The 55,999-nt window shown below is 66.4% G+C and carries 53 protein-coding genes (2 of these 53 only partly in view); 26 read left to right on the top strand and 27 right to left on the bottom strand.

Features of this window, described 5'->3' with window-relative positions; all coding sequences use genetic code 11:
* The 4 genes from prfA to BSY239_RS02870 form a co-directional block, all read left to right on the top strand.
* Positions 1–705, top strand: the 3' portion of a protein-coding gene (prfA, locus tag BSY239_RS02885; protein WP_069045513.1) for a peptide chain release factor 1. The gene continues 384 nt to the left of window position 1, outside the view; only the last 705 of its 1,089 coding nucleotides appear in the window; its start codon lies beyond the left edge, outside the window; the stop codon is at positions 703–705.
* The gene (gene prmC, locus BSY239_RS02880) at positions 705–1,544 is read left to right on the top strand and encodes a peptide chain release factor N(5)-glutamine methyltransferase (RefSeq protein ID WP_172823062.1); all 840 of its coding nucleotides are present in this window, start codon (positions 705–707) and stop codon (positions 1,542–1,544) included. Before prfA ends, prmC begins: the two co-directional genes overlap by 1 nt.
* A gap of 53 nt (positions 1,545–1,597) precedes the next feature.
* Complete coding sequence (gene grxD, locus BSY239_RS02875) at positions 1,598–1,921, top strand: Grx4 family monothiol glutaredoxin (protein WP_069045511.1); 324 nt, start codon at positions 1,598–1,600, stop codon at positions 1,919–1,921.
* 201 nt (positions 1,922–2,122) lie between these two features.
* Entirely contained in the window at positions 2,123–3,127 is a 1,005-nt protein-coding gene (locus BSY239_RS02870; protein ID WP_069045510.1) for an AAA family ATPase, read from the top strand.
* Positions 3,128–3,172: 45 nt separating this feature from the next.
* On the opposite strand, the gene BSY239_RS02865 is transcribed toward BSY239_RS02870, so the two are convergent.
* The 8 genes from BSY239_RS02865 to BSY239_RS02830 form a co-directional block, all read right to left on the bottom strand.
* Complete coding sequence (locus BSY239_RS02865; protein ID WP_069045509.1) at positions 3,173–3,889, bottom strand: ABC transporter ATP-binding protein; 717 nt, start codon at positions 3,887–3,889, stop codon at positions 3,173–3,175.
* Between the two features lie 14 nt (positions 3,890–3,903).
* The gene (locus BSY239_RS02860; RefSeq protein WP_069045508.1) at positions 3,904–4,674 is read right to left on the bottom strand and encodes an ABC transporter ATP-binding protein; all 771 of its coding nucleotides are present in this window, start codon (positions 4,672–4,674) and stop codon (positions 3,904–3,906) included.
* Positions 4,675–4,688: 14 nt separating this feature from the next.
* On the bottom strand, positions 4,689–5,774 hold the full coding sequence (locus BSY239_RS02855) for a branched-chain amino acid ABC transporter permease (protein ID WP_069045507.1): 1,086 nt from the start codon (positions 5,772–5,774) through the stop codon (positions 4,689–4,691).
* Positions 5,775–5,791: 17 nt separating this feature from the next.
* Positions 5,792–6,721, bottom strand: coding sequence for a branched-chain amino acid ABC transporter permease (locus BSY239_RS02850; RefSeq protein ID WP_069045506.1), 930 nt, complete (start codon positions 6,719–6,721; stop codon positions 5,792–5,794).
* A 230-nt stretch (positions 6,722–6,951) separates the two neighbouring features.
* Entirely contained in the window at positions 6,952–8,253 is a 1,302-nt protein-coding gene (locus tag BSY239_RS02845) for a replication-associated recombination protein A (protein ID WP_069048735.1), read from the bottom strand.
* The gene (lolA, locus tag BSY239_RS02840) at positions 8,250–8,885 is read right to left on the bottom strand and encodes an outer membrane lipoprotein chaperone LolA (protein WP_069048734.1); all 636 of its coding nucleotides are present in this window, start codon (positions 8,883–8,885) and stop codon (positions 8,250–8,252) included. The genes BSY239_RS02845 and lolA overlap by 4 nt, the downstream gene beginning before the upstream one ends.
* Before the next feature lie 44 nt (positions 8,886–8,929).
* Positions 8,930–11,278, bottom strand: coding sequence for a DNA translocase FtsK (locus BSY239_RS02835; protein ID WP_069045505.1), 2,349 nt, complete (start codon positions 11,276–11,278; stop codon positions 8,930–8,932).
* 90 nt (positions 11,279–11,368) lie between these two features.
* The gene (locus BSY239_RS02830; RefSeq protein WP_069045504.1) at positions 11,369–12,043 is read right to left on the bottom strand and encodes a Crp/Fnr family transcriptional regulator; all 675 of its coding nucleotides are present in this window, start codon (positions 12,041–12,043) and stop codon (positions 11,369–11,371) included.
* 153 nt (positions 12,044–12,196) lie between these two features.
* Here BSY239_RS02830 and trxB point away from each other — a divergent pair, with 153 nt between their 5' ends.
* The 3 genes from trxB to rpmG all read left to right on the top strand — a co-directional run bounded on the left by trxB (position 12,197) and on the right by rpmG (position 13,749).
* A complete protein-coding gene (trxB, locus tag BSY239_RS02825; protein WP_069045503.1) occupies positions 12,197–13,144 on the top strand; it encodes a thioredoxin-disulfide reductase in 948 nt (315 codons plus the stop codon).
* A 188-nt stretch (positions 13,145–13,332) separates the two neighbouring features.
* Positions 13,333–13,566: a 50S ribosomal protein L28 gene (rpmB, locus tag BSY239_RS02820; RefSeq protein ID WP_069045502.1), complete on the top strand. Its 234-nt coding sequence runs from the start codon at positions 13,333–13,335 to the stop codon at positions 13,564–13,566.
* Positions 13,567–13,578: 12 nt separating this feature from the next.
* A complete protein-coding gene (rpmG, locus tag BSY239_RS02815) occupies positions 13,579–13,749 on the top strand; it encodes a 50S ribosomal protein L33 (protein ID WP_056269543.1) in 171 nt (56 codons plus the stop codon).
* A gap of 118 nt (positions 13,750–13,867) precedes the next feature.
* On the opposite strand, the gene BSY239_RS02810 is transcribed toward rpmG, so the two are convergent.
* Complete coding sequence (locus BSY239_RS02810) at positions 13,868–15,094, bottom strand: DesA family fatty acid desaturase (RefSeq protein ID WP_069045501.1); 1,227 nt, start codon at positions 15,092–15,094, stop codon at positions 13,868–13,870.
* 166 nt (positions 15,095–15,260) lie between these two features.
* The gene (locus BSY239_RS02805; RefSeq protein WP_069045500.1) at positions 15,261–16,529 is read right to left on the bottom strand and encodes an RsmB/NOP family class I SAM-dependent RNA methyltransferase; all 1,269 of its coding nucleotides are present in this window, start codon (positions 16,527–16,529) and stop codon (positions 15,261–15,263) included.
* Between the two features lie 146 nt (positions 16,530–16,675).
* Here BSY239_RS02805 and BSY239_RS02800 point away from each other — a divergent pair, with 146 nt between their 5' ends.
* The gene (locus BSY239_RS02800) at positions 16,676–18,295 is read left to right on the top strand and encodes a peptide chain release factor 3 (protein ID WP_069045499.1); all 1,620 of its coding nucleotides are present in this window, start codon (positions 16,676–16,678) and stop codon (positions 18,293–18,295) included.
* A gap of 51 nt (positions 18,296–18,346) precedes the next feature.
* On the opposite strand, the gene purN is transcribed toward BSY239_RS02800, so the two are convergent.
* Positions 18,347–18,937, bottom strand: coding sequence for a phosphoribosylglycinamide formyltransferase (gene purN / locus BSY239_RS02795; RefSeq protein ID WP_069045498.1), 591 nt, complete (start codon positions 18,935–18,937; stop codon positions 18,347–18,349).
* A 14-nt stretch (positions 18,938–18,951) separates the two neighbouring features.
* On the opposite strand from purN, the gene BSY239_RS02790 reads away from it, so the two are divergent.
* The 4 genes from BSY239_RS02790 (at position 18,952) to BSY239_RS02775 (ending at position 23,523) form a co-directional block, all read left to right on the top strand.
* Complete coding sequence (locus tag BSY239_RS02790; protein WP_069045497.1) at positions 18,952–19,683, top strand: YceH family protein; 732 nt, start codon at positions 18,952–18,954, stop codon at positions 19,681–19,683.
* A gap of 78 nt (positions 19,684–19,761) precedes the next feature.
* Entirely contained in the window at positions 19,762–20,943 is a 1,182-nt protein-coding gene (locus BSY239_RS02785; RefSeq protein WP_069045496.1) for an acyl-CoA dehydrogenase family protein, read from the top strand.
* A gap of 11 nt (positions 20,944–20,954) precedes the next feature.
* The gene (locus BSY239_RS02780) at positions 20,955–22,070 is read left to right on the top strand and encodes an acyl-CoA dehydrogenase family protein (RefSeq protein WP_069045495.1); all 1,116 of its coding nucleotides are present in this window, start codon (positions 20,955–20,957) and stop codon (positions 22,068–22,070) included.
* Positions 22,071–22,146: 76 nt separating this feature from the next.
* Positions 22,147–23,523: an alpha/beta fold hydrolase gene (locus BSY239_RS02775; protein ID WP_069045494.1), complete on the top strand. Its 1,377-nt coding sequence runs from the start codon at positions 22,147–22,149 to the stop codon at positions 23,521–23,523.
* A gap of 9 nt (positions 23,524–23,532) precedes the next feature.
* Here BSY239_RS02775 and BSY239_RS02770 read toward each other — a convergent pair whose 3' ends face one another.
* Positions 23,533–24,090, bottom strand: coding sequence for an HNH endonuclease (locus BSY239_RS02770; protein ID WP_069045493.1), 558 nt, complete (start codon positions 24,088–24,090; stop codon positions 23,533–23,535).
* Positions 24,091–24,280: 190 nt separating this feature from the next.
* Here BSY239_RS02770 and BSY239_RS02765 point away from each other — a divergent pair, with 190 nt between their 5' ends.
* The 5 genes from BSY239_RS02765 to BSY239_RS02745 all read left to right on the top strand — a co-directional run bounded on the left by BSY239_RS02765 (position 24,281) and on the right by BSY239_RS02745 (position 31,825).
* Positions 24,281–25,360 (top strand): bifunctional riboflavin kinase/FAD synthetase, encoded by a 1,080-nt coding sequence (locus tag BSY239_RS02765; protein ID WP_069045492.1) that lies wholly within the window; start codon positions 24,281–24,283, stop codon positions 25,358–25,360.
* Between the two features lie 119 nt (positions 25,361–25,479).
* On the top strand, positions 25,480–28,347 hold the full coding sequence (gene ileS, locus BSY239_RS02760; protein WP_069045491.1) for an isoleucine--tRNA ligase: 2,868 nt from the start codon (positions 25,480–25,482) through the stop codon (positions 28,345–28,347).
* Positions 28,347–28,856 (top strand): signal peptidase II, encoded by a 510-nt coding sequence (gene lspA, locus BSY239_RS02755; RefSeq protein ID WP_069045490.1) that lies wholly within the window; start codon positions 28,347–28,349, stop codon positions 28,854–28,856. Before ileS ends, lspA begins: the two co-directional genes overlap by 1 nt.
* Before the next feature lie 67 nt (positions 28,857–28,923).
* Entirely contained in the window at positions 28,924–30,585 is a 1,662-nt protein-coding gene (locus BSY239_RS02750; protein ID WP_069045489.1) for a Na/Pi cotransporter family protein, read from the top strand.
* Positions 30,586–30,676: 91 nt separating this feature from the next.
* Positions 30,677–31,825 (top strand): aminotransferase class V-fold PLP-dependent enzyme, encoded by a 1,149-nt coding sequence (locus BSY239_RS02745; protein WP_069045488.1) that lies wholly within the window; start codon positions 30,677–30,679, stop codon positions 31,823–31,825.
* A gap of 138 nt (positions 31,826–31,963) precedes the next feature.
* Here the strand turns inward: BSY239_RS02745 and BSY239_RS02740 are convergent, their stop codons facing one another.
* Positions 31,964–32,959: a quinone oxidoreductase family protein gene (locus tag BSY239_RS02740; RefSeq protein ID WP_069045487.1), complete on the bottom strand. Its 996-nt coding sequence runs from the start codon at positions 32,957–32,959 to the stop codon at positions 31,964–31,966.
* Positions 32,960–33,084: 125 nt separating this feature from the next.
* On the opposite strand from BSY239_RS02740, the gene BSY239_RS02735 reads away from it, so the two are divergent.
* Entirely contained in the window at positions 33,085–34,020 is a 936-nt protein-coding gene (locus BSY239_RS02735; RefSeq protein ID WP_069045486.1) for a DMT family transporter, read from the top strand.
* A gap of 88 nt (positions 34,021–34,108) precedes the next feature.
* Here BSY239_RS02735 and BSY239_RS02730 read toward each other — a convergent pair whose 3' ends face one another.
* A complete protein-coding gene (locus tag BSY239_RS02730; protein ID WP_069045485.1) occupies positions 34,109–34,906 on the bottom strand; it encodes an SDR family oxidoreductase in 798 nt (265 codons plus the stop codon).
* A gap of 22 nt (positions 34,907–34,928) precedes the next feature.
* Complete coding sequence (locus BSY239_RS02725; RefSeq protein ID WP_069045484.1) at positions 34,929–35,846, bottom strand: DMT family transporter; 918 nt, start codon at positions 35,844–35,846, stop codon at positions 34,929–34,931.
* A gap of 207 nt (positions 35,847–36,053) precedes the next feature.
* Here BSY239_RS02725 and BSY239_RS02720 point away from each other — a divergent pair, with 207 nt between their 5' ends.
* Positions 36,054–36,443, top strand: coding sequence for a type III secretion system chaperone (locus tag BSY239_RS02720; protein ID WP_069045483.1), 390 nt, complete (start codon positions 36,054–36,056; stop codon positions 36,441–36,443).
* A gap of 15 nt (positions 36,444–36,458) precedes the next feature.
* Here the strand turns inward: BSY239_RS02720 and BSY239_RS02715 are convergent, their stop codons facing one another.
* The 4 genes from BSY239_RS02715 to BSY239_RS02700 form a co-directional block, all read right to left on the bottom strand.
* Positions 36,459–38,273: a GspE/PulE family protein gene (locus BSY239_RS02715; protein ID WP_069045482.1), complete on the bottom strand. Its 1,815-nt coding sequence runs from the start codon at positions 38,271–38,273 to the stop codon at positions 36,459–36,461.
* 17 nt (positions 38,274–38,290) lie between these two features.
* On the bottom strand, positions 38,291–39,073 hold the full coding sequence (locus tag BSY239_RS02710; protein ID WP_069045481.1) for a spermidine synthase: 783 nt from the start codon (positions 39,071–39,073) through the stop codon (positions 38,291–38,293).
* 356 nt (positions 39,074–39,429) lie between these two features.
* The gene (gene recJ / locus BSY239_RS02705) at positions 39,430–41,166 is read right to left on the bottom strand and encodes a single-stranded-DNA-specific exonuclease RecJ (protein WP_069045480.1); all 1,737 of its coding nucleotides are present in this window, start codon (positions 41,164–41,166) and stop codon (positions 39,430–39,432) included.
* On the bottom strand, positions 41,163–42,158 hold the full coding sequence (locus tag BSY239_RS02700; protein WP_069045479.1) for a hypothetical protein: 996 nt from the start codon (positions 42,156–42,158) through the stop codon (positions 41,163–41,165). The genes recJ and BSY239_RS02700 overlap by 4 nt, the downstream gene beginning before the upstream one ends.
* A gap of 42 nt (positions 42,159–42,200) precedes the next feature.
* Between BSY239_RS02700 and BSY239_RS02695 the strand changes: the two genes are divergently transcribed.
* Both BSY239_RS02695 and lolD read left to right on the top strand, forming a co-directional pair.
* Positions 42,201–43,457, top strand: coding sequence for a lipoprotein-releasing ABC transporter permease subunit (locus BSY239_RS02695; RefSeq protein WP_069045478.1), 1,257 nt, complete (start codon positions 42,201–42,203; stop codon positions 43,455–43,457).
* Between the two features lie 90 nt (positions 43,458–43,547).
* A complete protein-coding gene (lolD, locus tag BSY239_RS02690; RefSeq protein ID WP_069045477.1) occupies positions 43,548–44,222 on the top strand; it encodes a lipoprotein-releasing ABC transporter ATP-binding protein LolD in 675 nt (224 codons plus the stop codon).
* A 49-nt stretch (positions 44,223–44,271) separates the two neighbouring features.
* On the opposite strand, the gene BSY239_RS02685 is transcribed toward lolD, so the two are convergent.
* Positions 44,272–44,688, bottom strand: coding sequence for an META domain-containing protein (locus tag BSY239_RS02685; protein WP_069045476.1), 417 nt, complete (start codon positions 44,686–44,688; stop codon positions 44,272–44,274).
* Between the two features lie 69 nt (positions 44,689–44,757).
* Between BSY239_RS02685 and BSY239_RS02680 the strand changes: the two genes are divergently transcribed.
* Positions 44,758–45,603: a TatD family hydrolase gene (locus BSY239_RS02680; RefSeq protein ID WP_069045475.1), complete on the top strand. Its 846-nt coding sequence runs from the start codon at positions 44,758–44,760 to the stop codon at positions 45,601–45,603.
* Positions 45,600–46,094 (top strand): DNA-deoxyinosine glycosylase, encoded by a 495-nt coding sequence (locus BSY239_RS02675; protein WP_069045474.1) that lies wholly within the window; start codon positions 45,600–45,602, stop codon positions 46,092–46,094. Before BSY239_RS02680 ends, BSY239_RS02675 begins: the two co-directional genes overlap by 4 nt.
* 18 nt (positions 46,095–46,112) lie before the next feature.
* On the opposite strand, the gene BSY239_RS02670 is transcribed toward BSY239_RS02675, so the two are convergent.
* Entirely contained in the window at positions 46,113–46,847 is a 735-nt protein-coding gene (locus BSY239_RS02670; protein WP_069045473.1) for a LytR/AlgR family response regulator transcription factor, read from the bottom strand.
* 36 nt (positions 46,848–46,883) lie between these two features.
* Positions 46,884–47,945, bottom strand: coding sequence for a sensor histidine kinase (locus BSY239_RS02665; protein WP_069045472.1), 1,062 nt, complete (start codon positions 47,943–47,945; stop codon positions 46,884–46,886).
* Positions 47,946–48,115: 170 nt separating this feature from the next.
* Here BSY239_RS02665 and argH point away from each other — a divergent pair, with 170 nt between their 5' ends.
* A complete protein-coding gene (gene argH / locus BSY239_RS02660; protein ID WP_069045471.1) occupies positions 48,116–49,567 on the top strand; it encodes an argininosuccinate lyase in 1,452 nt (483 codons plus the stop codon).
* A 1-nt stretch (position 49,568) separates the two neighbouring features.
* Here argH and BSY239_RS02655 read toward each other — a convergent pair whose 3' ends face one another.
* Entirely contained in the window at positions 49,569–49,895 is a 327-nt protein-coding gene (locus tag BSY239_RS02655) for a DUF4124 domain-containing protein (RefSeq protein WP_069045470.1), read from the bottom strand.
* Positions 49,896–49,984: 89 nt separating this feature from the next.
* On the opposite strand from BSY239_RS02655, the gene BSY239_RS02650 reads away from it, so the two are divergent.
* Together BSY239_RS02650 and BSY239_RS02645 are read left to right on the top strand one after the other, a co-directional pair.
* Positions 49,985–50,476, top strand: a complete 492-nt coding sequence (locus BSY239_RS02650) for a hemerythrin domain-containing protein (protein WP_069045469.1) — start codon at positions 49,985–49,987, stop codon at positions 50,474–50,476.
* Positions 50,477–50,481: 5 nt separating this feature from the next.
* Entirely contained in the window at positions 50,482–52,017 is a 1,536-nt protein-coding gene (locus BSY239_RS02645) for a bifunctional aminoglycoside phosphotransferase/ATP-binding protein (RefSeq protein WP_069045468.1), read from the top strand.
* Positions 52,018–52,024: 7 nt separating this feature from the next.
* Here the strand turns inward: BSY239_RS02645 and BSY239_RS02640 are convergent, their stop codons facing one another.
* From BSY239_RS02640 to BSY239_RS02625, 4 genes are all read right to left on the bottom strand, one after another.
* A complete protein-coding gene (locus BSY239_RS02640) occupies positions 52,025–52,768 on the bottom strand; it encodes a hypothetical protein (protein ID WP_069045467.1) in 744 nt (247 codons plus the stop codon).
* On the bottom strand, positions 52,765–53,781 hold the full coding sequence (locus BSY239_RS02635) for a Bug family tripartite tricarboxylate transporter substrate binding protein (protein WP_083239771.1): 1,017 nt from the start codon (positions 53,779–53,781) through the stop codon (positions 52,765–52,767). The genes BSY239_RS02640 and BSY239_RS02635 overlap by 4 nt, the downstream gene beginning before the upstream one ends.
* Before the next feature lie 82 nt (positions 53,782–53,863).
* Positions 53,864–55,018 carry a mandelate racemase/muconate lactonizing enzyme family protein gene (locus BSY239_RS02630; RefSeq protein WP_069045465.1) on the bottom strand — a complete coding sequence of 385 codons (1,155 nt, stop codon included), beginning with the start codon at positions 55,016–55,018 and terminating at the stop codon, positions 53,864–53,866.
* A 138-nt stretch (positions 55,019–55,156) separates the two neighbouring features.
* Positions 55,157–55,999, bottom strand: the 3' portion of a protein-coding gene (locus BSY239_RS02625; protein WP_172823061.1) for a LysR substrate-binding domain-containing protein. 57 nt of this gene lie beyond the right edge of the window; 843 of the gene's 900 nt are visible here — the last part of the coding sequence; the start codon falls outside the window, past its right edge; its stop codon occupies positions 55,157–55,159.

Below are 55,999 nucleotides of genomic sequence, written 5' to 3'. Positions count from 1 at the left end.
GGCGACCTGGCACGCCTGTACACCCGCTACGCAGAAAAGCAGGGCTGGCAGGTCGAGACGGTGAGCGAATCACCCAGCGAACTCGGTGGCTACAAGGAGGTGGTGTTGCGCGTGGCCGGCCCCGGCGCCTACGGCCGGCTGCGTTTCGAGTCGGGCGGCCACCGCGTGCAGCGCGTGCCCGCCACTGAAACCCAAGGCCGCATCCACACCAGCGCAGCCACCGTGGCCGTGATGCCCGAGCCCGACGAAACCGAGGCGGTGAAGCTCAACCCGAGCGAGCTGCGCATCGACACCTACCGCGCCAGCGGCGCCGGCGGCCAGCACATCAACAAGACCGACTCGGCCGTGCGCGTGACCCACCTGCCCACCGGCATCACCGCCGAGTGCCAGGACGGCCGCAGCCAGCACAGCAACAAGGCCAAGGCCCTGCAGGTGCTGACCGCGCGGCTGCAGGAAAAAGACCGCAGCGAGCGCGCCGCGAAGGAAGCCGCCACGCGCAAGGGCCTGATCGGCAGCGGCGACCGCAGCGACCGCATCCGCACCTACAACTTCCCGCAGGGCCGCACCACCGACCACCGCATCAATCTCACGCTCTACAAGGTGCTGCAGGTGATGGAAGGGGATCTGGACGAGATGGTTCACGCCCTGCAGGTGGCGCGCGGCACCGAGCTGCTGGCCGAGCTCGAACAGCGCAACGGCGTGTGATGAACGCCACCCTGCGCGAGATCCTGGTGCGGTTGCAGCGCGACGGCCTGGAGCGCATCGACGCGCAGATGCTGCTGCTGCTCGCCCTGCAGCGCGCACCCCACGACCGCGCCTGGCTGATGGCGCACGACGGCGATGCGCTGCCAGCCGATGCGGCCGCGCGCCTGGACGCGCTGGTGCAACGGCGCCAGCGCGGCGAACCCATGGCCTACCTGCGCGGTGACCAGGAGTTCTTCGGTCTGCGACTGCAGGTGGACCCGCGCGTGCTGGTGCCCAGACCCGACACCGAGACGCTGGTGAACTGGGCGCTTGAAAAGGTGGACGCGGCCAACAGCGCAGTCCGCCTGCTGGACCTGGGCACCGGAAGCGGCGCCATTGCACTCGCGATGGCCGCGCAGCGTCCCTTCGCTTCGGTGAGCGCCACCGACGCCAGCGAAGACGCCCTCGCGGTGGCCCGAGGCAATGCGCAGCGCCTGGCGCTCCCGGTGCAGTTTCACGCCGGTTCGTGGCTGGGCGCCGTGCCCGGCCAGCGTTTCGATGTGATCGTCACCAACCCGCCCTACATCGCCGAGCGCGACCCGCACCTCGCCGCCCTCGCACACGAACCCTTGAGCGCACTCACGGCCGGCGCCGACGGCCTGGACGATATCCGAACCATCGTGGCCCACGCGCCGCAGGCGCTGCTGCCCGGCGGCTGGTTGCTGATCGAACACGGCTTTGACCAGGCTGGCGCGGTTCGCAGCCTGCTGCAAGCCGCCGGGTTCGGGCAGGTGAGCAGCCGCACCGACCTTGCGGCCATCGAACGCTGCAGCGGCGGGCAATGGCCACAACGGCGATAATGCAAGCCGTTCCCGGGTCACTCCAGACCCATCCGCAGAAGGACCTTTCAGCCATGAGCGACGCCCAAACCCGAATCGACCAACTGGTCAAATCCAACGACATCGTGCTGTTCATGAAGGGCAACGCGAGTTTTCCCATGTGCGGCTTCTCCGGCCGCGCCATCCAGATCCTCAAGGCCTGCGGCGTCGAGACCAAAACGCTCAAGACCGTGAACGTGCTCGAAGACGAAGAAGTGCGCCAGGGCATCAAGGAATACAGCAACTGGCCGACCATTCCGCAGCTCTACGTCAAGGGCGAATTCGTCGGTGGTTCGGACATCATGATGGAGATGTACCAGTCCGGCGAACTGCAGCAGGTCATCACCGGCCAAGCCTGAAGCACCGGGCCTCCGAACAAAGCCACCTCCGGGTGGCTTTGTCGTTTCTGCTGCCCGCCATCGTTCAAACGGTTCTGCGCGACTTTGCACGGACCTGGCCAATGCACCGTTCAGCGGTGCATTTGTGGGGCTTTTCGGTGTTCATGGCCGGCACATCTTGTGCTTGAATGAAACTGCCACTGAACCTTCAAGGAGAACCGCATGAGCTCACGCAGCCTGGTCGCTTCACCCCCACTTGGTCTGCCCATCGCCCAGATGCGCAGCGTGTTCAGCGCCGACGAGGTCGAGCGCAGGCTGGCCAAACTGCAGGCCAGCGGCAACGAGCGCGAATACGAAAGCCTGCGCAACACCTGGCAGCGCATGCTGGAGCGCGGCCCGCAACGTTTTGCCGTCAAACCCTCGGGCGTGCCCGACATGGCCCCGCTGTACGACCTGCTGCCCAATTTTGGGGAAGTGCTCGACGACGTGAAGCGCCACGTGGCGCTGAGCCAGGACAGCCGCGACAGCCTGGAAGTCACCCCCATCCTGCTGCTCGGCCCGCCGGGCGTGGGCAAGACCCACTTCGCCAAACAACTGGCCGACCTGCTGGGCACCAGCATGAGCCTGGTCCCCATGAGCTCCATGACCGCAGGCTGGCTGCTCTCGGGTTCGTCTTCGCAGTGGAAAGGCGCCAAGCCGGGCAAGGTGTTCGAGGCGCTGGTGGACGGCCAGTACGCCAACCCGGTGATCGTCGTCGACGAGATCGACAAGGCCAATGCCGATGCGCAGTACGACCCGCTGGGAGCGCTCTACAGCCTGCTGGAACACGACACGGCACAAAACTTTGTGGACGAATTCGCCGAGGTGCCGATCGACGCCAGCCAGGTGATCTGGGTGACCACCGCCAACAACGAACGCAGCATCCCCGAGCCGATCATGAACCGCATGAACGTGTTCGAGATCGCACCCCCCACGCTGGAAGCCGCGCGCAAGATCGCCGCCCACCTGTACCGCGGCATCCTGGGTGAACACGACTGGGGGCAACACTTCGACCCGGTGCCAGGCGACGACGTGCTGGACCGGCTGGCGGTGCTGGCACCGCGCGACATGCGCCGCGCGCTGGTCACGGCCTTCGGCAATGCCCGGCTGGACAACCGTTACCGCGTGGAGCCCGACGACCTGCCCAAGGCGGGTGCGGGCAAGAGCCGCATCGGGTTTCTGCAGTAACGTCTCGACGTCGACCCTGCCGCTGCCGAAGCGGCGGCAGGCTCGTCATTCACCCAGGTAAGCAGCCCGCACCTTCGGGTCGTCGAGCATGTCCCGACCCTTGCCGGTCATGATGATCTCGCCCGAGTCCATCACGTAACCCCGGTCGGCGATCTGCAGCGCGCGCCGGGCGTTCTGCTCCACCAGCAGGATGGTCACGCCCTGCTTGGACACGTCACGCACCACCTCGAAGATCTTGTCGACCATGATAGGCGACAGACCCATGGACGGTTCGTCCAGCAGCAGCACCTTGGGCTGGCTCATGAGCGCACGCGCCATCGCCAGCATCTGCTGCTCGCCACCGCTCATGGTGCCGGCGAGCTGGTCCTTGCGTTCGCGCAGACGCGGGAAGATGTTGAACATCTTCTCGATGTCCTGCGCGATGCCGGCCTTGTCGTTGCGGATGTAGGCGCCCATCTGCAGGTTTTCGGTGATGGTCATGCGCGTGAACACGCCACGGCCTTCCGGCACCATGGCCAGACCCTGTTTCACCAGGTCCCAGGCGCCCTTGCCCTTGATGCTCTGGCCCATGTACTCGATGTCGCCAGCTTCAAACGCGAGCGAACCGGTCACTGCCTTCATGGTGGTGGTCTTGCCCGCGCCATTGGAGCCGATCAGCGAGATCAGCTCGCCTTCGTTCACTTCCAGGTCGATGCCCTTGACGGCCTTGATGCCGCCGTAGGCGACCTTCAGGCCGCTGATTTTGAGGAGTGTGTTTGCCATGTGTCGGTCCTGGTTCAGTGGCCGCCGGTGCCGAGGTAGGCCTCGATCACCTTGGGGTCGCGCTGCACATCGGCGGGCGTGCCCGACGAGAGCTGTTTGCCGTAGTCGAGCACCGTCACCCGGTCGCACAGGCCCATGACCAGTTTCACGTCGTGTTCGATCAGCAGGATGGTGCGGTTGTCGTTGCGGATCTGGTCGATCAGCTCGCGCAACTGCACCTTTTCGGTGGCGTTCATGCCGGCGGCGGGTTCGTCCAGCGCAATCAGCTGCGGATCGGTGGCCAGCGCTCGCGCAATTTCCAGCCGGCGCTGGTCGCCGTAGCTCAGCGTGCGCGACTTGTAGTCGGCGAACTTTTCGATGCCCACATAGGCCAGCAGTTCGCGCGCGCGTGCCGTGATCTCGGCTTCTTCGCGCTTGAAACCGGGCGTGCGCAGCACAGCGCCGATCAGACCCGAGTGCGTGCGCACATGGCGCCCGACCATCACGTTCTCCAGCGCCGTCATTTCAGCGAACAGGCGGATGTTCTGGAAGGTGCGTGCGATGCCGGCCTTGGCCACTTCGTGCACCGCGCTGGGCGTGTAGGGTTTGCCGGCGAGTTCAAACGTTCCGCTGTCGGGCGTGTACAGCCCGGTCAGCACGTTGAAGAAGGTGGTTTTGCCGGCGCCGTTGGGGCCGATCAGGCCATACACCTGACCGCGTTTGATTTCCATGCCCACATCGCTGAGGGCTTGCAGCCCACCGAAGCGTTTGGAGACATTGGCAACTTTGAGGATGGTTTCGGTCATTGAAGTTGCTCCGCTCACTTGGACAAGGACTTGCCGTGCTCGGGGGCGGGCCACAAGCCTTTGGGACGGATGAGCATCACGATCACCATGGCCAGTGCAATGAGCAACTGGCGCAGGATTTCAGGGGCGAGGCGGCCGTCGGTCATGGCCGTGAGCGGGTGCGCCACATGGCGCAGCAGCTCGGGCAAACCCGCCAGCAGCAAGGCGCCGAGCACCACGCCCGGAATGTGGCCGATACCGCCCAGCACCACCATGGCCACCACCATCACCGACTCCATGAGCGAGAAGGACTCGGGCGACACGAAGCGCTGGAACGAAGCAAACAGCACGCCGGACACGCCGCCGAACGACGCGCCCATGCCGAAGGCGAGCAGCTTGAGGTTGCGGGTGTTCAGGCCCATGGCCTTGGCAGCGATCTCGTCTTCGCGAATCGCCATCCACGCGCGGCCGATGCGCGAGTCTTGCAGGCGGTACGAGATGACGATGGCCATCACCACGAAGAAGAGGAACAGGTAGTAGTACAGCGTGACCGGCTGGAAGGTGTAGTCGCCGATGGTCAGGCGCTTGCCCAGATCCACTCCGAACACCGAGATGGTGTCGATCTGGCTGATGCCTTTGGGCCCGTTGGTGATGTTCACCGGTCGGTCCATGTTGAGCAGGAAGATGCGGATGATCTCGCCGAAGCCCAGGGTGATGATGGCCAGGTAGTCGCCGCGCAGCTTCAGCGTGGGGGCGCCCAGGATCATGCCGACGATGCCGGCCACCAAAGCGGCCACGATCATCACGATCCAGATGCTGTAGTGGATGCCGTCCGGAAACATGGCCTTGATGGCGGGGAAGGTGTCGGTCAGGTGGGGCGAACCCAGCAAGGCGAACACATAGGCGCCCACCGCGAAGAACGCGATGTAGCCCAGGTCGAGCAGGCCGGCGTAGCCGACCACGATGTTCAGGCCGAGGGCCAGCAGCACATAGAGCAACGCGATGTCGACAATGCGCACCCACGAGTTGCTGCCGGTGGACTGCAGGATGATGGGCAGCAACAGCAGCGCCACGGCGGCCAGCGCGAAGGCAATGAATTTGCCGGTTTTCGTGTTCATCATGTGATGTCTCCTGGCGGTCAGGCGCGATCGGCCACACGTTCACCCAGCAGGCCCGAGGGGCGCAGCGTGAGCACGACGGCCAGCACGATGAAGGCGAAGATGTCGGTGTACTGGCTGCCCAGCACGCCGCCGGTGAGCTTGCCGAGGTACCCGGCGCCCAGCGATTCGATCAGGCCCAGGGCAATGCCCCCGACCACCGCACCGGCGAGGTTGCCGATGCCGCCCATGACCGCGGCCACGAAGGCCTTGAGGCCGGGCATGAAACCCATGGCGTGTTGCACGGTGCCGTAGTTCGAAGCCCACATCACGCCCGCAATGGCCGCGAGCATGGCCCCGATGATGAAGGTGGCGGAAATGACAACGTCGGGCTTGATGCCCATGAGCGCCGCCACGCGCGGGTTTTCGGCGGTGGCCCGCATGGCGCGACCCAGATTGGTGCGGTTGACCAGCCACATCAGGAAAGCCAGCGTGATGACCGTGGTGGCCAGGATGGTGATCTGCGTGATGGAAATCACCGCGCCGCCGAACGCCACCGGCTCGGTGGGGAGCATGTTCGGGTACGACTTGGGGTTGGGCTTCCAGATGATCATGGCAAAGGTCTGCAAGAGCAGCGACATGCCGATGGCAGTGATCAGCGGCGCCAACCGGGACGAGTTGCGCAGCGGCCGGTAGGCCAGCTTCTCGATCGTGAAGTTGAGGGTGGCGCAGACCACCATGGCGATGATCACCGCCAGCAGAAGCACGAGCCAGCCCGGCATGCCGGGTGTGGCGTCCTGCATCACGCCGATGATGGTCCAGCTGGTGAGGGCCCCCACCATGAGGACATCGCCGTGGGCGAAATTGATCAGCCCGATGATGCCGTAGACCATGGTGTAACCCAGGGCCACCAGCGCATACATGCTGCCCAGCACCAGACCGTTGATGATCTGCTGTAGCAAAACTTCCATGAGGTTCTCCGTGTGTGTGACAGGCCGAGAGGCGCTTGTGGCGCTGGCCGGTTTCAACCTAGCAAAAAACCCGCCAGACCTGACCTTGGAACAGGACAGACTGCGGGTTGGTGGACGGATTGTAATGAGGCGCTTTTGGGGCCTGCATGCGTGTAAGCCCTTAGCGAACAAGGGTTTACCCCAAACGCGCGTGTGCACACCGCGCTTGCATCAGCGCGTTTGCCGGGACATTAGATCTTTTGATTGTTGCGATTCTTGAGTTCGCGCAGCTTATCGGCGATGCGCAGCTCCAGACCGCGGTCCACCGGCCGGTAGAAACCGGGTTCGGCCATGCCCTCGGGCAGATAACGTTCACCCGCAGCAAACCCGCCTTCCTCGTCGTGCGCGTAGCGATATCCCTTGCCGTGGTCCAGCGCCTTCATGAGCTTGGTCGGCGCATTGCGCAGGTGCATGGGCACCGGGCGTGTGCCGTCCTTCTTGACCCAGGCCTTGGCTTCGTTGAAGGCCTTGTAAACCGCATTGCTCTTGGGCGCCACGGCGAGATAGATCACGCACTCGGCCAAAGCCAGCTCACCTTCGGGGCTGCCCAGACGTTCGTACACGTCGGCCGCGTCCAGCGCCAGCCGCAGGGCGCGCGGGTCGGCCAGGCCGATGTCTTCACTGGCCATGCGGATGAAACGCCGCGCCATGTAGCGCGGGTCGGCGCCGCCGTCGAGCATGCGCACGAACCAGTACAGCGCCGCGTCTGGATCGGAGCCGCGCACGCTTTTGTGCAGCGCACTGATGGTGTCGTAGAACTGGTCGCCGCCCTTGTCGTAGCGGCGCATGCGCTCGCCCAGCACCTTGAGCAACCACGCGTCGGTGATCTCGGCGAGCTTCTCGCTGCCGGCTGCCACCGACAACGTTTCAAGCGTGTTGAGCAGGCGGCGGGCATCGCCGTCGGCGTAAGCAATCAGCCGGTCGATGGCCGCCGATTCGATGGCGGGTACCGCGTCGATGGCTTGTGCCTTGGTCACGATCAGCTTCAGGTCGTCTTCGGACAGGGGCTGCAGCACATACACAGCGGCGCGCGAGAGCAGGGCCGAGTTGACCTCGAACGACGGGTTTTCGGTGGTGGCGCCAATGAAGGTGAACAGGCCACTCTCCACGTGCGGCAAAAAGGCGTCCTGCTGGCTCTTGTTGAAGCGGTGAACCTCGTCCACGAACAGGATGGTGCGCTGCGGCGAGAGCCCGGTGCGCGCCGCTTCTGCACGCTCCACCGCTTCGCGGATGTCTTTCACACCACCGAGCACCGCGCTGATGGTGAGGAACTGGGCATCGAACGCGTCGGCCATGAGCCGAGCGATGGTGGTCTTGCCGACGCCGGGTGGGCCCCAGAGGATGCAGCTGTGAGGTTGGCCCGACTCAAACGCCAGGCGCAGCGCCATGCCCTCACCCAGCATGTGTTGCTGGCCGATCACCTCGGCCAGGTTGCGCGGACGCAGGCGCTCGGCCAGGGGCGCGTGGGGGCTGGGGGCGGGCACAGGTTTCAGGGCCGCATCACCGAAGCGCCCGCCGGTGGCTCGAACTTGAAGTCGGCGGCCTTCAGCGGCGCGTTGGATTGCCAGCCGTTGAAGGTGAGCACCGAGCGCTGGCCGAGGCTGTCTTCGATGTCGAGCACCGAAAGCTGGCCCTGCCTGAAGCCCACGCGAACCATCTGCAGCTGGCCGTTGCGGTCCTTGGGCTTGGCTTCCAGCCACTCCAGGCCATCTCTGGCCGCGCCGGGCTTGAGGTCGAAGGCATCCGACAGGCCTTTGAGATCGGTGCCTGCTGCGATCAGGGCCGCAGGCGTGCTGCCCAGCACCTCTTTCTGGCCGCGGGCCGTGACCTGGTTCAGGTCCACGTCGTACAACCACAGCGTCTGGCCATCGGCCACGATGGTCTGCTCGAACGGTTTGGTGTATTCGAACCGGAAACGGTTGGGCCGCAGGAATTCGAAGGTGCCGGTCGACGTCTTGCTGCGCGCCACGGTTTCGGTGGCGCGCTTGGGTGAGGTCACCACCTGGGTGAAGCCGGCCTTGCCGCTGCTCACCTCACGCAGGAATTTTTCGAGATCCTGAAGGCCATCGGCCGAAGCGCCGACAGTGGCAAGACACAGAGAACAAAGAAGCAACAGTTTTTTCATCATGGACATCTGATCCGGTTGGGCCGGCTCGGTTCAAGCCAGCGTCATTCGCCGCGTGCCGGCACCAGGATGTCCCGCTGCCCGCTCGATGTGAGGGCGCTCACCAAGCCTGCGTTTTCCATGTCTTCGAGCAAGCGGGCGGCACGGTTGTAGCCGATCTTGAGCTTGCGCTGCACATAGGAAATGCTGGCCTTGCGGTCCTTGATGACGATTTCCACCGCTTGATCGTAGAGAGCATCTTTTTCTCCGTTGCCCTCACCGCCGCCTTCGCCGAACAGGTCGCCGCCCTCGCCATCGGACACGCCGCCTTCGAGCACGCCGTCGATGTAGTTGGGCTCGCCACCCTGTTCCTTCAGGTAGGCCACCACGCGGTGCACTTCGTCATCGCTCACAAACGCACCATGCACCCGGATCGGGAATCCTGTACCCGACGGCATGTAAAGCATGTCACCCATGCCCAGCAGGCTCTCGGCGCCCATCTGGTCGAGGATGGTGCGGCTGTCGATCTTGCTGCTGACCTGGAACGACAGGCGCGTGGGAATGTTGGCCTTGATCAGGCCGGTGATCACGTCCACGCTGGGACGCTGCGTGGCCAGGATCAGGTGGATGCCGGCCGCGCGCGCCTTCTGCGCCAGGCGGGCAATGAGTTCTTCGATCTTCTTGCCCACCACCATCATCAGGTCGGCCAGCTCGTCGATCACCACCACGATGTAGGGCAGGCGCTCCAGTGGTTCGGGCTGCTCGGGCGTGAGGCTGAACGGGTTGCCGATGAACTCGCCGCGCGCCGCCGCTTCGTCGATCTTGACGTTGTAACCCGCGAGGTTGCGCACGCCCAGCTTGCTCATGAGCTTGTAGCGCTTTTCCATCTCGGCCACACACCAGTTCAGGCCGTTGGCCGCGTGCTTCATGTCGGTGACCACGGGCGCGAGCAGGTGCGGAATGCCTTCGTAGACGCTCATCTCGAGCATCTTGGGGTCGATCAGCAACAGGCGCACGTCGCGCGCGTCGGCCTTGTACAGGAGCGACAGGATCATGGCGTTGATGCCGACCGACTTGCCCGAACCGGTGGTGCCGGCCACCAGGCAGTGCGGCATCTTGGCCAGATCGGCCACGATGGGCTGGCCACCGATGTCCTTGCCCAGGCCCATGGTCAACATGGACTTGGCGTCGTTGTAGACGGCCGATCCCAGGATCTCGCTGAGCTTGATGGTCTGGCGCTTGGCGTTGGGCAGCTCCAGCGCCATCAGGTTCTTGCCAGGGATGGTCTCGATCACGCGGATGGAGACCAGGGAGAGCGAACGCGCCAGGTCGCGCCCGAGGTTGACGATCTGCGAACCTTTCACGCCGGTGGCGGGCTCGATCTCGTAGCGCGTGATCACCGGGCCCGGTGCTGCGGCGACCACACGCACGTCCACACCAAAGTCCTTGAGCTTTTTCTCGATCAGGCGGCTGGTCATCTCCAGCGTCTGGCTGTCCACGCCGGCCTGGTGCACCGGCGCGCTGTCGAGCAGGTCCACCTGCGGCAGCTTGCTGTCGGGCAGTTCGGTGAACAGCGGTTTCTGGCGTTCTTTCGCCACACGCTCGCTCTTGGGCACATCGACCAGCGTGGGCTCGATCACCACCGGCATGGGGTGGTGCTCTTCAATTTCCACCCGCTCGACCTTCACCACCTCTTCGCGTTCGCGCGCAGCCTTCTCGCCGATGCGCTGGTCTTCCACCGCTTCGCGTTTTTCGCGGCGTGCCTCGAACCAGCCGTCCAGTGTGTGACCCACCTCTTCGGCCCAATGGCCCCAGGAAAAACGGAACACGCGCGGCAGGCACACCAGCAGCAGCGCCAGCATGGTCAGCGCCGAGCCGGTGAAACCGAGCCAGCGCATGGAGAAAGCGCCCAGGCCGTGGCCGAGCACACCGCCCGCATGGCCCGGCAGCAGCGCTTCCAGCCGGTAGAGGCGACTCCACTCCAGCACCGTGCTCGCGGCCATCAGGGTGATCAGGGCCAGCCAGAACAGACCGCGGCGCGCCCAGGGGCGCTGCCAGATGCGCGCATCCTGTTCGTCACCCGCGTCGGCGCGCGTGCCGCGAATCCAGCCGGCCAGTGCGGACAACCAGGCCCGCACGCCCACCAGAAAACACCACCAGACCGAGAAGCCGAACAAGTAGTAGCTCCAGTCGGCCAGCAGCGCGCCGAGTCGGCCACCCCAGTTGCCCACCTCGGTGGCGGTGCCGGTGGTGCTCCAGGCCGGGTCGGCCAACGAGTGGCTCAGCAAGGCCAGCAACCAAAAGGCCAGCGCGGCCGCACCCAGCACCAGGCCGATCTCCTGGGCAAAACGGGAAACGCCGACCTGCGGTTGACCCGCACGGTCGGCGTTGAGGGTGTTCAGTGAGTAGGTCATGGGCTGTTCAAATGTCCAGCAGCAAGCTTACCCCAAGCCCGCTCCATTACAGCCTTTGCAGACCTGGCCACACGTCGGTGGCCCAACGGTTCAGCCGAGGGAATTCAGCCGTTCCTTGATGATGGTGCTGCCATCTTCCGCCATCTCGATGAAGCCCCGGTCTTCCAGGTCCTTCATGACGCGGCTGACCATCTCGCGCGAGGCGCCGATCATCTTGGCCACATCCTGGCGCGAGACCCGGTCCTTGATGGTGAGCTGGCCGTCCTTGTCGGGCTGGGCGAACTCGAGCAGTGCACGCGCCACCCGACCATAGACATCCATCAGCGCCAGCGATTCGATCTTGCGGTCGGCGTGGCGCAGGCGCTGCACCAGGCCCTTCATGACCGCGTAGGCCATGGAACTGTTCTCGGGCAGACAGCGGGCGAACTCGGCACGGCCCAGGATCAACACATCGGTCTGCACCTCGGCCTTGACCGTGGCCGAATGCGGCTGGTTGTCGATCAGGCTCATCTCGCCCACGTAGTCGCCGGGGTTCATGGTGGCCAGGATCACCTCGCGACCGCGGGAATCGGTGGTCACCACACGCGCGCGGCCGGTGAGCACGATCGCCAGACAGTTCGACTTCTTGCCCTGCTCGACGATGCATTCGCCCCGCTTGAAACGGCGCTTGATGACCGCATCTGCAACGCCTTCGGCCTGGGCCTGCGTCAGGGTTGAAAAAAGCGGCACCCGGCGGATCAGATCGAGATTGGACAGTATCGACATGCGTGTATTCCTTGTTCTGGGAAGCGCCTGCAGCGCCGTTTCATACAATGACCTGAAGTCATGGTCCCCTGCTCCGCAGGCTTCTGACCTGACGCACCAATGTAACCGCCGACTCTAAACCACTTGCCCCTGAATCCGATGGGGACTTGCACCATGAAACACGCCAAAGTACTGATCCTGGGCTCCGGCCCCGCCGGCTACACCGCCGCGGTCTACGCCGCTCGCGCCAACCTCAACCCGGTGCTGATCACGGGCATCGCACAAGGCGGCCAGCTCATGACCACGACCGACGTGGACAACTGGCCAGCCGACGCCGACGGTGTGCAGGGCCCCGATCTGATGCAGCGCTTTCAAGCACACGCCGAGCGCTTCAAGACCGAAATGATCTTCGATCACATCAATGCGGTGGACTTCAGCAAACGTCCCTTCGTGCTCAAGGGCGACAGCGGCGAATACAGTTGCGACGCGCTCATCATCGCCACCGGCGCATCCGCCAAATACCTCGGTCTGCCGTCCGAAGAAGCCTTCATGGGCAGGGGCGTCTCGGGCTGTGCCACCTGCGACGGCTTCTTCTACCGTGGGCAGGAAGTCAGCGTGGTCGGCGGCGGCAACACCGCTGTGGAAGAAGCGCTGTACCTCTCCAACATCGCGAGCAAGGTCACGCTGGTGCACCGGCGCGATACCTTCAAGGCCGAAGCCATCCTGATCGACAAGCTGATGGAGAAGGTGGCCGCCGGCAAGATCGAACTCAAGCTGCACAGCACGCTGGACGAAGTGCTGGGTGACCAGACCGGCGTGACCGGTGTGCGCCTCAAGAGCGTGAAGACCGGCGACACCGAAGACCTTGCGCTCAAAGGCTGCTTCATCGCCATCGGGCACCAACCCAACACCGACATCTTCAAAGGCCAACTCGACATGAAGGACGGTTACATCACGACCCGCTCCGGCCTGCAAGGAATGGCGACCATGACCAGCGTGCCGGGCGTGTTCGCCGCGGGCGACGTGCAGGACCACGTGTACCGCCAAGCCATCACCAGCGCCGGCACGGGCTGCATGGCCGCCCTGGATGCCCAGCGTTTCCTGGAGCAAAGCGCTTCTTGAACGCCGCCAACCCCGCGAGACAGCCGATTGGCTATAATCGCGGGCTTTGCTGAGATTGACCGGTTCTTGGGAGCCACAGCAGATTCGGGTTACCGCCACCCTTTCCTGGCGAGGTGAGGCTGAACGGGCCAGACACGGAACATCGTCCGGTCGCGGTCCACAGCTGTTTGAATGATCGGAGTGTCCTCATGGCACGCGTCTGCGACGTCACGGGCAAGAAGCCCATGGTCGGGAACAATGTTTCCCACGCCAACAACAAAACCAAGCGCCGGTTCCTGCCGAACCTGCAATACCGCCGTTTCTGGGTCGAGACCGAAAACCGTTGGGTGCGTCTGCGCGTCTCCGGTGCGGCGTTGCGCCTGATCGACAAAAACGGCATTGACGCCGTGCTCGCCGACCTGCGCGCACGCGGTCAAGCTTAAGGAGAACCGAACATGGCAACCAAAGGCGCACGCGAGAAGATCAAGCTGGAATCCACCGCTGGAACCGGCCACTTCTACACCACCACCAAAAACAAGAAGACCACGCCCGAGAAGATGCTGATCAAGAAATTTGATCCCAAAGCTCGCAAGCATGTGGACTACAAAGAAATCAAGCTGAAATAAGCGGGATCTCTTCCAACAAAAAGCCGCTGTGACCCAGCGGCTTTTTTGTGCGCCAATGAAAACCAGTTGCCCAATAAAAAACCACCCCGCAGGGTGGTTTTTTATTGGGCGGTCAAGTTCAGGCGTGGGCCGAGCGCAGGCGAATGGAGAAGTCGCGCAGCGCAGCGATGCCGCTCTCTTCCGCACGGCGGCACCAAGCCTGCAGGTCGGTGGCCAGCTGCTCTCGCGTGGCGGTGGTGCTGGACCACAGGGCTCGCAACTCTTCGCGCATGGTCACCATCTTGTCGAGCACGGGGTGCTCTGCGCGCACCTGGGCCAACTGGGGCTTGACGCTGGCGGGCACCTTGTCGTCGTCGCGGTGCAGCCACTGGCGGGCCGACTGCAACACGGTGGCATCGCCCCTGCGTTGCTGCAGCGCCTCGAGCTCGCGCTTGCAGGCTGTGCGCATCTCGCGGGCATAGCCTGCCATCACTTCGTAGCGGTTGGCGATGATCGCCTCCAGCGTTTTTTCGTCCGCCACCGGTTTGACAGCACCAAACGCCATCTTGGGAGGAAGCTTCTTGACCGAGGCCAGGCCGACCGAACTCAGCATGCTGATGTACATCCAGCCAATGTCGAATTCGTAGGGCTTGACCGAGAGCTTGGCCGACGTGGGGTAGGTGTGGTGGTTGTTGTGCAGCTCTTCACCGCCGATGAGGATGCCCCAAGGTGACACGTTGGTGCTGGCGTCGGTCGCTTCAAAGTTGCGGTAACCCCACCAGTGGCCGATGCCGTTGATGATGCCGGCGGCCGTGATCGGGATCCAGATCATCTGGATCGCCCAGACGGTCACGCCCAGCACGCCGAACAGCGCGATGTTGATGATCATCATGAGGGTCACACCCAGGCGTGAACGGCCGGTGTAGACCACACGTTCGATCCAGTCGTTGGGGGTGTTGTGGCCGTAGCGGTCCAGGGTTTCCTGGTTCTTGGCTTCCGAGCGGTACAACTCGCTGCCTTCAAAGAACACCTTCTTGATGCCGAACACCACCGGGCTGTGCGGGTCGCCTTCGTGTTCGCACTTGGCGTGGTGCTTGCGGTGGATGGCGGTCCATTCCTTGGTGACCATGCCGGTGGTCATCCAGAGCCAGAAGCGGAAGAAATGCGACGCGATGGGGTGCAGGTCCAGCGATCGGTGGGCCTGGTGGCGGTGCAGATAGATGGTGACGCTGGCGATGGTGATGTGGGTGAACACCAGGGCCACGATCATGGCCTGCCACCAGGTGGCGCCGGTCAGACCGTGCGCAAGGAACTGGATGAGGCCGTCCCAAAGGGACGAAAAAATACCGAAGTCGGAAGAAGACATTGATTTCCCAATAGACCGCCCAAGGCGGCGGATGGATACCGAGTGGGCTCCAGAACACCCGGAGCAGTAGCGCCTCTGATTTTAAGGCCGGGGGTGCCAAACACCAACCGGTATCCAGCCCCGAATGTGGAAACTACTGCCTGAGATCAAGTGAATTGACGGCTTTTCAAGGCTTTTTCCGCCAGACGGCGGCAAAGAAGCCATCCGTAGCATGCCGATGTGGCCACAGGCGAAGCCAGCGCCCTTCGTCGCCCTGACACAGGGCAGCAGCATTCTGGACGTTCGCCGTGTCCAGTAAACCAGACACCGGCACCACCTCGAAGTCGGCATGCGCCAGCTCAAACGCAGCGCAGACGGCTTCGTTTTCCTCTTTCAGCAGGCTGCAGGTGGCATACACCATCCGTCCACCCGGCTTGAGCAGGCGGGCCGCGCTGTTCAGGATGGCCAACTGCAACTCGGCCTGCGCCGCCACCGTCTGGGGGTTCTGACGCCACTTCAGGTCGGGGCTGCGTCGCAGTGTGCCCAGGCCCGAACACGGAGCGTCGACCAGCACACGGTCGATCTTGCCGGCCAGGCGTTTGATGCGGTCGTCGCGCTCGTGGGCGATCGCCACCGGGTGCACGTTGGACAGGCCGCTGCGGGCCAGGCGCGGCTTGAGCGCGTCGAGCCGGTGGCCGGAGGTGTCAAACGCGTAGAGCCGGCCACTGTTGCGCATGGCCGCGCCAATGGCCAGGGTCTTGCCGCCGGCACCGGCGCAGAAATCCACCACCATCTCGCCGCGCTTGGCGTCCACGAGCAAAGCCAGCAGCTGCGAGCCTTCGTCCTGCACCTCGACCTCACCCTCGGTGAACGCGGGCAGCTTGGCCAGTGACGGTTTGCCCTGCAGGCGGATGCCCAGCGGCGAAAAGGGTGTGGCCTCACCGACCAGACCGGCTTTTTGCAACGTGGCCAGCACCGCTTCGCGCTTGGCCTTGAGCACGTTCACCCGCAGGTCCAGCGGCGCGGGCTGGTTCAGACTGGCCACCAAGGCGTCAAATTCGTTCCCCACCTGCTCGCGCAAAGCGGCGGCCAGCCAGTCGGGCAGGTTGTGGCGGTGCTGCGCCATCAGGTCGGCATCTTTGACGGCATCGCAGTGGTCGAGCCAGGTTTTCTCGGGCTCGGTGAGCGCGCTCTTTATGAAATCGCGGTCGCCGGGGAACGCCAGGATCGCCAGCCGGCGCCACTTGGAGCCACTGCCCGAGCGGGCCAGCCATTCCAGCTTGAGGCGCTCGCGAAGTATTTTGTAAACGGTGTCGGACAGCGTGGCGCGCTCGCGAGAACCGAGCGAGCGGTTCTCGCGAAAGTGGCGGGCAACGACGGCGTCGGTGGGGTGTTCGAACTTGAAGACCTGTTCGATCAGGGTGGCGCTTTCGTCCAGGAGGGCTTTGGGGTGCATGGGCGGTATTGTCTCCCCCCTGCGCCGCTGACGCGGCTTCCCCCCAGGGGGACGATCCCTGTGGCCCGGCGGAGCCGGTTCCACGGCATCTCTGGGTTGGGGCACGCGCGCGGGAGTCGCTCTCTGCACAGGGATAATCAGAGGTTATGTCCGAACTTTCCCAACAGGTGCGCCGCCGCCGCACCTTCGCCATCATTTCCCACCCCGACGCGGGCAAGACCACCCTCACCGAGAAGCTGCTGCTGTTCTCCGGCGCGATCAACATCGCCGGCAGTGTGAAAGCGCGCAAGGCCGCGCGCCACGCCACCAGCGACTGGATGGAGATCGAGAAGCAACGCGGCATTTCGGTGGCCTCGTCCGTGATGCAGATGGAATACCGCGACTGCGTGATCAACCTGCTGGACACGCCGGGTCACCAGGACTTTTCTGAAGACACCTACCGGGTGCTCACGGCCGTGGACGCCGCCTTGATGGTGATCGACGCGGGCAACGGCGTGGAGCCGCAGACGCGCCGCCTGCTGCAGGTCTGCCGTGCGCGCAACACGCCAATCCTGACCTTCGTGAACAAGATGGACCGCGAGGTGCAGGCGCCGCTGGACCTGATGGACGAGCTCGAACGCGAACTCGGCATGACGGTGGTGCCCTTCACCTGGCCGGTGGGCATGGGCAAGACCTTCCGCGGCGTGTTCGACCGCCGCACCGACCAGATGCGCGTGTTCGCGGCCGGTGAAGACCGCCGCGGCGGCGACGAGGATGTGCTGGTGGGCTTGAACAACCCCGAGAGCGTGCGGCGCTTCGGCTCCGAGTTCGAGCAGGCCCGCGACGAACTCGAACTGGTGGCGGGCGCTTCACCCGCGTTCGATGAAGCCGAGTTCCTGGCCGGGCGCCAAACACCGATGCTGTTCGGCTCGGCGGTCAACAACTTCGGCGTGCGCGAGGTGCTCGACGCACTGGTGGACCTGGCGCCGCCGCCCGGCGACCGCCCCGCGATCCAGCGCACCGTGCACCCCGACGAGCCCAAGTTCAGCGGCGTGGTGTTCAAGATCCAGGCCAACATGGACCCGGCGCACCGCGACCGCATCGCCTTCGTTCGCGTGGCCAGCGGCCATTTCGAGCGCGGCATGAAGCTCAAGGTGGTGCGCTCGGGCAAGGACCTGCGGCCCAACACCGTGGTGAGTTTTCTCTCGCAACGGCGCGAACTGCTCGACGAGGCCTTTGCCGGCGACATCATCGGCATCCCGAACCACGGCGTGCTGCAGCTGGGCGACACGCTCACCGAAGGCGAGAGCCTGCAGTTCACCGGCCTGCCCTTCTTCGCGCCGGAAATCATCCGCAGCGTCGAAGTGGCCGACCCGCTGCGCAGCAAGCAGTTGCGCTCGGGCCTGACGCAGCTCGGCGAAGAAGGTGCGATCCAGGTGTTCCGCCCGGTGGCCGGCTCGGTGCTGCTGCTGGGCGCCGTGGGTCAGCTGCAGTTTGAGGTGGTGGCACACCGGCTGGAGCACGAATACGGCGTGAAGGCCCGCATCATGAACAGCCCCTACCAGGTGGCACGCTGGGTGACCTGCGCGCCCGAGAACGGCGGCGAGAACGAGCTCAAGCGCTTCATCGACGCCAACAGCCACCGTGTGGCGCTGGACGCGGTGGACGCGCCCACGCTGCTGGTCGACCACGCGGCCACGCTGCGCGCGGTGGAGGCAAACTGGCCGAAGATCAAGTTCCATGCGATGCGGGAGCACGCAGGCCTGGTGTTCGCCAAGGGCGTTTGAGAGCGTGCCCTCAGCCCAGCCCTCTCCCAGCGGGAGAGGGCGCCAGTCACCTCAGGCAAAGAGCAGTTTTCCGATCGCCCGCGGGTAGATGACGTGCTCCTGCGTCAGCACCCGCGCCGCCAGCGCCTCGGCCGTGTCGTCCGGCAGCACCGGCACCACCGCCTGATCCAGGATCTCGCCGTGGTCGAGTTCGCTGGTCACCCGGTGCACCGTGGCGCCGGCGAAGCGGCAGCCCATGTCGATCGCTCGCTGGTGTGTCTTCAAGCCGGTGAACGCCGGCAGCAGGCTGGGGTGGATGTTGACCAGCCGGCCCTCGTAGTGCTGCACGAAGCCGGGCGTGAGGATGCGCATGAAGCCGGCGAGCACCACCAGCGTGGGTGCATGGCGGTCGATCTCGGCCATCAGCGCGGCGTCAAAGGCCTCGCGGCTGGCGTAGGCCGTGTGGTCCAGCGAGGCCGTTGCAATGCCCCGCTCCTGCGCCCAGGCCAGCCCCTGCGCACCGGCCTTGTTGCTGATCACGGCCACCACGCTCGCCTTGAGACGGGCTTGCCAGCGTTGTTTGAGGGATGTCTCCACGATGGCGGCCATGTTGGAGCCACTTCCGGAGATCAGAATCACGATGTTTTTGTTCACGCCAGACATGGCCGGGAAGTGTAATGACCTCAGACCTGCAAGCCCCCTCCAACGGCCGCCCGCGCGGCCACGATTTTCAGCAGCGCCCGCTCTCGCTCGCCGAGGCCCGCGTGCTCGGCACGCTCATGGAAAAGGCGCGCACCGTGCCCGACAGCTACCCGCTCACGCTCAACACGCTGGTGACCGGCTGCAACCAGAAGTCCAGCCGCGAGCCGGTGATGAACCTGGCGGACGCAGCCGTGCTTGAAGCGCTGGATGCCTTGCGCGCCTTGCACCTGGTGCTGGAGAGCAGCGGCAGCCGCGTGACGCGCTACGAACACAACTTCATGCGCGCCGTGGCCGTGCCCGAACAATCGGCCGTGTTGCTGGGCATGCTGATGCTCCGCGGCCCGCAGACCGCAGGTGAACTGCGGCTGAACACCGAGCGCTGGTACAAATTCCTCGACATCGCCTCGGTCGACGCTTTCCTGGAAGAGCTGCAGGACCGCAGCGACGACAAAGGCGGTGCGCTGGTGGTGAAGCTGCCGCGCGCACCGGGCGCGCGCGAACAGCGCTGGGCCCACCTGCTGTGCGGGCCGGTGGACGCTGCCCTGCTGACCCAAGCCCCGCAAACCGCCACCAGTGCCGCCACCGAAGACGAGCTGATCAACCTCACGCGCCGTGTGGCCACGCTGGAAAACACCGTGGCCGCGCTGCAGGATCAGCTTCAAAATCTGAACGAACAACTCGGCTTGTCGCAGCCCGGACAGCCATAAAACGAACGGTCGTGCCAAACTGCCCGGCATTGTTCAATTTGCCGGCACATTTCCGTGGCGGCCACCAGGAGACACCCCATGGATTTGGCATTCACGCCCGAAGAGCAGGCGTTTCGCGAGGAGATCCGCGGCTGGGTCAAGGCCAACCTGCCCGCCGAGATCGCCCACAAGGTCCACAACGCCCTGCGCCTGTCACGCGACGACATGCAGCGCTGGGCGAAGATCCTCGGCAAAAAAGGCTGGCTCGGCTGGGGCTGGCCCAAAGAGTTCGGCGGCCCGGGCTGGAACGCGGTGCAGAAACACCTGTTCGAAGAGGAATGTGCGCTGGCCGGCGCGCCCCGCGTGGTGCCTTTCGGCCCGGTGATGGTGGCGCCCGTGATCATGGCCTTCGGCAACAAGGCACAGCAAGAGCGCTTTTTGCCGGGCATCGCCAGCGGTGACGTCTGGTGGAGCCAGGGCTACAGCGAGCCGGGCTCCGGCTCCGACCTCGCTTCGGTGAAATGCCGCGCCGAACGCCAGGGCGACAAGTACATCGTCAACGGCCAGAAGACCTGGACCACGCTGGGTCAGTACGGCGAGTGGATCTTCTGCCTGGTGCGCACCAGCAATGAAGGCAAACCACAAACCGGCATTTCCTTCCTGTTGATCGACATGAAGTCGCCCGGCGTCTCGGTGCGACCCATCAAGCTGCTCGACGGCGAGTGTGAAGTCAACGAGGTCTGGTTCGACAACGTCGAAGTGCCGGCGGAAAACCTGATCGGCGAAGAGAACAAGGGCTGGACCTACGCCAAGCACCTGCTCAGTCACGAGCGCACCAACATTGCCGATGTGAACCGCGCCAAGCGCGAGCTCGAGCGACTCAAACGCATCGCCAAGGCCGAAGGCGTGTGGGACGACCTGCGTTTCCGCGACCAGATTGCCCTGCTCGAAGTGGACGTGGTCGCGCTCGAAATGATGGTGCTGCGCGTGCTCTCGGCCGAGAAGTCGGGCAAGAACTCGCTCGACATTGCCGGCCTGCTCAAGATCAAGGGCAGCGAGATCCAGCAGCGCTACAGCGAACTCATGATGCTGGCCGCCGGCCCCTACAGCCTGCCCTTCATCGAAGAAGCCATGGAAGCCGGCTGGCAAGGCGACTTCCCCGGCGGCGTCAACGCCAACGCGCCGCTCGCATCCACCTACTTCAACATGCGCAAGACCACCATCTACGGTGGCAGCAATGAAGTGCAACGCAACATCGTCGCGCAAACCGTTTTGGGCTGAGGAGAGAACACATGGACTTCGATTTTTCCGATGATCAAGGCGCGCTGCGCGATGCCGTTCAAAAGTGGGTGGAGAAGGCCTACACCTTCGACCGCCACACCGCCATCGTGGCTGCCGGTGGCTTTGATCGCGCGGCCTACAACGAACTCGCCGAACTCGGCCTCGCCGGCCTCTACGTGAGCGAGGACGACGGTGGCATGGGCATGGGCCCGATCGAGGGCATGGTGGTGATGGAGGAGCTGGGCCGCGGCATCGTGCTGGAGCCGCTCGCCCAAACCCTGATCACCTCGGGGGTGCTCGGTGGCTACGCGCCGGCCGAACTGAAGGCGGCCTGGTTGCCCCGCATCGCCTCGGGCGAAGCGCTGGTGGTGCTCGCGCACCAGGAGCGCAAGGCCCGCTACAAGCTCGATGTCTGCACCACCACCGCCGCGCAGGCCGGCGGTGGCTGGACACTCTCGGGCACCAAAAACGTGGTGCCAGCCGCCGACCAGGCCGACGCCTTTGTGGTGCCCGCCATGGCCGCCGGCAAGCTGGGTCTGTTCCTGGTGGAGCGCACCGCTTCGGGCGTGAGCACCACTGGCCACCACACGCAGGACGGTGGCCGCGCCGGTGACCTGACGCTGAAAGACGCACCGGCCCAACTGATCACCAGCGACGGACTGACTGCCCTCGAACACGGCGTGGACATCGGCATTGCCGCCACCTGCGCCGAAGCCGTGGGCGTGATGGACAAGACCCTGGCGATCACGGTCGAATACATGAACACGCGCAAGCAGTTCGGCGTGGCGATTGCCACTTTCCAGGCGCTGCGCCACCGCGTCGCCGACATGAAGATGCAGCTGGAACTGGCACGCTCCATGAGCTACTACGCCAGCCTCAAGCTCAACGCACCCGCGGCGGAGCGTCGCGCAGCCATGGCGCGCGCCAAGGTGCAACTGGGCACGTCCATGCGCTTCGTGGGCCAGCAGGCGGTGCAGTTGCACGGCGGCATCGGCGTGACCGACGAGTACATCGTGAGCCACTACTTCAAGAAGCTCACCCAGCTGGAGATGAGCTTCGGCGACACCTTGCACCACCTGAGCGAAGTGTCCAGCCGCATGCAGGACACAGCTGGCGTGTTTGCCTGATTCCTCTCACCCCAAACGGCCCGCACCCTGCGGGCCGCTTTGTTTTCGCCAGCCCAAGAACGATGCGGAGACACCCATGACCACCCGCCGCAGCCTCTTTGCCCTGGTCGCCAGCAGCCTGCTGCTCGGCGCCTGCGCCACCGCGCCGCAAGGCGCCGACCAGCCGCCCATCGTGTTCGCGCACGGCAATGGCGACTCGGCCTCCATCTGGCAGAGCACGGTGTGGCGCTTCGAGTCCAACGGCTGGCCACGCGAACGCCTGCACGCCATCGACCTGCCCTACCCGCTGGCGCGCGACGACAACAGCAAGGCCCAGCCAGGCCGCACCTCGACCGACGATCACATGGCCTACCTCAAGGCCGAGGTGGACAAGGTGCTCAAGGCCACCGGCGCGAAGCAGGTGGTGCTGGTGGCCAACTCGCGCGGCGGCAACGCGGTGCGCAACTACATCCAGAACGGTGGTGGCGACAAGACCGTGAGCCACGCGGTGCTGGGTGGCACGCCCAACCACGGCGTGTGGGCGACCAAGGGCTTTCGTGAAGGCAACGAGTTTTCGGGCACCGGCCCCTTTCTCACCGCGTTGAACGCACCCAAGAACGCCGCGGGCGACGAGGTGACCGGCCCGGTGAAGTGGATGACCATCCGCTCCGACAACAACGACAAGTTCGCGCAGCCCGACGGCCTATGGATCGGCGCCAAGGGCACGCCCACCAACGTCACTTTTGAAGGCCCGGCGCTCAAGGGCGCGACCAACGCGGTACTGCCGCGCGTGGACCACCGCGAGACCTCGTTCTCGCCCGCCGCTTTCGAGACCACCTACCGCTTCATCACCGGCCGGGCGCCCACCACGCTGGTTCCGACGCCGCAAGCACCGGTGGTGCTCAACGGCAAGATCACCGGCCTGGGCCTCGTGCCCACCGACCCGGCCACCGGCAACTATGCCAACAACCTGCCCTTGCCGGGCGCGCAGCTGATGGTGTACGCCACCGACCCCGCCACCGGCGAGCGCAAGGGCGCTGCCGTGCACAGCAAGACCGTGGGCGCCGATGGTCTGTGGGGCCCTTTCACCGCGCAGGCCGGCGTGCCGCACGAGTTCGTGATCAGCGCACCGGGATATGCCACCACGCACATCTACCGCAGCCCCTTCCCGCGCAGCAGCGAACTCATTCATCTGCGCGCCGAGCGCATCGCCGCCGCCGACAAGGACGCCAAGTCCACCGTCACTTTCACGCGGCCGCGCGGCTACTTCGACGCCCAACGCGACAAGATGGCCTTTGACAGCAAGGCTTTGCCCGGTGTGCCGCCCGCGGGCGCCGGCGTGTCGAGTTCAAAGATCAAGGTGATGGAAGACGGCGTGCGGGCCATTCCGGCGGAATTCAACGGGGAGAAGATCGTTGGACGCACCTGGCCGGCGGCTGAAAACCGCCTGGTGGTTCTTGAACTGACGTACTGATCCAGGGCTTCAGGCGTGCAGCCTGGAGGTCTTCGGCAGGTGCGACATCAAAAACTCCATCTGGTCCGCCAGGATGCGGCGGTTGCGCAGGATGAAGTCTTCCCACAGGCTGGGCACATAGGGCGCGTAGAGCAAACCCATGTGCGCCTGCTCGGGCGTGCGGTTGCCCTTGCGGTGGTTGCACGAGCGGCAGGCGGTGACCACGTTCATCCACAGGTCGCGCCCGTTCTGCCCCAGGGGGACGATGTGCTCGCGGGTCAGTTCTTCCTCGTGAAAATGTTCGCCGCAGTAGGCGCACACATTGCGGTCGCGCGCAAACAGCTTGCTGTTGGTCAGCGTGGGCCGCAGATCGAACGGGTTGATGCGCGGCACGCCCTGGGTGCCGATGATCGAATTGACGTTGATGACGGACTGGCGCCCGGTGATCGCGTTGTGCCCGCCATGGAACACCGCGATCTCGGCTCCCATCTCCCAGCGCACCTCATCCGCCGCGTAGTGCAGGACGGCTTCTTCCAGGCTGATCCACGACTGTGGCAAACCCTGGGCTGAGAGCTTCAAGACCTTCAAGACGGACTCCTTTGTGCATGGGCATCACCGGAAAACAGGCCTGGGCTGGCCCCACATCACCGGCAGGCTGGGCCTGCGGGCATGTATCGTCGTGTGTCAATATAGCGCGCTTTGATGACGCAGCCCGTCACACAGGCACATTCCCCATCGCCAACGGGCCCGCCAGAGCACCTTCACCCCACCGACCGGCATGAAAATCTTTCGCGGCTTGCATGGCCGTCTTTCCAGCAAGCCGCAGGCAACCCGCGGTGGTTGCGCGCTCACCATCGGCAATTTCGACGGCGTGCACCGGGGTCACCAGGCCATGCTGGCGCTGCTCAACAACGAAGCGAAGCACCGGGGCGTGCCCAGCTGCGTGATGACCTTCGAGCCGCACCCGCGCGACTACTTTGCCGCCCTGCACCACCAGCCCGACCTGGCGCCCGCCCGCATCGCCACCCTGCGCGACAAGCTGCAGGAGCTGGAACGCTGCGGCGTGGACGAGTGCGTGGTGCTGCCCTTCAACGCGCAGCTCGCCGCGCAAACGCCGCAGGCCTTCATTGAAGACATCCTGGTCGGCTCGCTGGGCGTGAAATACGTGCTGGTGGGCGACGACTTCCGCTTCGGCGCCAAACGCGCGGGCGACTACGCCATGCTGGACGCCGCCGGCAATCAGCTGGGTTTTGACGTGGCGCGCATGCAAAGCTACGAGGTGCACGGCCTGCGCGTGTCCAGCTCTGCCGTGCGCCAGGCGCTGGGCGCCGGCCGCATGGACGATGTGGCGGCCCTGCTCGGCCGACCGTACAGCATCAGCGGCCACGTGGTGCACGGACGCAAGCTCGGCCGCCAGCTGGCCGAGAGCAGCCCGGGCAAGGGCGATGGATTCCGCACCCTCAACCTGCGCTTTGCCCACTGGAAGCCCGCAGCCAGCGGCATCTTTGCCGTGCTGGTGCACGGCCTGGGCCCGCACGCCGATTCACCCCCCCTGCCCGGTGTGGCCAACCTCGGCGTGCGACCCTCGCTCGACCCCGACGATGTGAACGGCGGGCGCGTCTTGCTTGAAACGCATTGCCTCGACTGGCCCCGGGCTCTGAGCGAGAGCCTGCCCGGCGGGGAGGCCTACGGTAAAATCGTCCGCGTGGAACTGCTTCACAAACTGCACGACGAGCTGAAATACGACAGTCTGGACGCCCTGACCCAGGGCATCGCACGCGACTGCGACGACGCACGCGCCTTCTTCGCCTCGCTGCACACACAAACCCACCGCCAGACCACGCGCGACCGAATTTAGACCTCGCGTCTATCCGGTCGCTGCCCTTCGACAGGCTCAGGGCGAACGGTGTCTCCTTCTGTCTCCCCTCACTCCCCCGTTCGGGCTGAGCTTGTCGAAGCCACCACGGAATCCCCGCCATGTCTGAATCCACCCCCGCTGCCGCCGACTACCGCAGCACCCTGAACCTGCCCGACACCCCGTTCCCCATGCGCGGCGACTTGCCCAAGCGCGAACCGGGCTGGGTCGACAGCTGGAACGAAGGCGGCCTCTACAAGCGTCTGCGCGACGCGCGCGCCGGCGCACCGCTGTTCGTGCTGCACGACGGCCCGCCCTACGCCAACGGCAAGCTGCACATCGGCCATGCGCTGAACAAGATCCTCAAGGACATGATCGTCAAGAGCCGCCAGCTGGCCGGCTTCGACGCGCAGTACATCCCCGGCTGGGACTGCCATGGCCTGCCGATCGAGAACGCGATCGAGAAACTGCACGGCCGCAACCTCGGCCGCGACGAGATGCAGGCCAAGAGCCGCGCCTTCGCCACCGGGCAGATCGACCAGCAGCGCGAAGACTTCAAGCGCCTGGGCGTGCTGGGCGACTGGGAGCGTCCCTACCGCACCATGGACTTCGCCAACGAGGCGGGCGAGCTGCGCGCGTTCAAACGCGTGATCGAGCGCGGCTTCGTCTACCGCGGCTTGAAGCCGGTGTACTGGTGCTTCGACTGTGGCTCGTCGCTGGCCGAATTCGAGATCGAGTACGCAGACAAGAAGAGTGAAACGCTGGACGTGGCCTTCGAGACCGACGACGCCTCGAAGCTGGCCACCGCCTTCGGGCTGGGCGCGCTGCCCGCGGGCAAAACCGCGTTCGCCGTCATCTGGACCACCACCGCCTGGACCATCCCCGCCAACCAGGCGCTCAACGCCCACCCGGACTTCACCTACGCGCTGGTCGACACGCCCATGGGTTGCCTGGTGTTGGCCGAGACGCTGGTGGAGAAATGCCTGGAGCGCTTCGGCCTCACCGGCACCGTGATCGCCACCGCGCCGGGCAAGGCCCTGGGCGGCCTGAACTTCCGCCATCCGTTGTTCGACGTGGACGCTGGCTACCAGCGCCTGTCGCCCATGTACCTGGCCGAATACGTGAGCGACGCCGACGGCACCGGCCTCGTGCACTCCTCGCCCGCCTACGGCCTGGACGATTTCAACTCCTGCGCCGCGCACGGCCTGTCGGTCGACGACATCCTCAACCCGGTGCAGGGCAACGGCGCCTACGCGGCCGACTTCCCGCTGTTCGGCGGCCTGCACATCTGGAAGGCCGTGCCGGTCATCCTGGAAGCGCTGAAGAACGCCGGCCGCCTGCTGGCCACCCAGACCATCACCCACAGCTACCCGCACTGCTGGCGCCACAAGACGCCGGTGATCTACCGCGCCGCGGCCCAGTGGTTCGTGCGCATGGACGAGGGCGAGGGCGTGTTCACAAAGGACAAGGCGCCGCGCACGCTGCGCCAGACCGCGCTGGACGCCATCGAGCACACCCGGTTCTACCCCGCCAACGGCAAGGCGCGCCTGCACGACATGATCGCCAACCGGCCCGACTGGTGCATCTCGCGCCAGCGCAGCTGGGGCGTGCCCATCCCGTTCTTCCTGCACAAGGACAGCGGCGAACTGCACCCGCGCACCATGGAAATCCTCGACCAGGCCGCGGACATCGTGGAGAAAGGTGGCATCGAGGCCTGGAGCCGCGTGACGGCCGAAACGATCCTGGGTGCCGATGACGCCAAGCTGTACACCAAGAGCACCGACATCCTCGAGGTGTGGTTCGACTCGGGCTCGACCTTCCAGCACGTGTTGCGCGGCAGCCATGCAAAGGCCTACGACCGTCTGCCACACCACGAAAACGGCCCCGAGGCCGACCTCTACCTCGAAGGCCATGACCAGCACCGCGGCTGGTTCCACAGCTCCTTGCTGCTGGGCTGTGCGCTCTACGACCGCGCGCCCTACCGCGGGATCCTGACGCACGGCTTCAACGTCGACGGCCAGGGCCGCAAGATGAGCAAGTCCTTGGGCAACGTGATCGAGATCGAGACCTTTGCCAAGGACCCCGGCGCCGAGATCGCACGGCTGTGGGTCGCGTCCACCGACTACTCGGGCGACCCACCGATGGACAAGAAGGTGATCGCGCGCGTGACCGACGCCTACCGCCGCATCCGCAACACCCTGCGTTTCCTGCTCGCCAACGTGAGCGACTTCGACCCGGCCACCGACGCCGTGCTGCTGGACCAGATGCTGGAGATCGACCGCTACGCCCTGGCGCGCGCGGCACAGTTCCAGGCCGAGGTGCTGGCGCACTATGAGGTATACGAGTTCCACCCGGTGGTGGCCAAGCTGCAGGTGTATTGCTCGGAAGACCTGGGCGCGTTCTACCTCGACGTGCTCAAGGACCGGCTCTACACCACCGCACCGGGCAGCCTCGCACGACGCAGCGCGCAGACCGCGCTGCACCAGATCACCCACGCCATGCTGCGCTGGATGGCGCCGTTCCTGAGCTTCACGGCCGAGGAAGCCTGGCCGGTGCTGGCCGGTGCGCAGAACCAGGGATCGATCTTTTTCGAGACCTTCGCGAAACTGCCCGCAGCCGACGAAGTGCTGTTGGCCAAGTGGTCGCGCATCCGCGCGGTGCGCGAGATGGTGAACAAGGAGATCGAGACCGTGCGCACCGCCGGCGGTGTGGGCTCGTCCCTGCAGGCCACGGTGAAACTCACCGTGCCGGCCGATGACCATGCGTTGCTCGCCTCGCTGGGCGAGGACCTCAAGTTCGTGCTGATCGTCTCTCAGGTCGCGCTGCTCGAAGGCGATGCCCAAGTGGACGTGATCCCGGCGACCGCCGCCAAGTGCGAGCGTTGCTGGCACTACCGCGACGACGTGGGCGTGGACGCCGCGCACCCCACGCTGTGCGGCCGCTGCACCAGCAACCTGTTCGGCGCGGGTGAAACCCGCTCGGTGGCCTGATGAGCAACGCCCCAATGCGCGGCATCTGGCCGTGGCTCGGTCTCGCCGCCTTGCTGGTGGCGGTCGACCAGGTCACCAAGCTGCTGATCCTGGCCAACTACCAGCTGGGTGAGAGCACCTTCATCACCGGCTTCTTCAACGTCGTTAGGGTGCACAACACGGGTGCGGCCTTCTCGTTCCTGGCCGAGGCCGGCGGCTGGCAGCGCTGGTTTTTCACCGGCGTGGGCGTGGCAGCGTCCGTGTTCATCGTGTGGATGCTGCGCACGCACCCGGGCGAGAAGCTGTTCGCGTTCGCCCTGGCCTGCATCCTGGGTGGCGCCATCGGCAACGTGATCGACCGCCTGCTGTACGGCTACGTGGTGGACTGGCTGGACTTCCACTGGGAGCTGCTCAGCGGCCTGTTCCCCGGCGGGCACTTTCCGGCCTTCAACATCGCCGACGCGGCCATCACCGTGGGCGCGGTCTCGCTGATCCTCGACGAGGTTCTTCGCTGGCGCCGCAGCCGGTGAACCGGCCGCCCGCACCGCGCGACCCCACGTCCCGGATCACGCGCCGCGCGGGCGTATAACTTCCCTCATGAAACACCTGTTGGATCTTCTGGCGGCCATCGCCCTGCTGGTCTGGGGCACGCACCTGGTGCGCAACGGCGTGCTGCGGGTTTTCGGCAGCAACCTGCGCCAGGTGCTGGCCGCGAGCATGGGCAACCGTTTCTCCGCGGCGTTGTCCGGCCTGGGTGTCACGGCCCTGGTGCAATCCAGCACCGCCACGGCGCTCATCACGGCGTCCTTTGTGGGCCGTGGCCTGATCGTCCTGCCCGCTGCGCTGGCCGTGATGCTGGGCGCCGACATCGGCACCAGCGTGATGGCGGTGGTGTTTTCGTTCGACTTGTCGTGGCTGTCGCCGCTCTTCATCTTTCTCGGCGTCACGCTGTTCATCTCGCGCCAGGGCACCTCGGCTGGCGACTTCGGGCGCGTGCTGATCGGTCTGGGCCTGATGCTGCTGGCCCTGCAGCTGATCTCGGGCGCCACCAATGTGCTGACGCAGAACCCGGCGGTGCAGCTGATGCTGGAATCGCTCACCAGCGACCGCCTGCTTGAAATCCTTCTCGGCGCCGCGTTGGCGGTGGTGGCGTATTCGAGCCTGGCGGTGGTGCTGCTGGCCTCCACGTTGGCGCTGCAGGTGGTGGGGCTCGATGTGGCGCTGGGCATCGTGCTGGGTGCCAACCTGGGCAGCGGCCTGCTGGCGGTGATCACCACCGCCAAGTCGGGCGTGAGCACGCGCCAGGTGCCGCTGGGCAACCTGCTCTTCAAGGTGTTCGGCGTGGCCATTGCCATCTGGCTCATTCCCACCTGGGTGCGCTTCATGCAGCCACTGGTGCAGGATCCGGCCACACTCACCGTGCTGTTCCACCTGAGCTTCAACCTCATGGTGGGCGCCGTGTTCATCGGTCTCACGCAGCCGGTGGCCAGGCTGGTGGAACGGCTGCTGCCGCTGCAAGCCAACAAGGGCCCGCTGGACCGCCCCAACCACCTCGACCCTTCGGCCCTGGCCACGCCCTCGCTGGCCATCTCGTGCGCGGCGCGCGAAGCCATGCACCAGGCCGATGTGGTGGAAACCATGCTGCGCGGAGTGGTCACGGTGATCAAGACCAACGACCTCAAGCTCGCACAAGACCTGCGCAAGCTTGACGACACGGTGGACAGCCTGTACTCGGCGATCAAGTACTACCTCACCAAGATCTCGCGCCAGCAGCTCAGCGAGGCCGAGAGCCGGCGCTGGACCGACATCATCAGCTTCACCATCAACATGGAGCAGATCGGCGACACGGTCGAGCGCGTGCTGCTCGACATCGAAGACAAGAAGATCCGCAAGGGCCGCAATTTCTCGGAGGCCGGCATGGCCGAGATCACCGAACTGCACGCGCGCCTGATCGACAACCTGCGCCTGGGCATGAGCGTGTTTCTCAACGGCAACGTGCGCGATGCGCAGCGCCTGCTCGAAGAAAAAGTGCGTTTCCGCGACAAGGAGCGCGCCTACGCCGCCACCCACCTCGACCGGCTGTCCGACATGAGCCAGCAGAGCATGGACACCAGCGCGCTCCACCTGGACCTGATCAGCGACCTGAAGCGCATCAACTCGCACATCTGCTCGATCGCCTACCCCATCCTCGACAGCGCGGGCGTGCTCGCGCCCAGCCGACTGCGCGAGCCTCCGTCGGTCGACGCCAGCCGCCTTTGACAGCGTCCGGGCGTTGAGCCGCGCGGCTGCAAAAACGGGGACGCTGTGCTAGTCTGGCGCTCCCTTTCGCGACCCGCCAGGAGACAACAACATGCCCGGACTGCTGCCCCACATCGACCCCGACGGCCTGCTCGAGTTTTCGGTGGTCTACACCGACCGCGCGCTCAACCACATGTCCAAACGCTTCCAGGGTGTGATGACCGATATCTCGGCCATGCTCAAGCGCGTGTACGGTGCCCACTCGGCGGTGCTGGTGCCCGGCAGCGGCACCTTCGGCATGGAGTCGGTGGCGCGGCAGTTTGCCCACGGCAAGCACGTGCTCGTGATCCGCAATGGCTGGTTCAGCTACCGATGGACCCAGATCTTCGACATGGGAAGCATCCCCGCCAGCCACACGGTGATGAAGGCCCGGCGCACCGGCGCCGGCGCGCAGGCTGCCTGGGCGCCCGCACCCATTGAAGAGGTGGTGGCCACGATCGCGCGCGAGAAGCCCGCGCTGGTGTTCGCACCCCACGTGGAAACCGCTGCCGGCATGATCCTGCCCGACGGCTATTTGAAGGCCGTGAGCGACGCCGTGCACGCGGTGGGTGGCTTGTTCGTGCTGGACTGCATTGCCTCGGGCGCGATGTGGGTGAACATGAAAACCACCGGGGTCGACATCCTGATCTCTGCCCCGCAAAAAGGCTGGAGCAGCTCACCCTGCTGCGCCATGGTGATGCTGAGCGAACGCGCCCGCGCCGCCATCGACGCCACGCAGAGCACCACCTTCGCGATGGACCTGAAGAAGTGGCTGCAGATCATGGAGACCTACGAAGGCGGCGGTCACGCGTACCACACCACCCTGCCCACCGACGCGCTCACGCGCTTGCGCGAGACGATGGTGGAGACCGAGGCTTACGGAGTTGAGCGGGTGCGGCAGGAACAGATCGCTTTGGGCTCACAGGTGCGCGAGCTGCTGGAGCGCCATGGTTTCCCCAGCGTGGCAGCCCCGGGTTTCCAGGCGCCGGGTGTGGTGGTGAGCTACACCACCGACCCGGAGATCCAGTCGAGCAAGAAGTTTCTGGCGGTGGGTTTGCAAACCGCTGCGGGTGTGCCGCTGCAGTGCGACGAAGGTCCCGAGTTCAAGACCTTCCGCATCGGCCTCTTCGGACTGGACAAGTGGCACGACCTGCCTTCAACACTGCAGCATCTGGAGCAGGCTTTGGCTGAGGTGGCGCCTCGGCAGGCTCAGCCTGCCTGAGTTGAGGTTGTTGCGCGCTGAGCGTTGGGTAACCGACGCAGCGAAACAAAGGAGGAGCCGGCACCAGCCGGCGGGGGACATTCGCGGAGTCGGTTACCCCATGTTCCAAGGCAACCAACCACGCAGGCACGAAAAGACTCAGGGCAGCAAAACCGTGCAACCCGTGGTCGAACGAGCCTCCAGACTCTCATGCGCCTTGCGCACATCGGTCAGCGCAAAACGCTGGTCGATGCGGATCTTCACCTGACCGGCTTCGACCACCGCAAACAGATCGTCGGCCATCGCCTGGGTGCGCTCGCGGCTGGTGATGTGCGAGAACAGGGTCTGGCGCGTCATGTAGAGCGAACCCTTGGGGCCCAGGATGCCGGGTGCGAACGGCGCCACCGGACCGGACGCATTGCCGAAGCTGGCCATGAGGCCAAAGGGGCGCAGGCAGTCGAGTGACTTTTCGAACGTGTCCTTGCCCACCGAGTCGTAGACCACCTTCACGCCCTGGCCGTTGGTGATCTCCTTCACACGCGCGGCAAAGTCTTCGGTGCGGTAGTTGATGGCGTGGCTGGCGCCGTGCTCCAGCGCCAGCTTGCATTTGTCGTCCGAGCCCGCCGTGCCGATCAGCTGCAGGCCCAGCGCCCTGGCCCACTGGCAGGCGATCAGGCCCACACCACCGGCCGCGGCGTGGAACAGCACGAAATCACCGGCCTCCAGACCTTCCACCGGCTTGCAGCGCTTGAGCAGGTACTGCGCGGTCAGGCCCTTGAGCATCATGGCCGCACCGGTCTCGAAGTCGATCGCATCGGGCAGCTGGCACACGTTCATGGCCGGCATCACGCGCACATCGCAGTAGCTGCCCGGCGGGTTGGCCGCGTAGGCGGCGCGGTCGCCCGCCTTGAGGTGTGTCACACCCTCGCCCACCGCCTCGATCACACCGGCACCTTCCATGCCCAGCGCGAGCGGCATGGGAAACGGGTACAAGCCGCTGCGCTGGTACACGTCGATGTAGTTCAGGCCGATGGCGTGGTGGCGGATGCGCACCTGGCCCGGGCCGGGATCGCCCACGCTCACGGTGTCGATGACCAGTTGCTCGGGGCCACCGGCGGCGTGGATGCGGACGGCGCGCGATTCTTGTGTGCTCATGGGAGGTCTCCTCGTTGTGGAATCAAACCCTGCGAATGCTGCCACGAATGCGGGGCATCGCCAGGGCGACAGGCCAGCGCCCCCATGGCCCGACCGGGCATGTGGGTGTTGCTACAGTCCAGCCGATGTCTGCTTCGCCCCCGCACCGCCTCACCCCCGCCACCATCGCCCTGTTGCTGATCCCGCCGCTCATGTGGGCGGGCAACGCCGTGGTGGGTCGCCTCATGCAGGGCGTGGTGCCGCCGGTCACGCTGAATTTCCTGCGCTGGGTGCTGGCCATGGTCATGCTGCTGCCGGTGGCGGGCTGGGTGTTGCGCCCGGGCAGTGGCCTGTGGACGCATTGGCGGCGCTTTGCCTTGCTCGGCCTGCTGGGGGTGGGCATGTACAACTCGCTGCAGTACATGGCCCTGAAGACCTCCACGCCGCTCAACGTGACGCTGGTGGCGTCGAGCATTCCGGTGTGGATGCTGATCATGGGGCGCGTGTTCTACGACGTGCCCATTTCGCGGCGCGCGGCGCTGGGGGCGCTGATGTCGCTCTGCGGCGTGGTGGTGGTGATCGCACGTGGAGATCTGGGTGGCTTGCTGTCGGTGCAGCTGGTGCCGGGCGATCTGCTGGTGCTGCTGGCCGCGCTGGCCTGGGCCTGGTACAGCTGGCTGCTGGCGCGCCCACCGGCCAACGAGCCCGCGGCCATCAAGGCCGACTGGGCCGCCTTCCTGCTGGCCCAGATGGTCTTCGGTCTGCTCTGGTCGGCCGCCTTCACCGGCGGGGAATGGCTCACCATGCCCGCGTTGCCAGCGGGCGAAAGCGCCATTCAATGGGGTTGGCCGCTGGTGGCCGGCCTGGTGTTCGTGGCGGTGGGCCCGTCGCTGCTGGCCTACCGCAGCTGGGGCGCGGCCGTGGCCCGCGTGGGCCCGGCCACGGCCAGCGTGTTTTCCAACCTCACGCCGCTGTTCGCCGCGCTGATGTCGGCCACGCTGCTGCGCGAGCCGCCCCAGCTCTACCACCTGGCCGGCTTTGTGCTGATCGTGGGCGGGATTCTGGTGTCGTCACGGCGCTAGTGCCCCCACGCTCCCCCGCTTCGCGAGGTCCGCTGCCCCCCGAGGGGGCTGATCCGGCTTGGGGCGGCCCGGCGCCGGATCGCAATCCTCAGAACGTGCCCGGGTAGGCCCCACCATCGGCCAGCACGTTCTGACCGGTGATGTAGCCCGCGTGCACGCTGCAGAGGAACGCGCAGATCGCACCGAATTCTTCCGAGGTGCCGAAGCGTTTGGCCGGAATGCCTTTGCGGCGCGCGTCGGCAATGGCGTCCACCGACTGGCCCGTCTTTTCGGCGGCGCCGGCCAGCGTGGTCTTGAGGCGGTCGGTGTCGAAGGCGCCGGGCAGGAGGTTGTTGACTGTCACGCCTTGCGCGGCCAGCGGGCTGCGCGCAACGCCGGCCACAAAACCCGTCAGGCCACTGCGCGCACCGTTGGACAGCCCCAGGATGTCGATCGGTGCCTTCACCGCGCCCGAGGTGATGTTGACGATGCGACCAAAGCCGCGCTGCGCCATGCCGTCCACCGTGGCCTTGATGAGCTCGATGGGCGTGAGCATGTTGGCGTCGATGGCCTTGATCCACACGTCGCGGTCCCAGGCGCGGAAGTCGCCGGGGGGCGGGCCGCCCGCGTTGTTGACCACGATGTCGAACGCCGTGCCGGGACCACCCGCCACCGACAGCGCCGCCGCGCGACCCTCAGGCGTGGTGATGTCGGCCGCCACGGTGAGCACCGTCACGCCCGGCACCGCGGCTTGCAGCGCCTGCCCGGCGGCTTCCAGGTCGCGCGCGCCGCGCGCCACCATCACCACGTGCGCGCCCTCGGCCGCCAGCGCCTGCGCGCAGCCCAGCCCCAGGCCCTTGCTCGCGCCACACACCAGCGCCCATTTGCCCTTGATACCCAGATCCATGAAAAGTCTCCTGAAAAAAAAATCAATTGGCGCGGCCGAAGCGCGTCACCAGAAACACACCCGAGAGCACGAGCACCGTGCCCACCACGATCCAGCCGTTGAACGGCTCACCCAGAATCACCACACCCATGACGATGGTCGACATGGGGCCGACCATGCCGGTTTGCGCCGCCAGCCCCGAGCCGATGCGCTCGATCGCCATCATCACCATGAGCACCGGCGCAAAGGTGCACAGCGTGGCGTTGAGCACCGAGAGCCAGATCACCTCGGGCGCCACCAGCGCGGCGCTCATGGGCCGCAACAACACGAACTGCACCAGACACAACACGCAAGCCACGCTGGTGGCCAGGCCCACCAGCCGCAGCGAGCCCAGGCGCTGCACGAGTTCACCGCTGTAGACCAGGTAGATCGCGTAGCTGATGGCACTGCCGAACACCAGCGCTGCACCCAGCAACGCGTCGGGCCCCTGCAGGCCGGCCTCGTGTCCGAACACCACCAGCACACCGCCATAACTCACGGCCATGGCCAGCGCCTGCAGGCGCGTGATGCGGCGCTTGTAGAGCACCCAGCCCAGCACCAGCACCAGCGTGGGGTTGAGGTACAGGATGAGCCGCTCCAGGCTGGCGGTGATGTACTGCAAGCCCCAGAAATCCAGAAAGCTGGCGAGGTAATAACCGGTGAAGCCCAAGCCCACGATGCCCAGCCAGTCGTCTCGCGAAAGCGGTGGCTTGCGTCCGCCAGCCTGCCGGTAGGTGGCCCACCACGCCAGCGCCAGAAACAGCGGCAGCGCAAACAGCATGCGGTACATGATCAGCGTGACCGCGTCCACACCGTGGCGGTACGCCAGTTTCACGATGATGGCCTTGCCACTGAACGCGATAGAGCCGGCGGCCGCGAGCATCAATCCGGTGGCGAGGTGAGGGGTGGGGGCGGCGCGCATCGCTCGATTATCGGCATGGGGCAACAACCGGTCAGACCACAGGGCCGGCCTCACGCCGATCCCGCAGGCGCTCGTGTCGCACGCATGACTTCACGCTGATGAAGTCATGCCCGCCGATCCACGCGGCCGGCAACTCCCTAACCTTTGGAACAGCCTGCCCGACGCCATGCGTCCGGCTGCACCGCCCATGTTTCACAGGGACTGCCCATGCCTTCAGAACACCGCATTCGCAACACCGATCACATCAACACCCTGCTCAAGACCTTCACCGAATCGCCCAAAGGACCGACCGTGCTGCGCGTGAACGACACGCAGGTCGTGCTGCGCCCGCGCGACGGTGAACCCACGCTGGTGATGCAGGCGCACCTCTGCACCCTGCCCCGCCACAGCGGACCGCGCGCGGCCCTGTGCGAGGCCTTGCTGCTGGCCAACACACGCCTGGCCGACAGCGACCGCCTGGGCATCGAGCCCGCCGAAAACGCGGCGGTGTACCAGCGCGTGGTGGACATCGACATCGACGCCGATGCGCTGGGGCACGAATTGTGGGATTTGATCGACGCCGCCGAGCAGTTCAGACACGGCCTCGGCCACGACTGACGCCCGTGGACGACCTCACTGGACGGGTGGCGTGCAGGCCAGCACCTCGTCCATGGTGGTCAGGCCCTCGGCCACGCGCATGGCGCCGGCCAGGCGCAGCGGGCGCATGCCGTCGGCCACGGCCTGCTTGCGCAACACGTCCAGGCGCGGTTCGCGGCTGACCTTGTCCTTGAACGATTCGGTGACCGTGAGCAGCTCGTACAGCCCCATGCGACCGCGAAAACCGGTCATGCGGCAATCGACACAGCCCACGGGCTCGTAGGGCCGGTAGCTGCCGCTGATCTGCCACGGCTTGACCAGTTCGGCCAGCGACTCGCGCGAGGTGGCGGCTGTGGCCTTGTCCTGCTGCGTCTTGCAGGCCGGGCAGAGCGTGCGCACCAGGCGCTGCGCGAGCACACCCAGCACGGTGGCGTTGATGAGGTAGGGCGGAATGCCCAGCTCCATCAACCGCATGATGGCCGAGGGTGCGTCGTTGGTGTGCAGCGTGGTGAACACCAGGTGCCCGGTGAGCGCGGCCTGCACGGCCATTTCGGCGGTGGCGAGGTCGCGCACCTCGCCCACCATGATGATGTCCGGGTCCTGCCGCATGAGCGCGCGCAGGCCCTGCGCAAAGTCCAGATCGAGGTGGGTCTGCACCTGGGTCTGGTTGAAGGCCGGCTCGATCATCTCGATCGGATCTTCCACCGTGCTCACGTTGACCTCCTCGGTGGCCAGGCGCTTGAGCGTGGCGTAGAGCGTGGTGGTCTTGCCCGAGCCGGTGGGCCCGGTCACGAGCACGATGCCGTGCGGGTGTTTGGTCAGCGCCTCCCAGCGCAGCGCATCGTGCGCGGCAAAGCCCAGCGCGCTCAGGTCCTTCACGGTCGACTCGGGGTCGAAGATGCGCATGACGAGTTTTTCACCAAACGCCGTGGGCAGCGTGGACAGGCGCATCTCCACCTCTTCACCCCGCGCACCCGCGACCCCGGGGCGCAGCGTCTTGATGCGGCCGTCCTGCGGGCGGCGGCGTTCCACCACGTCCATGCGCCCGAGCAGTTTGATGCGCGCCGTCATGGCGGTGAGCACCCCGATCGGCATCTGGTAGACCGGGTGCAGCACGCCGTCGATGCGGAAACGGATCACGCCCTGCTCGCGCCGCGGCTCCAGGTGGATGTCGCTGGCGCGCTGGTCAAAGGCGTACTGCCACAACCAGTCCACCACCTGCACGACACCCTGGTCGTTGGCGTCGAGCTGTTTGTTGGCCTTGCCCAGCTCGACCAGTTGTTCGAAGCTGCCGAAACCGCCGCTGCCACCACCACTCTTGCTGGCCGCGCGCACCGACTTGGCCAGCGCAAAAAACTCGGCGGTGAAACTGTTGATGGCCTGCGGGCTGGCCAGCACCAGACGCACGCTGCGCCGCGTCTGGCGCTCCACCTCGGGCACCCAGTCGCGAACAAAGGGCTCGGCCGTGGCCACCACCACCTCGGTCGGGCTCACCTGCACCGGCAACACCTTGTGGCGCTCGGCATAGGCCGCGCTCATCACATCCGCCACCTTGCCCACATCGACCTTGAGCGGATCGATGCGCATGTACTCCAGCCCGCTGCGCTTGGCCAACCACTGGGTGAGCATCTCCACGTCGAGCACATGGCTGTCGGCCTTGCGCGCCATGGCCACCACCGACAGGCGCTGCAGCGGGTGCTGCGCGCTGTGCGCCGAAGCGCAGCGCGCCACCGTGCGCTCGGCCTCGGCACCGCTGATCACACCATCGTCCAGCAACCACTGCACCAGCGTGCGCCAGTCAAGCGGACCGACGGGATCGATGGCGCCAGGGGTCTTGTTCGGGTGTTTCATGCGTGTCTCTGCGTTTGTCAGGCCACCGGTTTGAACAGCTTCATCCACTTCACAGCGGGCAGGCCCCAGCGTTCCTGCACAGCCTCGGCCCGGGCCAGCAACTGCATGCGCGTGGGCCGGTGGGGCGTGCGCTGGGCGAGCACCACGGTGTTGCCCTCGCGCGTGGGCTTGAAGGCCCACACGGCGTCGTCACCAAAGGCGGCGCACAGACTTTGCAGCGAGCGCTCGTAGCTCGCATCGCGGCCAAACAGGTTGACGGTGAGGCAACCGTCGTCGGTCAGCGCGTTGCGGCAGTCGGCGTAAAAGTCGGGGCTGTCGAGCACGGGCGCGGCGGCTTCGTGGTCGTACAGGTCCACCTGCAGCGCGTCGTAGGCGCCCAGGTGGTCGGCACGGCGGATCTCTTCCCCCGCGTCGGCGAGCACCACGCGCAGCTTGGGGCCATCGGCGGGCAGCTTGAACCAGCTGCGGCACACGGTCACGACCTGCGGGTTGATCTCGATGGCGGTGGTGTCCATGCGCAGTTTCTTGAAACAGAACTTGGTGAGCGCGGCGGACCCCAGGCCGAGCTGCAGGGCGCGGCGTTTGCCGACCGAGTCGGGCTCCACGAACAGCAGCCAGGCCATCATGCGTTGAACGTAGTCGAGCTCGATGTCGAACGGTGCATCCAGCAGCATGGAGCCCTGGATCCATTCGGTTCCCAGGTGCAGGAAGCGCACTTCGCTGTCTTCGGAGATCGTGACCTCGGGCAGTGTTTGCGGAGTGCGCCGCTTGAGCGCTGCGGCGTTGGCGCCGGCCTTCACGTGGGGTTTCCAGTTGGGTATTGCATGTTCTTCAGGTCTCTTGCTCGGGAAATCATTATGGGCACGCTGAGGGGTTGGTTGTCTCCGGCGGCTCCTGTTGCGTGAACCGGGTGGCCGACTCCGCGAATGTCCCCCGGGGCCTGCGGCCCCTCCTCCTTTACTTCGCTGCGTCGGCCACCCCGCTCACGCAACAGGATTGGTGCTCGAAACATTGGTGCGCCTACCCGTTGTCAGCTCGTTGCGCCGGTGCGCTCTGCGCAGCGAAATAAAGGAGGGGGCGGCACCAGCCGCCGGGGGACATTCGCGGAGCAGAGCGCACCGGTGCAACGAGCCCGCGAAAAAGGTGGAGCGAACAATCAAACCTCAGCCGCCTCCACCAAAAACCGGACCCGCCGCTGCCCCTGCCACTCATCCGCATCCAGACGAAACGCAATTTTCACGCGCTCTGGCAAAGGCTCGGTGTGACCAAACCAGATGCCGTCCACCGGTTCACCCTGGTGCTTGAGCTTCAACGCAAGATGCTTCTCGCCCACCAGCCGCTGCGACACCACCTGCACCTCTTCACAAAACACCGGCGGCGCAAACCCCTGGCCCCACACCTCCTTGTGCAGCGTGTCCACCAGATCGGCGCGACGGTACTTCGTGTCCAGCGCACCATCGGCCTCCATGCGGCGTTGCAGCGTGGCCGCGTCCAGCCACTCGTGGGCCACCTGCTGCAGCGCCGCTTCGAACGTCTCCAGATGCTCTTCGTCGATGGTGCAACCCGCGGCCATGGCGTGACCACCAAAACGCAACAACACGCCCGGGTGGCGCTTGGCCACCAGGTCCAGCGCGTCGCGCAGGTGAAAGCCCGCAATCGAACGGCCCGAGCCCTTGAGCTCGTTCTCCTTGCCCTCGGCGCCGCTCGCAGCAAACACAAAGGTGGGGCGGTGCAGCTTGTCCTTGAGGCGTGAGGCCACGATACCCACCACACCTTCGTGAAAATCCGGGTCGAACACGATGAGCGCCGGCGGCGGCTCCTCGGATTCGTCGAACATCTCTTCGGCCATCTGCAAGGCCTGGTCGCGCATGTCGCCCTCGATCGCCTTGCGCTCGCGGTTGATGCCGTCCAGCGTGCGCGCCAGTTCGTCGGCGCGCAAGGCGTCGTCGGTGGTCAGGCACTCGATGCCCAGCGTCATGTCGGCCAGGCGCCCGGCCGCGTTCAGGCGCGGGCCGAGTGCAAAGCCGAAGTCGAAGCCCGTGGCCGCCTCGGGCTTGCGCGCAGCCACGTTGAACAAGGCCGTCATGCCCGGCGGCATGGCGCCGGCGCGCACACGCTTCAAACCCTGCGCGACCAGGCGGCGGTTGTTGGCGTCGAGCTTGACCACGTCGGCCACGGTGCCCAGGGCCACCAGCGGCAGCAGGGCATCGATCTTGGGCTGGGTTTGCGCATTGAACACACCGCGCTCGCGCAGCTCGGCGCGCAGCGCCAGCAACACATAGAACATCACGCCGACGCCCGCGATGGACTTGCTCTCGAAGCTGCAGCCCGGCTGGTTCGGGTTCACGATGATGCAGTCCTGCGGCAACACCACCTCACCGTCCTTGATGGCGGGCAGGTGGTGGTCGGTCACGACGACCTGCAGGCCGAGGTCGCGCGCCGCGCGCACACCCTCCACACTGGCAATGCCGTTGTCCACCGTCACCAGCACGTCGGCGCCTTGCGCCTTCACGCGCTTCGAGATCGACGGCGTGAGGCCGTAGCCGTCGGTCACGCGGTCGGGCACGAGGTAGTTCACGCGGTCGAATCCCATGGGTGCGCCCAGCAGGCGCAGGCCGCGCAAGCCGACCGCGCAGGCGGTGGCGCCGTCGCAGTCGTAATCGGCCACGATGCAGATCGCCTGGTTCGCCGCCATGGCGTCGGCCAGGGCACGCGCGGCGTCTTGTGCGCCCAGCATCTGCGAAGGCGGGATCAGGCGGGCGAGCGCGTCGTCGAGTTCGTCGGTGCTGGTGATGCCGCGCGCTGCAAACAGACGCGCCAGCAAGGGGTGCAGGCCGCCTTGCTCCAGCGCCCAGGCGGCGCGGGGAGGCACGTCGCGGGTGATGATCTTCATAGGGTTTCCAGGGTTTTCCAGGCCGGGGCGTTGCCCAGCAGATGCTTGATGAGGCGGCTGGCGCGCGCCACGGCGCCGCGCGGGGCGTTGGTGAAGCGCTGCGCCATGCGCTCGCCGCACAGCGTGAGTGTGACCGGCTCGCCACGGCGCACGCGTTCCAGCAGGTCCTGGAGGTCGCCGTTGTCCAGGGCTGTCCAGGCGTCTTTCCAGCGCGCCCAGTCGGCCTGCAGGGCAGCGCTGCGCAGTGCGTCGGGCATCACCGGCGGCGACCGCAGCGTTGTCGTGTGGTCGATGGCGCCCGCGCCACTGAGCCAGAACCCGTTGACCGGGTGCAGGCGCAGTTCTTCGCGCGCGTCGTGTGCAGGGTGTGTGTAGAACAGCATCTGCGCTTCGCTCTGCAGGCGCTTGAGCAATTGCCCACCAACAGGGTTGGCCGTGCTGTCGGTCATCCAGGCCTCCACGGAGCGGCCGCCCACGCGGTCCAGGCTGGCGCAGGCGATGCCGCGCAGCACCTCGCCGCTGGCGTGCCAGCGCGCGGCGGACTCGTATCGCAGCGTGATGCCGTCTTCCGCGCAGTAGGGCGCGAGCGCATCGAACAGCGGGCGCGCGTGTTCGTCGGTCAGCCCCAACTGGTCGCCGGGCAGCAGCGTCACCTGCTCCATGCCGACCTGAAAGTGACAGGGCGTGAACCAGGCTTGCGGCAGCTCGGGTGTGTCGCTCTGCGCAGCCGCCCACGGCAGGAGCCCGTCGGGGTAGGACGAGCCGTCGGCACGCACCAGGCCAATGGCCTGCGCCAAGGCTCGTTCGTGCGGCGCACTCAGGCTGTGGTCGGTGCCGGCATCGGTGTGAGCTGGCTGCAGCTCGGCCAGCAAGGCGGTGAGGTGGGGCAGCTGCAAGCCCGGCATGAGAGCCCGGCAGGCGGGGTCGCTGGCGCTGGCAAAGGGAACCAGCAGGTGAGTGGCAGGCTCAGAGGCCATGTGGGGAGCGGGCATGACGCGATTGTCGGGGATGCCACAATGCCCGCTGGACCTCACATGCAAACTCCCTACGAACTCATTCTCGGCTGGCGCTACACGCGCGCCGGCCGCGCCACCCGGCGCAACGGCTTCATCTCCTTCATCTCGGGCGTGTCCATGCTGGGCATTGCGCTGGGTGTGGCCGCACTCATCATCGTGCTATCGGTCATGAACGGCTTCCAGAAGGAAGTGCGCGACCGCATGCTCGGTGTGCTCTCGCACATCGAGGTGTTCGAGCCCTCAGGGCAGGCCATTCCCAACCTCGCCGACACGCTGGCGAAGATCGAGCGCCATCCTGAAGTGGTGGGCGCTGCACCCTTCGTGGGTGCGCAGGCGCTGATCGCGCGCGGTGAAGACATGAAAGGTGCCCTGGTGCGCGGCATCGACCCGGCGCTCGAGCCCAAGGTCACGGATCTCGCAGCCCAGCTGGCCGACACGGTGCTGCCGCGCCTCGTGTCCGGTGAATTCGGTGTGATCCTGGGCGGTGAACTCGCGCGCAGCCTGGGCGTGATCGCGGGTGACAGCGTCACGCTCATTGCCCCCAGCGGCCAGGTGACCCCGGCCGGCGTGGTGCCGCGCATCCGGCAAATGACGGTGGTGGGCACGTTTGATTCGGGCCACTACGAATACGACTCGGCGCTGGCCCTGCTGCACCAGGAAGACGCCGCGCGCATCTTCCGCGTCGAAGGCCCCACCGGCGTGCGCGTGAAGATCAAGGACCTGCACGCCGCACGCGAGGTGGCCGTGTCCATCGCCGCCGACCTCGACCCCGGCCTGCTGGTGCGCGACTGGACGCGCCAGAACCGCACCTGGTTCGCGGCCGTGCAGCTGGAAAAACGCATGATGTTCATCATCCTCACGCTCATCGTGGCGGTGGCGGCGTTCAACCTCGTGTCCACGCTGGTGATGACGGTGACGGACAAACGCGCCGACATCGCCATCCTGCGCACGCTGGGCGCGAGCCCGCAAAGCATCATGGGCGTGTTCATGGTGCAAGGTGCCATGGTGGGCGTGATCGGCACGGGTGCGGGCCTGCTGCTCGGCCTGGGCATCGCCTTCAACATCGACACCCTGGTGCCGGCACTCGAGCGACTGCTGGGCGCAAGCTTCCTGCCGCAAGACATCTACCTCATCAGCCGCATGCCCAGCGACCCGCAACAGGCCGACATCCTGCCGGTGGCGGTGATCTCGCTGATCCTGTCGTTCCTGGCCACCATTTACCCGAGCTGGCGCGCAAGCCGCGTCAACCCTGCCGAAGCCCTCCGCTATGAGTGACATCATGACCCCCACGCTCCGCCGCTGCGCGGGTCGCTGCCCCCCGAGGGGGCGTGTTTCGCCTTGGGGCGGCCCGGCGGCGAAACCCCTATGACACAAGCAGTACTCCAGGCCACGGGCCTCACCAAACGCTTCACCGAAGGCCGGCTCGACGTCACCGTGCTCACGGGCGTGGACCTCACCGTGCGCGCGGGCGAAACCGTGGCCATCGTCGGGGCTTCGGGCTCGGGCAAGAGCACCTTGCTGCACCTGCTCGGCGGCCTGGACGCGCCCACCAGCGGCAGCGTGCAGCTCATGGGGCAAACCATGTCGGGCCTGAGCGCCACGCAGCAGGGCGTGCTGCGCAACCAGCACCTCGGTTTCGTCTACCAGTTCCACCACCTGCTGCCCGAGTTCAGCGCGCGCGACAACGTGGCCATGCCCTTGTGGATCCGCCGCCAGCCGCGCAGCGAGGCGGCCGAGCAGGCCCGCAAGATCCTCACCCGCGTGGGCCTGGCCGAGCGCCTGGGCCATCGGCCGGCCGAGCTTTCGGGCGGCGAGCGCCAGCGCGTGGCGATCGCGCGAGCGCTGGTCACGCAACCCGCCTGCGTGCTGGCCGACGAGCCCACGGGCAACCTCGACCGCAACACCGCCGAGGGTGTGTTCCAGCTCATGCTGGAACTGGCGCGCGATCAGGGCACGGCCTTCATCGTCGTCACCCACGACGAAACGCTGGCCGCGCGCTGCAACCGCGTGCTGCGCTTGACCACAGGTGTGCTGACTTAAGGCGATCCGCCGCCGGGCAGCAACCCGCGCAGCCGCGGAGCGCGGAGGCTCACGGCTTGGTTCTTGTGAAGCGCAGAGGTTTCTCCAGCCCCTGCACATGCATCAACATGGTCGTGCCCCGCACCTCCAGCCGCTGCGCCTTCTGCAAGGCATCGAGGTAGCGCGTTTCCTGCTCGTCCACCGCCGGCGCGCACGCCATGCGTGTGCCAGCCAGCTGCCCCAGCGCAATGCGGTCCTGCATCAGCGTGTAGGAGCCAAAGAAACGGTTGCACGAACTGTTGCCGGTCACGCGACCGGCTTCGGGAAATGCGAGCGTGGCCTGAACGCGATCGAGCACGCCGCGCCCGCCCAGGTCTTCCAGCCGCCATTCGCTGCCCACCAGCGGGGCGGCGCCGGGTGCCCCCGGCAAGGCGCAGGCCGTGAGCGAGAGCAGCAGGGGGACGGCGAACCAGGAGAGGCGTGACATGGGTGGGTCCTTTCGGGTGGGGCGCCGGCGCGAGGGAAGCATGCCGGCACAATCGATCCTTATACCGCCATGTGGATCGACTCTCACTGCCATCTGGACGCGCCCGAGTTCGGCGCCGACCACGCGCTCGCGCTGAGCCTGCGCGAACGCGCCTCTGCGCTGGGCGTGGGCCTGTGCGTGATCCCGGCGGTGGAGCGCAGCAACTTCGACACCGTGCGCCAGCTCGCGCACCGCACCGGCGACGCCTACGCCCTGGGCATCCACCCTTTGTATGTGCCGCAGGCGCGAGAGACCGACCTCGACGCGCTCGACGCCGCACTCACCGAACACCGCGACGACCCCCGCCTGGTGGCCGTGGGCGAGATCGGTCTTGACTACTTCGTGCCCGCGCTGTGCACGCCCGGGATGCGCGAGCGCCAGGCCTTTTTTTACCGTGCGCAACTGCGGCTGGCACGCCAGCACGCGTTGCCGGTGATCGTGCATGTGCGGCGCAGCGCCGACCAGTTGCTCAAGCACCTGCGCGCGCTGCCCACGGGCGGCGGCATCGCACACGCATTCAACGGCAGCGATCAACAAGCGCAGGCCTTTCTGGGCCTCGGCTTCAAGCTCGGCCTGGGGGGCGCGGCCACGTTCGAGCCCGCGCGGCAGTTGCGCCGCCTCGCCGCCGACTTGCCGCTGTCGGCGCTGGTGCTGGAAACCGACGCGCCCGACATCCCGCCGCACTGGCTCTACGCCACTGCGGCCCAGCGGGCGGCCGGACAGGCACAGGGCGTCAACAGCCCCGCCGAGTTGCCACGCATCGGCGCGGTGGTGGCCGAATTGCGTGGCATGCCGGTCGATGACTTGATGCAGGCCACCACCGCCAACGCCGTGGCCGCCCTGCCCCGGCTGGCGGCGCTGCTGGCCAAACCATGAGCCGGCTGCTGGGCCTGGCGCCGGTGCTGGACGCCCACACGCGCGTGCTGGTGCTGGGCAGCTTTCCGGGCGCGGCCTCGTTGCGGGCCCGGCAGTACTACGGCCATCCGCAAAACCACTTCTGGAAGATCCTGGGTGCGTTGTGGCAGTTGCCCTTGCCGGCCATGGCTTACGCCGAGCGCGTGGCCGTCTTGCACGAGCGCGGACTGGGTGTGTGGGACGTGTACGGCGCCTGTGAACGCGAGGGCAGCCTGGACGCGAACATCCGCAACGCCGAGGTCAACGATTTTGCGTGGGTGCAGCGCTCATGCCCGCGGCTTGAAGCCATCGCGCACAACGGCGGTGAGAGCTTTCGCCACGCGAAACACACCGAGCAGCTGGGTGTGCCGGTCTACAAGCTGCCATCCACCAGCCCGGCCAATGCCAGTTGGAGTTTTGACCGCAAGTTCGCTGCCTGGTCCGAGGTGTTGATGCGCCACACGGGCGTGTGAAGGGCCAGCGGCGACAGGTCAGCCGACCAGGGCTTCGCGCACCGCCGCGAGTTGGCGGCGCGAGACGGCCAGGCGTTCCTCGACACCATCGAGCCGCACCGTCCAGCCTTCACCCTCGACCGGGTCGTTGTGCTTTTCCACCGCGCGCACGGCACGGCGCGACACCAGCGCGTTGCGGTGCACACGCACGAACAGGTGGGCGTAGCGCTGCTCCAGATCGCTCAACGCGCCGTCAAAGATGTGTTCCTTGTCGGCGGTGCGCACGGTGATGTATTTCAGCTCGGCCTTGAGGTAGATCACATCGGCCAGGGCCACGCGTTCGCTGCGGCCGCGTTCCTGGATGATCAGGCTCTCGGGCAGGCCCACGTCCACCGCCGCTTCAGCGCGCAGGCGCTGCACCTTCTGCAGGGCCTGCTGCAGGCGTTCACGGCGCACCGGCTTGGTCAGGTAATCCACCGCCTCCAGCTCGAAGGCCTGCACCGCGTGTTCGGCGTAGGCGGTGATGAACACCACCGCCGGCGGCGCCGCCAGCTCGCGCAGGGTTTTGGCCAGCGCCATGCCGTCCACGCCGGGCATGTGGATGTCCAGCAGCACGAGGTCACAACCGGTGCGCTGGATCTGCTCCATCGCCTGCACCGCGTTGCCCGCCTCACCCACCACGTCCACGCGCGGCTCGCTGCATTCACCCAGCAGCGTGCGCAGCCGCGAACGGGCAAGCGCTTCATCGTCAACGATCAGTACCTTCAGTGTCATGTCACGCTCCAAAGCCAGACCGGTTCAATAACCCGCTTATACCGGTATTTCAAGGCGAACCTGAAACACCCCGTTGACCAAGGCGCTCTGGAAGCGCCCCTGCACGTCGTGCAGCAGCGCCAGACGCTGCCGAACATTGTCCAGCGCGAGGCCGTTGCCGCGCCGTCCGCTGCCCGCCGGCACCGTGTTGGTCACCTTGATCACCACCAGACTGCCGCGCCGCTGGGTGCTGATGCGCACCACCGCGCCCGAGGGACTGGGCTCCACACCGTGTTTCACCGCATTCTCCACCAGCGGCTGCAGGATCAGGGGGGGCAATTTGGCCTTGGAGGCCGAGTCGTCCACGCTCCACTCCACCTTGAGGCGGTCGCCGAAGCGCACCTGCTCGATGGCCAGGTAGTGCTCGGCCAGCTCCAGCTCCTGCCAAAGCGGCACGGCTTCCTGCGCATCGGCCAGGGCGTGCCGGAACAACTCACTCAGGTCTTCCAGCAGGTTTTCGGCCTTGGCAGGCTCCTCGCGCACCAGCGCGATGGCGCTGTTGAGCGTGTTGAACAGAAAGTGCGGACGGATGCGCGCCTGCAGCTCGGCCAGGCGCGCCGTGGTGCCCGCCGGCATGCGGGCCTTGGCGCGCCAGACCAGCGCACCCACGAGCACCGCGGCCACCAATGCGCCCGAGGCCCCGCTGGCCACCCAGGGCGCCGGATTGGCCAGGCCCATGAGCACCAGCAGGCCGCAACCGTAGAGACCTGCCAGCACGCCAAGCCCCACACCCGAGGCCCATTGGGCTTGCACTTCCATGCGCCCGAGCTTGCGCTTGAGCGCGCAGACACACAACAACCAGGCCAGCACCGCCGGCAAGGCGGCGCCGGTGAGCACCGCCATCTGGGTGATCCAGCCCACCGGGTGCTCCGCGCCGAAGATGGCGGCCACCGCCACGATGGCCTGCACGAACAGCACCGCGCGCAGCACCACGCCGACCTGGCAAGTGTCGAACACGCGGTCCCGCGCACGCACGTGCTCCGGCATCTCTTCGAGCGACTGCGTGCCCAGGGTGCTGGGCAGATCCTGGAAGGTCGATAAAATTCGGGAGTCTTTCATGGGGCGTGCATCAATGCTCGGGTCGTTTGACGTGGGATTGTGCGCGGGTCCGGGCCCGGCGCTTCGAAACTGCGCGGCACCTCGATCGAAAGGTCCTTCGACCTTCTGTTGTCGCCCCTCGTTCTGCGGTCTTCCGCTTCTTCTGTTTTCTCCAAGCCGCTGGCAACACCATGTCCACCAACCAATTCGACAAAAAATCCGAAGCCTGGTCCGCCCTATTCTCGGAGCCCATGAGCGAGTTGGTCAAGCGCTACACCGCCAGCGTCTTCTTCGACAAACGCCTCTGGCAAGCCGACATTGCAGGCAGCCTCGCGCACGCCGAGATGCTGGCCGCGCAAGGCATCATCGGCGCGGCCGACCTGGCGTCCATCCAGCAAGGCATGGCGCAGATCACGTCGGAAATCGAAGCCGGCAACTTCGAATGGAAGCTCGACCTCGAAGACGTGCACCTCAACATCGAGGCCCGCCTGACACAGCTGGTGGGTGACGCCGGCAAACGCCTGCACACCGGCCGCAGCCGCAACGACCAGGTGGCCACCGACGTGCGCCTGTGGCTGCGCAGCGAGATCGACCTCATCATCCCGTTGCTGGGCGAATTGCAGGGCGCGCTGGTGGACGTGGCAGAGAAGAACGTGGACGTGATCCTGCCGGGCTTCACCCACCTGCAGGTGGCTCAACCCGTGAGCTTTGCGCACCACCTGCTGGCCTATGTGGAAATGTTTTCGCGCGACGCCGAGCGCATGGTCGACGTGCGCCGCCGCACCAACCGCCTGCCGCTGGGCTCGGCCGCGTTGGCCGGCACCACCTACCCGCTGGACCGCGAGCGCGTGGCGCGCAGCCTGGGCATGGTGGACGAGCGTGGTGAACCCCAGGTGTGCCAGAACAGCCTGGACGGTGTGAGCGACCGCGACTTCGCGATTGAATTCACCGCCGCGGCTTCGCTGTGCATGGTGCACATCAGCCGCTTCAGCGAAGAGCTGATTTTGTGGATGAGCCAGAACTTCGGCTTCGTGAAGATCGCCGACCGCTTCACCACCGGCTCGTCGATCATGCCGCAGAAGAAAAATCCCGACGTGCCCGAACTCGCGCGCGGCAAGACCGGCCGCGTGGTCGGCCACCTCATGGGCCTGATCACGCTCATGAAAGGTCAGCCGCTGGCCTACAACAAGGACAACCAGGAAGACAAGGAGCCGCTGTTCGACACGGTGGACACCTTGAAAGACACACTGCGCATCTTCGTGGAGATGGTGGGTGGCCAGCTGAACCCGGCCACCGGCGTCAAGGAAGGCGGCATCACGGTCAACGCCGTGGCCATGGAAGAAGCCGCCAAGAAGGGTTACGCCACCGCCACCGACCTGGCCGACTACCTGGTGAAGAAGGGTCTGCCGTTCCGCGATGCCCACGAGACCGTGGCCCACGCGGTCAAGGCCGCGGTGTCGCACAACTGCGACCTGTCCGAATTGCCCCTGGCGGTGTTGCAGGGCTTCAATGCATCGATCGAGAAAGACGTGTACGAGTGCCTCAGCCTGCGCGGCAGCCTCAACGCGCGCAACACGCTCGGCGGCACGGCACCGGCGCAGGTGCTGCACCAGATCGCGCGTCACCGCCAGCGGCTGGCCTGAGTCAGTTGCAGTCGGGCTGCGGCACTTCGGTGCAGCGCTGAAAGGCCTCGGGCTTGAGGCCACCACCCACCAGCCGGTACTGGTCAAAACACGCGGCACTGGCAGCGTACCGGTGCCAGCGCGCCTCACAGGCTGTGGTGCCGGGTGGCAGCGGTGCCCCGGCGGGCTCGGCGCGACTGGTGTAGCGCTGCGGCACATCGGCCATCACCCCGTAGTGCACGCGGCCACCGTCGTCGGTCCAACGCACCAGCTCGGCGCCCAGCACCGACAAAGGCAGACAGAAGGCGACCACCAGGCTCACGGTCTTGACAAGGTTGAGTGGCTTCATGGCCCTCTGACACGCCCGGAGCGCCAGGGTTCCCGGGGCCTTGACGTGCATCAAGACCCGACCGGCGTGCCGACGCTAGAGTCGCACCCATGGAAACCACAGCCCACGCCACCCCCACCCTGCCATGGTCATCCGCCCTGTCGGTGGGCGACGACCGCATGGACCTCACCCACGCCGAGTTCGTGGAGCAGCTCAACCAGCTGCTGACCACCCCCGCCCATCTGCAGCTGCCGCTGTACCAGGCCTTTCTGGCCCACACGGTGGAGCACTTCGCGCAGGAAGAGCGCTGGATGCTGGCCAGCGGCTTCGCGCCCGACAACTGCCACGCTGCCCACCACGCGACGATTCTGGAGACCATGCGGGCCGTGGAGGTGCACCACCGGCAGGGCGACGCCGGGATCATCACCCGCATGGCCGAGGCGCTGGCCGAATGGTTTCCCCAACACGCCGCCAGCATGGACGCGGGCCTGGCCCTGCACCTGCAGTCGGTGGGCTTCGACACCGCCACCGAAACCCTGGCCGACCCCCACCGCGTGCGCCCGGCCAGCATGAGCGGCTGCGGGAGCGTGAGCTGCAGCTGAGCGGCATGGCACATGCCCTGCCCGCCCTGATCAAGGCCCTGCGGGACCCCGCGCGCTACCCGCACGCGGCGGCGCCGGTGGAGCTCATGGAGACCCACGGTGCGTGGGTGCTGCTCGCGGGTGAACACGCCTGGAAGATCAAGAAGCCCGTGAGACTGCCCTTCATGGACTTCGGCACCCTGGCCCTGCGCCGGGCGGCCTGCCAGGCCGAGGTGCGGCTCAACCGGCGCTTCGAGACCGCCGATCCGGCGTCACATCTGTACCTCCAGGCCCTGCCCATCGTGGGGACGGCCGACCAGCCCCGCTGGGGCACGCCGGGCGAAGACGACAACAACGCCATCGAATGGGCAGTGCACATGCGCCGCTTCAGCGAAGACCTGCGGCTGGATCACCTCTGCGCGCGCGGTGCCTTGAAGCCCGAGCACCTCAGCTCGCTGGCGCAACGCATGGCTGCATTCCAGGCCGTGGCTGCGGTCGCTGCACCCGATGGCCCCTGGGGACACGCCAACGATGTGCTGGCGTTTGCGCGCGACAACCTCACCACCTTGCGCAGCGGCCTGAACGACGCCACGGATGCCGCGGAGATCGACCAGCTCAGCCGCTGGACCGAATCCCGCTTTTCGCAATGGGCTCCGCTGCTCACGCAGCGCTTGTGCGAAGGCCGCGTGCGGGAAGGCCATGGCGACCTGCACCTGGCCAACCTCGTGCTCATCGGCAACGAGGTCGTGCCGTTTGACGGCATCGAGTTCAACGACGCGTTGCGCTGGATCGACGTGGCCAGCGACATGGCTTTTGTCTGGATGGACCTGCTCGACCACGGCCAGCCTGGCCTGGCCAACGGTCTGCTGAGCGACTGGCTGGATGCCAGCGGCGACACCACCGCGCCCGACGTGGTGCCGTTCTTCGCGGTCTACCGCGCGCTGGTGCGCGCCAAGGTGGCGGTGATCCGCAGCCAGCAAATGGGCGCCAGCGTGGCCACCTCACTGAGCGAGGCGCGTGCTTACACCGCACTGGCCCAACGCATTGCGCAGCCACCCGCGCCACAACTCGTCATCACCCACGGTCTGTCGGGCAGCGGCAAGACATGGGCCTCCAGCCGCTGGTTGCAGGGGGAGACCAGCGGACGCGCGATCCGCCTGCGCTCCGACGTGGAGCGCAAACGACTGCACGGCCTGAGCGCCACCCAGGCCAGCGGCTCGGGCCTGAACACCGGCCTGTACAGCCCGCAGGCCCACACCGACACCTATGCCCACCTGCAGGACCGGGCACGGCACCTGCTGGCAACGGGCTGGTCGGTGCTGGTGGACGCGGCCTTCCTGCGCCGCCACGAGCGCGACGCCTTCGCCGCGCTGGCGAACGCCGTCAACTGCCCGTTCCACATCCTCGCCACCGAAGCACCGCTGGCCGTGCTGCGCGAGCGCATCACCGCGCGCCAGGCGCGTGGCGCCGACGCCTCGGAAGCCACGGTGGCGGTGCTGGAGCAACAACTGGGCTGGCTGGAACCACTCAGCGATGCCGAGCGAGAGCACTGCCTGCCCTAGCATGCACTCACGAAGTCGCGGTGAGGCGGAACAAGCGACCGTATCCCCGCGCCGACGGGTCCAGCCCGGCCAGGCGCACCACGTCCCAGAAGCCCGCCGGCGAGCTGGCCGTGACCGGCCGACCCAGCCGCGCTTCCAGGGGTTCGATCACCCCATGCGTCTGCAAACCGCCGCAGGAGATGAACACGCCCTGGGCCGTGGTGTCGAGCTCGACCACCGACTCGGACAGGGCCATCAGATCGTCGGCACCCACCTCGTTCACTTCGCGCACGCCGGTGAGGCCCAGGCCACGCACCGCCGTCACTTCGAAACCTTCGCAGGTGAGGTAGTCCACCAGCCGCTCGTTGAGCGCATCGATGTAAGAGGTGGCCACCGCCACCCGCTGCACACCCAGCGCGCGCAAGGACGACACCACCGCGTGGCTCATGGTCGTGCACGGCAGGCCGGTGGCCCGCTCCAGGCTGGCGCGCAATTCCTCGGTGAGCGCAGCGCCCCGGTAAAAACTGATCGAGGTTCCCATCAGCGAGATCGCCTGAGCGCCCTCGTCGCGCAGCATCCGCCCCAGGTCCAGGATGCGGTGCATCACCGGCTCGAAACCAGAGGGCGATATCGAACCGATGCCCAGCCCGCGCGCCACGAAGCGGATGCGGTCGCCGTACAGCAGCGCCGCGTCGTCGGGCACCTGCCCGGCTCCGGGGGGCACGATCAGGCCGATGCAGGGCACGGCCGCAGAGGGCTCGGCAGCGCTCATTGAATGGCGATCTTCTGGGTCTTGATCAGGTCCGCCCACACCGCGGACTCGCGCGCCAGGTCGGGCGCCAGTTCGGCCGATGACAAGTAGGCCGGCACCGCGCCCTGGGCATTGGCGGCGCGGATGGTCTCGGGCTTGGCGAGCACGTTGCGCACCGCGGTGTTCAGGCTCTCGACGATGGCGGCCGGCGTGCCCGTGGGTGCGAGCAGCACCAGGCGCGGCGCCACATTGAAACCGGGCAGCGCATCGGACAGCGGGGGCACATCCTCGGCACCGGCGAGCTTGACCGGGCTCATCATCGCCAGCGCCCGCAAGCGGCCCGCCTTGGACTGCGCGATGCCGGCGGTCGCGCTGACCACGCCCAGCGGCACCTGGCCGCTCATGACATCGGGCACGATCTGCGCGGCGCCGCGGTAGGGAATGTGAACCACAAAGGCGCCCGTCTGGCCCTTGAGCATTTCAAACCCCAGGTGGTGCACGGTGCCCAGCCCCGAGGTGGCGTACGAGTAGAAGCCAGGCTTCGCCTTGAGTGCCGCCACCAGCTCCTTCGGATTGCGCGCGGGGAAATCGTTGTTGGCCACGATCATCAGCGGCGTGGTGAACAGCCCCGCCACAGGTGCAAACGCCTTCAGCGGATCCAGCCGCTGACCGGGCTGCAGGAGACTGGCGATCAGCAGCCCACTCTCGCCCAGCAACAGGGTGTGGCCATCGGCCGGCGAGCGGCTCACCAGATCGGCGGCGATCAGCCCCGAAGCGCCCGCGCGGTTTTCCACCACCACCTGCTGGTTCAGCTCGGTCGCCAGCCCTTGGGCCAGCAGGCGCGCCATGGCATCCACCGCCCCACCGGCCGAATAGCCCACCAGAACGCGCAGCGGTTTGTTGGACAGTGCCTGCGCACCAGCCTGGCCCGCCCCGAGAACCATCGCCAGTCCGAGGGCACCGCTCGCCAGCCAGCGTCGGCGGCTCAGGGCCGCAGCTACGGTTGGTGGGATGGGGGTGTGAAGTGAAGTCATGTCTGTCTCCTGTCGTTGTGGTTGTGGTTGTCTCTATCGTCATCGTCGAGGGCGTGCCTTCGTGGAGGCCCACCCGGTGGCGTCAGGCTTTGCCGGCGCCGTGGGAAAGGGGTCGTTTGCTCAACTCGGCGATGCGCTCGCGGTTCGGCCGGAAGCCCAGGCCAGGCGCTTCGGGCAGCTTGAGCACGCCGGCTTGCGGCACCGGCAGATCATCAAACACCAGCTGGCAGCAATCGACCGCCACCGAGTGGTATTCCACCAGCGTGCCGTTGGCCAGGCCGGCGTGCAGGTGCATGTTGTGGTGGGGCCAGGCGCCCCCGTTGGCCAGTTGCACGTTGAACGCCTGCGCCATGCCTGCGATGCGCTGGCACTGCGTGTAGCCCCCGGTGATGCACACGTTGGGCTGCACCACGTCCACCGCCTGCGCCACCAGCATGTCGCGGAAACGGCTGGACAGGCCTTCGTTCTGGCCGGCCGCCAGCGGGATCGAGATTTTGTTGCGCAGCTTGGCCAGCGTCGGAATGTCGTTCTGGCTCACCGGCTCTTCAAAAAATGCGATGCCGCACTCTTGCACACGCTGGGCGAGGTGCAGCGCGTGCAGGTAGTCCAGGCTGCAGTTGGCGTCGATGAAGATCTGCACGTCCGGGCCCACCGCATCGCGCACCGCGCGGATGCGCATCACGTCCTCGGCCACCACATCGGTCATCGAACGCGGTTCATCGCGCCGCTGCAGCGCGTGGTGCCCCACGGTCATCTTCAGGCGCTGAAAGCCGCGCGCTTTCCAGGCCACGGCCGCCTCGGCCAGTTCGTCGCGCTCCAGAAATGCAAAACCAAAGGTGGCGTACACCGGCACTTCGGGCCGCGCTCCGCCCAGCAGGCGCCAGCAAGGCTGACCCAGTGCCTGGCCCTTGATGTCCCACAGCGCCAGGTCCAGCGCGGCCATGGCGTGGCTGGCGTAACCCGATTGACCGCGCGGCGTGAGCAGCCAGTAGAGCCGGTCCCACACGGCCTCGTGGCGCATGGGATCGAGCCCCATCAGCGCGGGTGCGGCAATCTCGTTGACGATGCTGGCCACCACCTCTTCTTCGGTGATGGCGGTCATGCCTGTGCCGATCAGTCCGGTGTCGGTTTCGACATCGACCAGACACAGGGAGAGCGATGTGGACTTGGTGCGCCCGGGCAAGCCCGCTTGCACGGGCAGGTTCAACGGCGTGGCGTGGACGCGGACGATCTTCATGGGGCTGGCGCGGCGAGGCCGCTGGTCTCGAGTTGTGGTGATGCCCCAAGCGTAAGAACCCACCCGCCCCACCGCAACCCCGCGCCCTGAAAGCGGCCTTCGCGGTTCGCGAAACCCTGGATGGAGGCCGCGCGTGCTTCAGCGCAAGGGCGTCGCCAGCAAGGTATCGATGAGCGACTGCGCCGCCGCCGACGGTGCCTCGCTCTCGCGGGTGGCCAGGCGGTGGGTTCTGAACGCCCAGGTCTCGTCCAACGGCACCGCCACGATGGGCAGGTGCGCCAGCTGGGGCGCGATCGCCTCGACCGGCAGCACCCCCACCCCCAGCCCACCGGCCACCATGCGGCACACCGCGTCGAAGCTGCGCATCTGCATGCGGATGCGCAGCTGGTGGCCCAACAGCGCGGCGGCGGACAACATGCGGCTGGAGATCGCGTTGCCGTCGGTCAAACAGACCAGTTCCTCGTGCAGGAAGTCGGTGAGCTTCACTTCGCGTCGGCTGGCCAGGGCGTGCGAGCGGGGAGCGATCAGCATCAGCGTGTCGCTGAAAAAATCCACCAACCGCAAACCCTGCAGCGGGTGCGCGATGTCGACGATGCCCAGATCGGCGCGCCCCTCCAGCACCGGGAGAGGGATGTCGGGGCTGCTGCGCTCCTCTATCTCCACGCGGATGAGCGGGAAGCGCCTGGCAAACGCATCCAGCCCCTGGGGCAGCACCTCCAGCAAGGCCGAAGTGTTCGCCATCACCCGCACACTGCCCTGCAAACCCTGCCCCACGTCGATCAGATCGAGCGCCAGGCGGTCGGCATCGGCCAGCAATTCGCGCCCTCGTTGCACCAGCAGGTGCCCGGTGGGTGTGGCACGCACGCCGCGCGAAGACCGTTCGAAGATGCGCACGCCCAGCGTGGCTTCAAGTGCCGAGATGCGTGCGCTGGCCGCGCCCAGCGCCAGGTGCACCCGATCGCTGCCCGCGCTGATGGAGCC

Origin of the sequence: Hydrogenophaga sp. RAC07 (assembly GCF_001713375.1) — a bacterium.
Classification (GTDB): Bacteria; Pseudomonadota; Gammaproteobacteria; order Burkholderiales; family Burkholderiaceae_C; genus Hydrogenophaga.
The sequence above is the reverse complement of the archived record's forward strand: the minus strand, read 5'-3'. Positions and strand labels throughout refer to the sequence as shown.

Coding starts and splice junctions, on each gene's coding strand:
- lolD (WP_069045477.1), top strand. CDS start 43,548: ATGACACAAGCAGTACTCCAGGCCACGGGCCTCACCAAACGCTTCACC.
- ileS (WP_069045491.1), top strand. CDS start 25,480: ATGTCTGAATCCACCCCCGCTGCCGCCGACTACCGCAGCACCCTGAAC.
- BSY239_RS02635 (WP_083239771.1), bottom strand. CDS start 53,781: ATGACTTCACTTCACACCCCCATCCCACCAACCGTAGCTGCGGCCCTG.
- BSY239_RS02800 (WP_069045499.1), top strand. CDS start 16,676: ATGTCCGAACTTTCCCAACAGGTGCGCCGCCGCCGCACCTTCGCCATC.
- trxB (WP_069045503.1), top strand. CDS start 12,197: ATGAAACACGCCAAAGTACTGATCCTGGGCTCCGGCCCCGCCGGCTAC.
- BSY239_RS02775 (WP_069045494.1), top strand. CDS start 22,147: ATGACCACCCGCCGCAGCCTCTTTGCCCTGGTCGCCAGCAGCCTGCTG.
- BSY239_RS02780 (WP_069045495.1), top strand. CDS start 20,955: ATGGACTTCGATTTTTCCGATGATCAAGGCGCGCTGCGCGATGCCGTT.
- rpmG (WP_056269543.1), top strand. CDS start 13,579: ATGGCAACCAAAGGCGCACGCGAGAAGATCAAGCTGGAATCCACCGCT.
- BSY239_RS02790 (WP_069045497.1), top strand. CDS start 18,952: ATGACCTCAGACCTGCAAGCCCCCTCCAACGGCCGCCCGCGCGGCCAC.
- BSY239_RS02735 (WP_069045486.1), top strand. CDS start 33,085: ATGTCTGCTTCGCCCCCGCACCGCCTCACCCCCGCCACCATCGCCCTG.
- lolA (WP_069048734.1), bottom strand. CDS start 8,885: ATGAAAAAACTGTTGCTTCTTTGTTCTCTGTGTCTTGCCACTGTCGGC.
- BSY239_RS02730 (WP_069045485.1), bottom strand. CDS start 34,906: ATGGATCTGGGTATCAAGGGCAAATGGGCGCTGGTGTGTGGCGCGAGC.
- BSY239_RS02805 (WP_069045500.1), bottom strand. CDS start 16,529: ATGCACCCCAAAGCCCTCCTGGACGAAAGCGCCACCCTGATCGAACAG.
- BSY239_RS02650 (WP_069045469.1), top strand. CDS start 49,985: ATGGAAACCACAGCCCACGCCACCCCCACCCTGCCATGGTCATCCGCC.
- BSY239_RS02745 (WP_069045488.1), top strand. CDS start 30,677: ATGCCCGGACTGCTGCCCCACATCGACCCCGACGGCCTGCTCGAGTTT.
- BSY239_RS02695 (WP_069045478.1), top strand. CDS start 42,201: ATGCAAACTCCCTACGAACTCATTCTCGGCTGGCGCTACACGCGCGCC.
- purN (WP_069045498.1), bottom strand. CDS start 18,937: ATGTCTGGCGTGAACAAAAACATCGTGATTCTGATCTCCGGAAGTGGC.
- BSY239_RS02700 (WP_069045479.1), bottom strand. CDS start 42,158: ATGCCCGCTCCCCACATGGCCTCTGAGCCTGCCACTCACCTGCTGGTT.
- lspA (WP_069045490.1), top strand. CDS start 28,347: ATGAGCAACGCCCCAATGCGCGGCATCTGGCCGTGGCTCGGTCTCGCC.
- recJ (WP_069045480.1), bottom strand. CDS start 41,166: ATGAAGATCATCACCCGCGACGTGCCTCCCCGCGCCGCCTGGGCGCTG.
- BSY239_RS02645 (WP_069045468.1), top strand. CDS start 50,482: ATGGCACATGCCCTGCCCGCCCTGATCAAGGCCCTGCGGGACCCCGCG.
- BSY239_RS02835 (WP_069045505.1), bottom strand. CDS start 11,278: ATGACCTACTCACTGAACACCCTCAACGCCGACCGTGCGGGTCAACCG.
- BSY239_RS02680 (WP_069045475.1), top strand. CDS start 44,758: ATGTGGATCGACTCTCACTGCCATCTGGACGCGCCCGAGTTCGGCGCC.
- BSY239_RS02855 (WP_069045507.1), bottom strand. CDS start 5,774: ATGATGAACACGAAAACCGGCAAATTCATTGCCTTCGCGCTGGCCGCC.
- BSY239_RS02860 (WP_069045508.1), bottom strand. CDS start 4,674: ATGACCGAAACCATCCTCAAAGTTGCCAATGTCTCCAAACGCTTCGGT.
- BSY239_RS02765 (WP_069045492.1), top strand. CDS start 24,281: ATGAAAATCTTTCGCGGCTTGCATGGCCGTCTTTCCAGCAAGCCGCAG.
- BSY239_RS02830 (WP_069045504.1), bottom strand. CDS start 12,043: ATGTCGATACTGTCCAATCTCGATCTGATCCGCCGGGTGCCGCTTTTT.
- BSY239_RS02670 (WP_069045473.1), bottom strand. CDS start 46,847: ATGACACTGAAGGTACTGATCGTTGACGATGAAGCGCTTGCCCGTTCG.
- BSY239_RS02865 (WP_069045509.1), bottom strand. CDS start 3,889: ATGGCAAACACACTCCTCAAAATCAGCGGCCTGAAGGTCGCCTACGGC.
- rpmB (WP_069045502.1), top strand. CDS start 13,333: ATGGCACGCGTCTGCGACGTCACGGGCAAGAAGCCCATGGTCGGGAAC.
- BSY239_RS02870 (WP_069045510.1), top strand. CDS start 2,123: ATGAGCTCACGCAGCCTGGTCGCTTCACCCCCACTTGGTCTGCCCATC.
- BSY239_RS02810 (WP_069045501.1), bottom strand. CDS start 15,094: ATGTCTTCTTCCGACTTCGGTATTTTTTCGTCCCTTTGGGACGGCCTC.
- BSY239_RS02715 (WP_069045482.1), bottom strand. CDS start 38,273: ATGAAACACCCGAACAAGACCCCTGGCGCCATCGATCCCGTCGGTCCG.
- grxD (WP_069045511.1), top strand. CDS start 1,598: ATGAGCGACGCCCAAACCCGAATCGACCAACTGGTCAAATCCAACGAC.
- prmC (WP_172823062.1), top strand. CDS start 705: ATGAACGCCACCCTGCGCGAGATCCTGGTGCGGTTGCAGCGCGACGGC.
- BSY239_RS02675 (WP_069045474.1), top strand. CDS start 45,600: ATGAGCCGGCTGCTGGGCCTGGCGCCGGTGCTGGACGCCCACACGCGC.
- BSY239_RS02725 (WP_069045484.1), bottom strand. CDS start 35,846: ATGCGCGCCGCCCCCACCCCTCACCTCGCCACCGGATTGATGCTCGCG.
- BSY239_RS02850 (WP_069045506.1), bottom strand. CDS start 6,721: ATGGAAGTTTTGCTACAGCAGATCATCAACGGTCTGGTGCTGGGCAGC.
- BSY239_RS02640 (WP_069045467.1), bottom strand. CDS start 52,768: ATGAGCGCTGCCGAGCCCTCTGCGGCCGTGCCCTGCATCGGCCTGATC.
- BSY239_RS02685 (WP_069045476.1), bottom strand. CDS start 44,688: ATGTCACGCCTCTCCTGGTTCGCCGTCCCCCTGCTGCTCTCGCTCACG.
- BSY239_RS02740 (WP_069045487.1), bottom strand. CDS start 32,959: ATGAGCACACAAGAATCGCGCGCCGTCCGCATCCACGCCGCCGGTGGC.
- argH (WP_069045471.1), top strand. CDS start 48,116: ATGTCCACCAACCAATTCGACAAAAAATCCGAAGCCTGGTCCGCCCTA.
- BSY239_RS02630 (WP_069045465.1), bottom strand. CDS start 55,018: ATGAAGATCGTCCGCGTCCACGCCACGCCGTTGAACCTGCCCGTGCAA.
- BSY239_RS02665 (WP_069045472.1), bottom strand. CDS start 47,945: ATGAAAGACTCCCGAATTTTATCGACCTTCCAGGATCTGCCCAGCACC.
- BSY239_RS02655 (WP_069045470.1), bottom strand. CDS start 49,895: ATGAAGCCACTCAACCTTGTCAAGACCGTGAGCCTGGTGGTCGCCTTC.
- BSY239_RS02785 (WP_069045496.1), top strand. CDS start 19,762: ATGGATTTGGCATTCACGCCCGAAGAGCAGGCGTTTCGCGAGGAGATC.
- BSY239_RS02720 (WP_069045483.1), top strand. CDS start 36,054: ATGCCTTCAGAACACCGCATTCGCAACACCGATCACATCAACACCCTG.
- BSY239_RS02750 (WP_069045489.1), top strand. CDS start 28,924: ATGAAACACCTGTTGGATCTTCTGGCGGCCATCGCCCTGCTGGTCTGG.